This is a genomic window from Enterobacter sp. A8, assembly GCF_004296595.1.
GTDB lineage: Bacteria > Pseudomonadota > Gammaproteobacteria > Enterobacterales > Enterobacteriaceae > Enterobacter > Enterobacter cloacae.
In genome coordinates this window covers 112,827-169,548 of record NZ_SCMF01000007.1, presented here as the reverse complement: position 1 = coordinate 169,548, position 56,722 = coordinate 112,827, and the positions used below count along the sequence as shown (strand labels likewise).

59 protein-coding genes and 1 pseudogene (1 of these 60 running past the window's edge) are annotated in these 56,722 nt (G+C 54.6%); 20 read left to right on the top strand and 40 right to left on the bottom strand.

Annotation, left to right across the window (positions count from 1 at the left end):
- Positions 1–1,724 carry the 3' portion of a ferric-rhodotorulic acid/ferric-coprogen receptor FhuE gene (gene fhuE, locus EQV24_RS21755; protein ID WP_130627058.1) on the top strand. It extends 466 nt beyond the left edge of the window, so the window shows 1,724 of its 2,190 coding nt (coding positions 467–2,190); its start codon lies off the left edge, out of view; its stop codon occupies positions 1,722–1,724.
- Positions 1,725–1,808: 84 nt separating this feature from the next.
- Here the strand turns inward: fhuE and ptsG are convergent, their stop codons facing one another.
- The 14 genes from ptsG to yceD all read right to left on the bottom strand — a co-directional run bounded on the left by ptsG (position 1,809) and on the right by yceD (position 14,136).
- Complete coding sequence (ptsG, locus tag EQV24_RS21750) at positions 1,809–3,242, bottom strand: PTS glucose transporter subunit IIBC (protein ID WP_013097113.1); 1,434 nt, start codon at positions 3,240–3,242, stop codon at positions 1,809–1,811.
- A gap of 298 nt (positions 3,243–3,540) precedes the next feature.
- Entirely contained in the window at positions 3,541–4,335 is a 795-nt protein-coding gene (locus EQV24_RS21745; protein ID WP_020689599.1) for a metal-dependent hydrolase, read from the bottom strand.
- A gap of 10 nt (positions 4,336–4,345) precedes the next feature.
- A complete protein-coding gene (gene holB / locus EQV24_RS21740) occupies positions 4,346–5,350 on the bottom strand; it encodes a DNA polymerase III subunit delta' (protein WP_023621897.1) in 1,005 nt (334 codons plus the stop codon).
- Complete coding sequence (gene tmk, locus EQV24_RS21735; protein WP_013097116.1) at positions 5,347–5,988, bottom strand: dTMP kinase; 642 nt, start codon at positions 5,986–5,988, stop codon at positions 5,347–5,349. Before tmk ends, holB begins: the two co-directional genes overlap by 4 nt.
- Positions 5,978–7,000, bottom strand: a complete 1,023-nt coding sequence (gene yceG, locus EQV24_RS21730; protein ID WP_038979809.1) for a cell division protein YceG — start codon at positions 6,998–7,000, stop codon at positions 5,978–5,980. The genes tmk and yceG overlap by 11 nt, the downstream gene beginning before the upstream one ends.
- Positions 7,001–7,002: 2 nt before the next feature.
- On the bottom strand, positions 7,003–7,812 hold the full coding sequence (pabC, locus tag EQV24_RS21725; protein WP_058661084.1) for an aminodeoxychorismate lyase: 810 nt from the start codon (positions 7,810–7,812) through the stop codon (positions 7,003–7,005).
- A gap of 121 nt (positions 7,813–7,933) precedes the next feature.
- A complete protein-coding gene (gene fabF / locus EQV24_RS21720; RefSeq protein WP_028028098.1) occupies positions 7,934–9,175 on the bottom strand; it encodes a beta-ketoacyl-ACP synthase II in 1,242 nt (413 codons plus the stop codon).
- Between the two features lie 91 nt (positions 9,176–9,266).
- Complete coding sequence (gene acpP / locus EQV24_RS21715) at positions 9,267–9,503, bottom strand: acyl carrier protein (protein WP_003857954.1); 237 nt, start codon at positions 9,501–9,503, stop codon at positions 9,267–9,269.
- 154 nt (positions 9,504–9,657) lie between these two features.
- The gene (gene fabG / locus EQV24_RS21710) at positions 9,658–10,392 is read right to left on the bottom strand and encodes a 3-oxoacyl-ACP reductase FabG (protein WP_013097120.1); all 735 of its coding nucleotides are present in this window, start codon (positions 10,390–10,392) and stop codon (positions 9,658–9,660) included.
- Positions 10,393–10,404: 12 nt separating this feature from the next.
- On the bottom strand, positions 10,405–11,334 hold the full coding sequence (gene fabD, locus EQV24_RS21705) for an ACP S-malonyltransferase (protein WP_014831447.1): 930 nt from the start codon (positions 11,332–11,334) through the stop codon (positions 10,405–10,407).
- A gap of 15 nt (positions 11,335–11,349) precedes the next feature.
- Entirely contained in the window at positions 11,350–12,303 is a 954-nt protein-coding gene (locus EQV24_RS21700) for a beta-ketoacyl-ACP synthase III (protein ID WP_013097122.1), read from the bottom strand.
- Positions 12,304–12,309: 6 nt separating this feature from the next.
- Positions 12,310–13,344 carry a phosphate acyltransferase PlsX gene (gene plsX, locus EQV24_RS21695; protein WP_130627040.1) on the bottom strand — a complete coding sequence of 345 codons (1,035 nt, stop codon included), beginning with the start codon at positions 13,342–13,344 and terminating at the stop codon, positions 12,310–12,312.
- Between the two features lie 80 nt (positions 13,345–13,424).
- The gene (gene rpmF / locus EQV24_RS21690; RefSeq protein ID WP_003857964.1) at positions 13,425–13,598 is read right to left on the bottom strand and encodes a 50S ribosomal protein L32; all 174 of its coding nucleotides are present in this window, start codon (positions 13,596–13,598) and stop codon (positions 13,425–13,427) included.
- Between the two features lie 16 nt (positions 13,599–13,614).
- Positions 13,615–14,136 (bottom strand): 23S rRNA accumulation protein YceD, encoded by a 522-nt coding sequence (yceD, locus tag EQV24_RS21685; RefSeq protein ID WP_013097124.1) that lies wholly within the window; start codon positions 14,134–14,136, stop codon positions 13,615–13,617.
- 140 nt (positions 14,137–14,276) lie between these two features.
- On the opposite strand from yceD, the gene EQV24_RS21680 reads away from it, so the two are divergent.
- Positions 14,277–14,861: a nucleoside triphosphate pyrophosphatase gene (locus EQV24_RS21680; protein ID WP_028028074.1), complete on the top strand. Its 585-nt coding sequence runs from the start codon at positions 14,277–14,279 to the stop codon at positions 14,859–14,861.
- A gap of 94 nt (positions 14,862–14,955) precedes the next feature.
- On the opposite strand, the gene rluC is transcribed toward EQV24_RS21680, so the two are convergent.
- The gene (gene rluC, locus EQV24_RS21675; protein ID WP_028028073.1) at positions 14,956–15,903 is read right to left on the bottom strand and encodes a 23S rRNA pseudouridine(955/2504/2580) synthase RluC; all 948 of its coding nucleotides are present in this window, start codon (positions 15,901–15,903) and stop codon (positions 14,956–14,958) included.
- Positions 15,904–16,474: 571 nt separating this feature from the next.
- Here rluC and rne point away from each other — a divergent pair.
- On the top strand, positions 16,475–19,579 hold the full coding sequence (gene rne / locus EQV24_RS21665) for a ribonuclease E (RefSeq protein WP_130627039.1): 3,105 nt from the start codon (positions 16,475–16,477) through the stop codon (positions 19,577–19,579).
- Positions 19,580–19,619: 40 nt separating this feature from the next.
- Here the strand turns inward: rne and EQV24_RS21660 are convergent, their stop codons facing one another.
- Entirely contained in the window at positions 19,620–20,522 is a 903-nt protein-coding gene (locus tag EQV24_RS21660; RefSeq protein ID WP_023621658.1) for a LysR family transcriptional regulator, read from the bottom strand.
- A gap of 145 nt (positions 20,523–20,667) precedes the next feature.
- Here EQV24_RS21660 and EQV24_RS21655 point away from each other — a divergent pair, with 145 nt between their 5' ends.
- Positions 20,668–21,882: an MFS transporter gene (locus EQV24_RS21655; protein WP_013097130.1), complete on the top strand. Its 1,215-nt coding sequence runs from the start codon at positions 20,668–20,670 to the stop codon at positions 21,880–21,882.
- A 76-nt stretch (positions 21,883–21,958) separates the two neighbouring features.
- On the opposite strand, the gene flgL is transcribed toward EQV24_RS21655, so the two are convergent.
- From flgL to flgB, 11 genes are all read right to left on the bottom strand, one after another.
- Positions 21,959–22,912, bottom strand: a complete 954-nt coding sequence (flgL, locus tag EQV24_RS21650; protein WP_130627038.1) for a flagellar hook-associated protein FlgL — start codon at positions 22,910–22,912, stop codon at positions 21,959–21,961.
- Between the two features lie 14 nt (positions 22,913–22,926).
- Complete coding sequence (gene flgK, locus EQV24_RS21645) at positions 22,927–24,564, bottom strand: flagellar hook-associated protein FlgK (RefSeq protein WP_013097132.1); 1,638 nt, start codon at positions 24,562–24,564, stop codon at positions 22,927–22,929.
- 75 nt (positions 24,565–24,639) lie between these two features.
- Positions 24,640–25,593 carry a flagellar assembly peptidoglycan hydrolase FlgJ gene (gene flgJ, locus EQV24_RS21640; RefSeq protein ID WP_130627037.1) on the bottom strand — a complete coding sequence of 318 codons (954 nt, stop codon included), beginning with the start codon at positions 25,591–25,593 and terminating at the stop codon, positions 24,640–24,642.
- A complete protein-coding gene (locus EQV24_RS21635) occupies positions 25,593–26,690 on the bottom strand; it encodes a flagellar basal body P-ring protein FlgI (RefSeq protein WP_013097134.1) in 1,098 nt (365 codons plus the stop codon). Before EQV24_RS21635 ends, flgJ begins: the two co-directional genes overlap by 1 nt.
- A 12-nt stretch (positions 26,691–26,702) precedes the next feature.
- The gene (gene flgH / locus EQV24_RS21630; RefSeq protein ID WP_003857987.1) at positions 26,703–27,401 is read right to left on the bottom strand and encodes a flagellar basal body L-ring protein FlgH; all 699 of its coding nucleotides are present in this window, start codon (positions 27,399–27,401) and stop codon (positions 26,703–26,705) included.
- Between the two features lie 57 nt (positions 27,402–27,458).
- Positions 27,459–28,241, bottom strand: a complete 783-nt coding sequence (gene flgG / locus EQV24_RS21625) for a flagellar basal-body rod protein FlgG (protein ID WP_008500810.1) — start codon at positions 28,239–28,241, stop codon at positions 27,459–27,461.
- 11 nt (positions 28,242–28,252) lie between these two features.
- Complete coding sequence (locus EQV24_RS21620; protein WP_013097135.1) at positions 28,253–29,008, bottom strand: flagellar basal body rod protein FlgF; 756 nt, start codon at positions 29,006–29,008, stop codon at positions 28,253–28,255.
- Positions 29,009–29,028: 20 nt separating this feature from the next.
- Positions 29,029–30,237, bottom strand: a complete 1,209-nt coding sequence (gene flgE, locus EQV24_RS21615) for a flagellar hook protein FlgE (protein ID WP_058684526.1) — start codon at positions 30,235–30,237, stop codon at positions 29,029–29,031.
- A 26-nt stretch (positions 30,238–30,263) separates the two neighbouring features.
- Entirely contained in the window at positions 30,264–30,974 is a 711-nt protein-coding gene (flgD, locus tag EQV24_RS21610) for a flagellar hook assembly protein FlgD (protein ID WP_130627036.1), read from the bottom strand.
- A gap of 11 nt (positions 30,975–30,985) precedes the next feature.
- Positions 30,986–31,390, bottom strand: a complete 405-nt coding sequence (flgC, locus tag EQV24_RS21605) for a flagellar basal body rod protein FlgC (RefSeq protein ID WP_013097138.1) — start codon at positions 31,388–31,390, stop codon at positions 30,986–30,988.
- A complete protein-coding gene (gene flgB, locus EQV24_RS21600; RefSeq protein ID WP_013097139.1) occupies positions 31,391–31,810 on the bottom strand; it encodes a flagellar basal body rod protein FlgB in 420 nt (139 codons plus the stop codon). It lies immediately after the preceding gene.
- Between the two features lie 157 nt (positions 31,811–31,967).
- Here flgB and flgA point away from each other — a divergent pair, with 157 nt between their 5' ends.
- The 3 genes from flgA to flgN all read left to right on the top strand — a co-directional run bounded on the left by flgA (position 31,968) and on the right by flgN (position 33,441).
- Complete coding sequence (gene flgA, locus EQV24_RS21590; protein ID WP_013097140.1) at positions 31,968–32,624, top strand: flagellar basal body P-ring formation chaperone FlgA; 657 nt, start codon at positions 31,968–31,970, stop codon at positions 32,622–32,624.
- Positions 32,625–32,717: 93 nt separating this feature from the next.
- On the top strand, positions 32,718–33,011 hold the full coding sequence (gene flgM / locus EQV24_RS21585; RefSeq protein WP_130627035.1) for a flagellar biosynthesis anti-sigma factor FlgM: 294 nt from the start codon (positions 32,718–32,720) through the stop codon (positions 33,009–33,011).
- 4 nt (positions 33,012–33,015) lie between these two features.
- Positions 33,016–33,441 carry a flagella biosynthesis chaperone FlgN gene (gene flgN / locus EQV24_RS21580; protein WP_028027944.1) on the top strand — a complete coding sequence of 142 codons (426 nt, stop codon included), beginning with the start codon at positions 33,016–33,018 and terminating at the stop codon, positions 33,439–33,441.
- A 59-nt stretch (positions 33,442–33,500) separates the two neighbouring features.
- Here the strand turns inward: flgN and murJ are convergent, their stop codons facing one another.
- From murJ to rimJ, 4 genes are all read right to left on the bottom strand, one after another.
- A complete protein-coding gene (gene murJ / locus EQV24_RS21575) occupies positions 33,501–35,036 on the bottom strand; it encodes a murein biosynthesis integral membrane protein MurJ (protein ID WP_023620179.1) in 1,536 nt (511 codons plus the stop codon).
- 129 nt (positions 35,037–35,165) lie between these two features.
- Positions 35,166–36,089: a Gfo/Idh/MocA family oxidoreductase gene (locus EQV24_RS21570; RefSeq protein WP_130627034.1), complete on the bottom strand. Its 924-nt coding sequence runs from the start codon at positions 36,087–36,089 to the stop codon at positions 35,166–35,168.
- A gap of 2 nt (positions 36,090–36,091) precedes the next feature.
- Entirely contained in the window at positions 36,092–36,742 is a 651-nt protein-coding gene (locus EQV24_RS21565; RefSeq protein WP_013097145.1) for a YceH family protein, read from the bottom strand.
- A 9-nt stretch (positions 36,743–36,751) separates the two neighbouring features.
- Positions 36,752–37,336 (bottom strand): ribosomal protein S5-alanine N-acetyltransferase, encoded by a 585-nt coding sequence (rimJ, locus tag EQV24_RS21560; RefSeq protein ID WP_013097146.1) that lies wholly within the window; start codon positions 37,334–37,336, stop codon positions 36,752–36,754.
- 236 nt (positions 37,337–37,572) lie between these two features.
- On the opposite strand from rimJ, the gene mdtH reads away from it, so the two are divergent.
- From mdtH to EQV24_RS21515, 9 genes are all read left to right on the top strand, one after another.
- Positions 37,573–38,781, top strand: coding sequence for a multidrug efflux MFS transporter MdtH (gene mdtH, locus EQV24_RS21555; RefSeq protein WP_023620180.1), 1,209 nt, complete (start codon positions 37,573–37,575; stop codon positions 38,779–38,781).
- A gap of 121 nt (positions 38,782–38,902) precedes the next feature.
- The gene (locus tag EQV24_RS21550) at positions 38,903–39,463 is read left to right on the top strand and encodes a lipoprotein (protein ID WP_013097149.1); all 561 of its coding nucleotides are present in this window, start codon (positions 38,903–38,905) and stop codon (positions 39,461–39,463) included.
- Between the two features lie 127 nt (positions 39,464–39,590).
- Positions 39,591–40,637, top strand: coding sequence for a dihydroorotase (gene pyrC, locus EQV24_RS21545; RefSeq protein ID WP_020689622.1), 1,047 nt, complete (start codon positions 39,591–39,593; stop codon positions 40,635–40,637).
- A 74-nt stretch (positions 40,638–40,711) separates the two neighbouring features.
- On the top strand, positions 40,712–40,957 hold the full coding sequence (gene dinI / locus EQV24_RS21540) for a DNA damage-inducible protein I (RefSeq protein ID WP_013097151.1): 246 nt from the start codon (positions 40,712–40,714) through the stop codon (positions 40,955–40,957).
- A 272-nt stretch (positions 40,958–41,229) separates the two neighbouring features.
- Complete coding sequence (gene bssS / locus EQV24_RS21535) at positions 41,230–41,484, top strand: biofilm formation regulator BssS (RefSeq protein WP_008500827.1); 255 nt, start codon at positions 41,230–41,232, stop codon at positions 41,482–41,484.
- A 116-nt stretch (positions 41,485–41,600) separates the two neighbouring features.
- Positions 41,601–42,719, top strand: coding sequence for an N-methyl-L-tryptophan oxidase (gene solA / locus EQV24_RS21530; RefSeq protein WP_044158660.1), 1,119 nt, complete (start codon positions 41,601–41,603; stop codon positions 42,717–42,719).
- A 56-nt stretch (positions 42,720–42,775) separates the two neighbouring features.
- Positions 42,776–42,889: a YceO family protein gene (locus EQV24_RS21525; protein WP_020689623.1), complete on the top strand. Its 114-nt coding sequence runs from the start codon at positions 42,776–42,778 to the stop codon at positions 42,887–42,889.
- Between the two features lie 218 nt (positions 42,890–43,107).
- A complete protein-coding gene (locus tag EQV24_RS21520) occupies positions 43,108–43,674 on the top strand; it encodes a cytochrome b (RefSeq protein ID WP_028027945.1) in 567 nt (188 codons plus the stop codon).
- 1 nt (position 43,675) lies between these two features.
- Positions 43,676–44,254 (top strand): YceI family protein, encoded by a 579-nt coding sequence (locus tag EQV24_RS21515; protein ID WP_130627033.1) that lies wholly within the window; start codon positions 43,676–43,678, stop codon positions 44,252–44,254.
- A 41-nt stretch (positions 44,255–44,295) separates the two neighbouring features.
- Here the strand turns inward: EQV24_RS21515 and EQV24_RS21510 are convergent, their stop codons facing one another.
- Positions 44,296–45,345 carry a rhodanese-related sulfurtransferase gene (locus EQV24_RS21510; RefSeq protein ID WP_058661105.1) on the bottom strand — a complete coding sequence of 350 codons (1,050 nt, stop codon included), beginning with the start codon at positions 45,343–45,345 and terminating at the stop codon, positions 44,296–44,298.
- A 223-nt stretch (positions 45,346–45,568) separates the two neighbouring features.
- Here EQV24_RS21510 and EQV24_RS21505 point away from each other — a divergent pair, with 223 nt between their 5' ends.
- The 3 genes and pseudogenes from EQV24_RS21505 to EQV24_RS21495 all read left to right on the top strand — a co-directional run bounded on the left by EQV24_RS21505 (position 45,569) and on the right by EQV24_RS21495 (position 48,327).
- Positions 45,569–46,495, top strand: a complete 927-nt coding sequence (locus EQV24_RS21505) for a Kdo(2)-lipid IV(A) acyltransferase (protein WP_029881949.1) — start codon at positions 45,569–45,571, stop codon at positions 46,493–46,495.
- A gap of 142 nt (positions 46,496–46,637) precedes the next feature.
- Positions 46,638–47,855, top strand: a pseudogene (mdtG, locus tag EQV24_RS21500) (multidrug efflux MFS transporter MdtG).
- 97 nt (positions 47,856–47,952) lie between these two features.
- Positions 47,953–48,327, top strand: a complete 375-nt coding sequence (locus EQV24_RS21495; RefSeq protein WP_014831418.1) for a MysB family protein — start codon at positions 47,953–47,955, stop codon at positions 48,325–48,327.
- 6 nt (positions 48,328–48,333) lie between these two features.
- Here the strand turns inward: EQV24_RS21495 and EQV24_RS21490 are convergent, their stop codons facing one another.
- The 3 genes from EQV24_RS21490 to mdoG form a co-directional block, all read right to left on the bottom strand.
- A complete protein-coding gene (locus tag EQV24_RS21490; protein WP_013097162.1) occupies positions 48,334–48,561 on the bottom strand; it encodes a YceK/YidQ family lipoprotein in 228 nt (75 codons plus the stop codon).
- 84 nt (positions 48,562–48,645) lie between these two features.
- The gene (gene mdoH / locus EQV24_RS21485) at positions 48,646–51,174 is read right to left on the bottom strand and encodes a glucans biosynthesis glucosyltransferase MdoH (RefSeq protein ID WP_130627032.1); all 2,529 of its coding nucleotides are present in this window, start codon (positions 51,172–51,174) and stop codon (positions 48,646–48,648) included.
- Entirely contained in the window at positions 51,167–52,720 is a 1,554-nt protein-coding gene (gene mdoG / locus EQV24_RS21480) for a glucans biosynthesis protein MdoG (protein WP_020689627.1), read from the bottom strand. Before mdoG ends, mdoH begins: the two co-directional genes overlap by 8 nt.
- 255 nt (positions 52,721–52,975) lie before the next feature.
- Between mdoG and mdoC the strand changes: the two genes are divergently transcribed.
- Complete coding sequence (mdoC, locus tag EQV24_RS21470) at positions 52,976–54,115, top strand: glucans biosynthesis protein MdoC (protein ID WP_013097165.1); 1,140 nt, start codon at positions 52,976–52,978, stop codon at positions 54,113–54,115.
- Positions 54,116–54,149: 34 nt separating this feature from the next.
- On the opposite strand, the gene ymdB is transcribed toward mdoC, so the two are convergent.
- The 5 genes from ymdB to csgB all read right to left on the bottom strand — a co-directional run bounded on the left by ymdB (position 54,150) and on the right by csgB (position 56,632).
- Complete coding sequence (gene ymdB, locus EQV24_RS21465; RefSeq protein WP_045295774.1) at positions 54,150–54,692, bottom strand: O-acetyl-ADP-ribose deacetylase; 543 nt, start codon at positions 54,690–54,692, stop codon at positions 54,150–54,152.
- Between the two features lie 105 nt (positions 54,693–54,797).
- Complete coding sequence (locus EQV24_RS21460) at positions 54,798–55,118, bottom strand: type 1 fimbrial protein (protein WP_038985522.1); 321 nt, start codon at positions 55,116–55,118, stop codon at positions 54,798–54,800.
- Between the two features lie 161 nt (positions 55,119–55,279).
- Positions 55,280–55,612 (bottom strand): curli assembly chaperone CsgC, encoded by a 333-nt coding sequence (gene csgC / locus EQV24_RS21455; RefSeq protein ID WP_023620193.1) that lies wholly within the window; start codon positions 55,610–55,612, stop codon positions 55,280–55,282.
- 61 nt (positions 55,613–55,673) lie between these two features.
- Positions 55,674–56,135, bottom strand: a complete 462-nt coding sequence (gene csgA, locus EQV24_RS21450) for a curli major subunit CsgA (protein WP_023620194.1) — start codon at positions 56,133–56,135, stop codon at positions 55,674–55,676.
- A gap of 41 nt (positions 56,136–56,176) precedes the next feature.
- The gene (csgB, locus tag EQV24_RS21445) at positions 56,177–56,632 is read right to left on the bottom strand and encodes a curli minor subunit CsgB (RefSeq protein WP_013097170.1); all 456 of its coding nucleotides are present in this window, start codon (positions 56,630–56,632) and stop codon (positions 56,177–56,179) included.
- Between the last annotated feature and the right edge of the window lie 90 nt (positions 56,633–56,722).

Here is a 56,722-nt window from a genome sequence, read left to right as displayed (position 1 = left end):
CCGCCATTTACGATCGTATTGAAGTGGTACGCGGCGCAACCGGCCTGATGTCCGGCACGGGAAATCCCGCCGCCTACGTCAACATGGTACGTAAGCATGCAGACAGCAATGAATTTAAAGGCAATGTCTCCGCCAGTTACGGTAGCTGGGACAAACAACGCTACGTGCTGGATCTGCAGGCTCCGCTGGTAGCGTCGGGTAACGTGCGCGGTCGTCTTATTACGGGTTATCAGGACAACGACAGTTTTGTTGATAACTACCACTACCGCAAAAAGTTCCTCTATGGCGTGGTCGATGCGGACGTGACTGACAGCACCACCCTGTCTGTGGGCTATGAATATCAGGAAAGCGATACCGATAACCCAACCTGGGGCGGCCTGCCAACCTGGTACAGCGATGGCAGCAAAACCCATTACAACCGCAGCCAGACCGTTGCACCAGACTGGGCTTATTCAGATAAAGACAACACCCGTATTTTCGCCAACCTCACCCAACGCTTCGACAACGGCTGGGAAGCCCATATCAACAGCATGCATGCCGACACCAACTTCGACAGCAAACTGATGTATATGTCCGGCTACCCGGATAAAGAGACCGGTGCGGGTATGGTCGGATATGGCGGCTGGAACCGCGGTGAACGTAAGCAGGATGCGGTGGATGCCTTCCTGCGCGGCGGTTTCGACCTTTTCGGTCGCCAGCATGAGATGATGTTTGGCGGTAGCTTCAGCCGCCAGCGTAACCACTATGACAACACCATGCCGGACGCGCTGTACGGCATGGTTGACGTGGGTAACTTCAAAAACTGGAACGGGAATATCGCCGATCCGCAGTGGACCCCCTGGAAGCTTTACAGTCAGGATGATATCCGCCAGTCTTCGGCCTATACCTCAGCCCGCTTCTCGCTTGCCGATCCGCTATCTCTGATCCTCGGTGCGCGTTATACCCATTACAACATTCGCTATAACCCGGCGGGCTCCCCGGACACCCGCCTGGAAAGCAGTAAGGATGATGTAACGCCATATGCGGGCCTTGTTTATGATATCAATGAAGACTGGTCAACCTACGTCAGTTATACCTCCATCTTCCAGCCTCAGGACAAACGTGACGCCAGCGGCCGCTACCTGGACCCGACAACGGGGAAAAGCTATGAAGCCGGGGTGAAAGCAGACTGGTTTAGTACGCGCCTGACCACCTCGCTCGCCCTCTTCCGCATTGAGCAGGATAATGTGGCGAATAATACCTACACCTACATGCCCAGCGGCGAGTCAATTTATGAATCTCTGGATGGGGTCGTCAGTAAAGGGATCGAGTTCGAGCTAAACGGCGCCCTGACCGATAACTGGCAGCTGACCTTCGGCGCAACCCGCTACATTGCTGAAGACAAGCGCGGCAACGCGGTAAGTTCCGATCAGCCTCGTACCACAATGAAGCTCTTTACCCGTTATCAACTGCCCATGCTACCTGCACTGGCAGTGGGCGGGGGGGTGAACTGGCAGAATAAAGTCTGGAACGATGTAGATGGCGGCCCGGCAGGTCGATCACGTGCAGAACAAGGCAGCTACGCGCTGGTTAACCTGTTCAGCCGGTATCAGGTGACTAAAGATTTTGCTGTCCAGGCTAACATCAACAACCTGTTCGACAAAGAGTATTACGACTACGTCGGCTCTTATGTGGTATATGGCGCGCCGCTGAACGTCTCTGTAAGCGCGAGCTACGACTTCTGAATGTTCAGCCGCTACCCGGCATAACAAAACTGCAGGCATAAAAAAGGCAGCCATTCGGCTGCCTTAGTCTCCCCAGGTCACAGCTTAGCTGTTGCGGATGTATTCATCCATTTCGGTTTTCAGGTTATCGGATTTGGTACCGAAGATTGCCTGAACACCAGAACCTGCAACAACCACACCCGCTGCGCCCAGTTTTTTCAGACCCGGCTGGTCTACTTTCGCAACATCGGCAACGCTCACACGCAGACGAGTGATACACGCGTCCAGGTTAGTGATGTTCTCTTTACCGCCGAATGCTGCAACCAGTGCCGGAGCCATTTCGCTGGTCGCGCCTGCTTTGCTGTCTTCTGTTGCATCTTCACGACCTGGCGTTTTCAGGTCCAGTGCTTTGATCAGCACGCGGAAGATGGTGTAGTAAACAACGGCGTAGCACGCACCCACGATTGGGAACAGCCACAGTTTGCTGCTGTTACCGGACAGAACGATGAAGTCGATCAGGCCGTGTGAGAAGGACGTACCGTCACGCATACCCAGCAGGATACAGATTGGGAACGCCAGACCCGCCAGAATCGCGTGGATAACGTACAGGATCGGCGCAACGAACATGAAGGAGAACTCGATCGGCTCGGTGATACCGGTCAGGAACGAGGTCAGCGCTGCGGAGATCATGATACCGCCCACTTTTGCACGGTTCTCTGGTTTAGCAGAGTGCCAGATTGCAATTGCCGCGGCTGGCAGACCATACATTTTGAACAGGAAGCCACCAGACAGTTTACCTGCAGTTGGGTCACCCGCCATATAACGTGGGATATCACCGTGGAACACCTGACCTGCTGCGTTGGTGAATTCACCAATCTGCATCTGGAATGGAACGTTCCAGATGTGGTGCAGACCAAATGGCACCAGGCAACGCTCGATGAAGCCGTAGATACCAAACGCCACAACCGGGTTCTGATAAGCAGCCCACTGAGAGAAGGTCTGGATTGCCGTACCGATTGGTGGCCAGATGAAGGACAGGATCACACCCGTGAAAATCGCTGCCAGACCAGAGATGATCGGAACGAAACGCTTGCCCGCGAAGAAGCCCAGATACTCAGGCAGCTTGATGCGATAGAAGCGGTTAAACATATACGCTGCAATCGCACCGGAGATGATACCGCCCAGAACACCGGTATCCGCCAGGTGTTTCGCTGCGATCTCTTCAGCAGGTAAATGCAGAACCAGCGGTGCAACCACAGCCATGGTTTTCACCATGATGCCGTAGGCAACCACAGAAGCCAGCGCAGAAACGCCGTCGTTATTGGTGAAGCCCAGAGCAACACCGATAGCGAAGATCAGTGGCATGTTAGCAAAGACAGAACCGCCTGCTTCGGCCATTACGTGGGACACTACGGCTGGCAGCCAGCTGAAGTTTGCAGAACCGACACCCAGCAGGATACCTGCGATAGGCAGTACGGATACTGGCAGCATCAGCGATTTACCGACCTTTTGCAGGTTAGCAAATGCATTCTTAAACATAATTGAGAGTGCTCCTGAGTATTTGTGCTTTTTTTACGCTTTCACGCATTGGCCCGGGGGGGAGTACCGTGCCGTGGACAGGACATCTAAGCGCCCTTTATTTATTACACAGAGTAAAATAATTCCCTCTGAGTTTGTTTGACGGCTATCACGTTTCAGCTTAAGACGGTCGAAAAACTTTCAGTTATTTACAAAAAGCATTTCTGGATGTGTCTAAAAACACCATCACCGCCCCAAATGAGGCGGTGAACTTTACTCGTTTTAACTATTAATTACGAGCCTAAAAAAAACAGGTGTATCAAACAGATTGCAGGCGGGCGGGGTCAATATGGAACAGTGTAGAGAAGTTTTCCGTCGTGACGCGGGCCAGCTCTTCGATACTGACGCCCTTCAGAACGGCCATGTATTCAGCCACGTCTCTCGTCATTGCTGGCTGGTTTTCTTTACCGCGATGCGGTACCGGAGCCAGATAAGGAGAGTCTGTTTCCACCAGAATACGATCGAGCGGAACATAACGCGCAGCATCGCGAAGCTGCTCAGCGTTACGGAACGTCACGATCCCGGAAAACGAGATATAAAACCCTAAATCAAGCAGTTTTCCCGCCGTTTCTCTGTCTTCTGTGAAACAGTGTAGTACGCCACCGCAATCCGTCACGTTTTCTTCTCTGAGGATCGCCAGGGTATCGGCGCGGGCATCGCGGGTATGAACGATAACCGGTTTGTTAAGCTCACGGCCAATGCGAATGTGATGGCGGAAGGACTCCTGCTGACGCGCCATGGTCTCCGGCGTGTAGTAATAATCCAGCCCGGTTTCCCCCATCGCGACCACGCCCTCTTCGGCCGCCAGACGACGTAACTCCTCGACGTCGTATGCTTCATCCTGATTGAGCGGATGCACGCCACAGGAAAAGACCACATTAGGGCGAACGCCCACCAGCTCACGCATGGTGCGATAGCCCGGCAGCGTGGTAGCCACCGCAAGGCAAAATTTCACATCGCGGGCGGCGGCTTTAGCCAGCACGTCGTCCACGTCTTTATGCAGGGATTGATAATCCAGGCCATCGAGATGGCAGTGTGAGTCGACTAAAAACATAATGTCTCTCTCAGAGATGGGAAACAGGCGGAGTAACGCCTGGTTGCAGGTAATGTTCGATACGCAATAACTGGTCGGTCAGTACAAGCTCGCGATTAAGACCGGTTACCGTTAAAAGTTGTTCGCGGCTCTGGCAAGTATCGTGCAGAATCGCACGCAACGTGGCGCCAGGCAGACGATTCGCCAGCGTGTTTACCAGTGGCCAGACATCGGGATTGGTCAGCAGCGTGGCCCCCTGCTGGATCTTGAGGGCATCCAGAAGTAAGGCAGCTAGCCAGTGCAGACGCTCGGCAGCCTGATCGCTGTTAAGTGCAGGCAGTACGCTCAACCAGTCACCGCTCTCCAGCGCAGAGGCAACGGCGCGGCAAAGCGCTTCTCGTTGCGACCAGACGTCCGCCTGCAGCAGAGCCAGCGCCGCGGCAGGTGCGCCGCTGCTGAGGCGCAATGCGGACAACGCGCTATCCTGTGACGTTGTCACCTCACGCTCCAGCCAGCTCAGCGCCCACGATTCCTGGGGAGTCGCAAGGTGATGAAGCCGACACCGACTGCGTAACGTCGCCAGTAATCGACCCGGATCGCGGCATGACAGGAAGAACCACGTTTTTTCCGGTGGCTCCTCCAGCGTTTTAAGCAGCGCGTTTGCCGCCGCCTCGGTAAGCAACGCCGCGTCTTTCAGCCAGACGACTTTTGCGCCACCCAGTCGTGCGTGCTCGTATAATTTTTCACTGACTTCACGCACGGCATCGATACCGAGCGCACTTTTGCCCTTCTCAGGCTCCAGCGTGTAATAGTCAGGATGCGTGCCCGCCTGCATCAGCTGGCAGCCGCGGCATTTACCGCAGCTTTTGTGACCTTCTGGCTGCTGGCACATCAGAAAACGGGTGATGGCGTAGATCAATGCATCTTCACCCATGCCCGGCAATGCCTGAATCAGTAACGCATGATGCCCCCGTCCGGCCTGATAGCTGGCGATCAGCTGTTCAAAGTGCGGGCGCAACCATGGGTACCATTTCATGCCTGTTGCTCCTGTAGCCAGTGTTTGACAGTTTCCTCAATGGAACGGGTCACCTCTTCCAGGGACTGCGTCGCATCAATGGTGCGAATGGAACTGTCCTGACTGGCGAGTTCAAGATAACGCGCGCGGGTGCGATTAAAGAAGTCGAGCGACTCTTGCTCAATGCGATCCAGCTCGCCGCGCGCGCGCGCGCGCTTCAGGCCCACTTCCGGCGTTACATCCAGATACAGCGTCAGATCGGGGCGGAAATCCCCTAATACTGCATCACGCAACGTTGCCAGCATTGTCTGGTCAATTCCGCGTCCCCCGCCCTGATACGCCTGAGTCGACAGATCGTGACGGTCGCCAATGACCCACTTGCCAGCGGCCAGAGCCGGTTTGATGACCGTCTCTACCAACTGCACGCGAGCGGCATAGAACATCAGCACTTCGGCTTTGTCAGTGATAACTTCATCGCCCACGGATTTGATATCCAGCACCAGGCTGCGCAGCTTTTCAGCCAGCTGCGTACCGCCGGGTTCACGGGTAAACACCATGTCCGCAACGCCGAGCGTTTTCAGCGTTTCGATTACCACGTTGCGGGCTGTGGTTTTACCGGCTCCTTCGAGTCCCTCAATGACAATGTATTTACTGCGCATTTTTTTCCTTAAGTGCCTTCAGATAATCCTGAACGGAGCGATTATGGCTGGCAAGGTTGGTGTTAAAGGTATGCCCCCCTTTTCCATCAGCCACAAAGTAGAGATACGGTGTTTTTGCCGGATGCGCGGCCGCCTTAAGCGAGGCTTCGCTCGGCGTGGCAATCGGGCCTGGCGGCAGGCCGCTAATAACGTAGGTATTATACGCCGTCGGCGTCTCCAGATCTTTTCGTGAAATCTTGCCGCTGTAGTTCTCACCCATTCCGTAAATCACGGTAGGGTCAGTTTGCAGACGCATGCCAATGCGCAGTCGGTTGATAAAGACCGACGCCACCTGGTCGCGCTCTGAAGCCACCGCGGTCTCTTTCTCAATAATTGAGGCCATGGTGACAAACTGGTTTTGATCTTTATACGGCAGGCCATCGGCGCGCCCTTCCCACGCAGATTCCACCGCCGCGACCATTTTTTTGTGCGCACGTTTCAGGATCGCCACATCGGTTGTTCCGGCTGTATACATCCAGGTGTCAGGCCAGAACCAGCCTTCAACCCACTCGGGATGTTCAAATTCAAGTACCGCGGCAACCGTCTGGTAACTGTCATCTTTCAGCGTGTGTTTAATATACGGCGCATCACGCAGCTGTTTGAGGTAATCGCTAAGGCGCATCCCTTCAACAAACCGCAGCGGGAACTGCGCTTCTTTGCCGCTTTCCAGCAGCTGTAGCATTTCTCTGACGGTCATCCCGGGCGTGAAACGATAGGTGCCAGCTTTAAAATGAGACAGCTCAGGTTCCACACGCAATAACCACTGGAACACGCGTGGACGATTAATGATTTTATCGCCATAAAGCTGTTCACCGAGCGCCAGTCGCCCGGTTCCCGCTTTCAGGGTAAAGATCGTTTCGTCCTTAATCAGGATCTTACTGTCCGCCAGCTGGCGAACTTTCCACATTCCCGCGCCGCCAGCGATACCCAGCGCAACGATTAGAAGGAGGACAAAGCGCAACATTTTCTTCATGACTATCTGGTTTGCTCACATATCGGGGCTAAAAAAGAGAACAGCTCGCGCGATGGCAAGCAAATTTGACCATAAGCGCGGACAGGTATGACCGGCATCAGCGCGTTGCAAATAACGATTTCATCTGCTGCCTGCAACGCCTCTTCGCGTGCGTTAACTTCGACAACGTGAAAGTCAGAGCGTGCCAACTGCTGCAAACAAAACTGACGCATGATACCGTTGACTCCCGCCTGTTCCAGCGAAGGCGTGAAAACAGTGTTGCCCTGCCGCCAGAATAAATTAGCCGCACAGCATTCCGTAATGAACCCTTCGCTGTCAAGAACCAGCGCTTCATCGGCTGTCGTCTGCTCAAGATGAGTACGGATTAGCACCTGCTCAAGACGATTGAGATGTTTTATCCCGGCAAGCATGGGGTTTCTTCCCAGACGTACCGGGCTGAGGGTCAGGGTAACGCCCTCTTCACGCCAGCGCGGATACTGGGCAGGATACGCAGAAACCGACAGGATCCGGGTGGGATGTTGGCAACTGGCACCGCTATAACCCCGTCCACCGCTGCCGCGGCTGATAATGACCTTGAGTACCCCACTGGGCTTTCCGGACGCAAGCTGGCGCATTTCCTGGCGCAACGTGTCCCATTGCGTAAAGGGGATCAGTAACGTTTTGCAGGCCGTTTGCAGACGACGTATATGCGCATCCAGCAGACACACGTCGCCATCCGCAATGCGCGCCGTGGTAAAGCAGCCATCACCAAACTGAGTCGCCCTGTCGCTTGCAGGCAGAGATTCTTGCTCAAGGCCATTGATTAAAAACATGGTGGCTCCTTATGCGTGGGCGTTTAGTCTGGCAGGATGTCGTGCAGCCGACAAGAAGATTAGCCTGAATAAAAAAGGCCCGACAAGCGGACCTTTTTTCACAGCCATAGGGTATGCAGACTCAGATCTTTTTGAAGATCAGAGAACCGTTAGTACCGCCAAAGCCGAAGGAGTTACACAGGGTGTACTCCATTCCACTCACCTGGCGCGCTTCGTGAGGAACGAAGTCCAGATCGCAACCTTCATCCGGGTTATCCAGGTTGATGGTTGGCGGAACAGCCTGGTCGCGCAGCGCAAGAATAGAGTAAATAGACTCTACAGCACCCGCCGCACCCAACAGGTGACCGGTCATGGATTTTGTGGAACTGACCAGTACACGGCTGGCAGATTCACCGAAGATAGACTTAACAGCCTGAGCTTCTGCTTTATCGCCCGCAGGGGTAGAGGTACCGTGTGCGTTAACGTAGCCGATTTGCGCTGGGGTAATACCCGCATCGCGAATCGCGTTTTCCATGGCCAGCGCGGCGCCCGCACCATTTTCTGGCGGTGACGTCATGTGATAGGCATCGCTGCTCATACCAAAGCCAACGACTTCAGCATAAATTTTCGCGCCACGTTTTTTCGCATGTTCGTACTCTTCCAGAACGAGCATACCTGCACCATCGCCCAGCACGAAACCGTCACGGTCTTTGTCCCAAGGACGGCTTGCCGCCTGAGGATTATCGTTGCGGGTAGACAGCGCGCGCGCAGCACCAAAGCCACCCACGCCAAGCGGGGTACTGGCTTTTTCAGCACCGCCCGCCACCATAGCATCTGCATCGCCGTACGCAATCATACGCGCGGCCTGGCCGATGTTATGCACGCCAGAGGTACATGCGGTCGCGATAGAAATGCTTGGCCCACGCAGACCGAACATGATGGTCAGGTGACCCGCCACCATATTAACAATCGTGGACGGAACGAAGAACGGGCTGATTTTACGCGGTCCGCCATTCATGAGAGATGAATGGTTTTCCTCGATCAGACCAAGACCGCCAATCCCGGAGCCAATAGCGGCACCGATACGGGTTGCGTTCTCTTCCGTAATTTCAAGGCCAGAATCCTGCATGGCCTGAACGCCAGCGACAATTCCATATTGAATGAAGGCATCCATCTTGCGCTGTTCTTTGCGCGAGATGATCTCTTCACAGTTAAAATCCTTTACTAAGCCAGCAAATTTCGTTGCATAGGCGCTAGTATCGAAATGGTCGATTAGGCTGATGCCGCTCTGACCGGCAAGGAGAGCTTTCCAGGTGGACTCTACGGTATTGCCGACAGGAGACAACATGCCAAGTCCGGTCACAACTACACGACGCTTAGACACGTTTGTCCTCCAGGGAGGGATAAAAAAAGAGATTCGTGGGACTAAAAAAGATAAAACTCAGGCGGTCGAATGACCGCCTGGAGATGTTCACTTACGCCTGGTGGCCGTTGATGTAATCAATGGCAGCCTGAACGGTGGTGATCTTCTCAGCTTCTTCGTCCGGAATCTCAGTATCAAACTCTTCTTCCAGAGCCATTACCAGCTCAACGGTGTCAAGAGAATCTGCGCCCAGGTCTTCAACGAAGGAAGCGGAGTTCACAACTTCTTCCTGCTTAACGCCCAGCTGTTCGCCGATAATTTTCTTAACGCGTTCTTCGATAGTGCTCATACTCTTAAATTTCCTATCAAAACTCGCTTTCGCGATGGTTTTCGTAGTGTATAAAATGTTGAAAAATTTGCAACTAAATCCCGGCAGGTCTTACCACGATTTTACGTTATTTTGAGGCCAATCCCCCCAATAACGCAAATATTTTCGATCGTGATTAAACCATATACATCCCGCCGTTGACGTGGAGGGTTTCACCAGTGATGTAACCCGCTTCGTCAGAGGCTAAAAATGCAACCGCGCTGGCAATTTCTTTAGGGTCGCCTAAGCGGCCCGCAGGAACAGCTGCCAGCGTACCCGCACGCTGCTCATCAGTCAGCGCACGCGTCATGTCCGTTTCAATAAAGCCCGGAGCAACAACGTTTACAGTAATCCCGCGGGACGCGACTTCACGCGCCAGCGACTTACTGAAACCAATCAGACCTGCTTTCGCCGCAGCGTAGTTAGCCTGACCAGCATTTCCCATGGTACCAACCACAGAACCGACAGTGATAATACGACCATGACGCTTTTTCATCATAGCGCGCATTACCGCTTTTGACAGACGGAATACAGATGACAGGTTGGTTTCGATAATATCGTTCCACTCGTCGTCTTTCATTCGCATCAACAGGTTATCGCGAGTGATCCCGGCATTATTGACCAGAATATCCACTTCGCCAAACTCTGCGCGAATATTTTCCAGAACAGATTCGATAGATGCAGGTTCGGTCACATTCAGTACCAGACCTTTACCGTTCGCACCCAGATAGTCGCTGATGGCCTTCGCGCCATTCTCGCTGGTTGCTGTACCAATCACTTTCGCGCCGCGCGCGGCCAGTGTTTCAGCAATTGCACGCCCGATACCGCGGCTTGCGCCAGTGACCAGGGCAATTTTTCCTTCAAAACTCATGGTATTCCTCTTTTATTGCGAGAGTGCCGCTTCAATGGCTTCCGGCTCGTTAATCGCCGAGGCAGTCAGGGTGTCAACAATACGTTTTGTCAAACCAGTCAGGACTTTCCCTGGGCCGACTTCGTACAGGTGCTCAACGCCCTGAGAGGCCATAAACTCAACGGTTTTGGTCCACTGTACCGGGCTATAAAGCTGGCGAACCAGCGCATCACGGATAGCCTCCGGCGTGGTTTCACATTTCACATCAACGTTGTTCACAACGGAAATCGTCGGTGCGTTAAAGGTAATTTTTTCCAGTTCAACCGCCAGCTTGTCAGCAGCAGGTTTCATCAGCGCACAGTGGGACGGAACACTCACTGGCAGCGGCAGCGCACGTTTCGCGCCCGCGGCTTTACAGGCTGCACCTGCACGTTCAACCGCTTCTTTATGACCGGCGATAACCACCTGGCCTGGCGAGTTGAAGTTAACCGGTGAAACCACCTGACCTTCTGCTGATTCTTCACACGCTTTTGCGATGGAAGCATCGTCGAGACCGATAATAGCAGACATGCCGCCCGTGCCTTCTGGCACCGCTTCCTGCATGAATTTACCACGCAGTTCTACCAGACGTACCGCGTCAGCAAAGGCGATCACACCGGCACAGACCAGCGCAGAGTATTCACCCAGGCTATGGCCCGCGAGCAGGGCTGGCGCTTTACCGCCCTTCTGCTGCCAGACGCGCCACAGCGCAACGGAAGCGGTCAGCAGTGCTGGCTGAGTCTGCCAGGTTTTGTTCAGCTCTTCGGCCGGACCTTGTTGGGTCAGCGCCCATAAATCATAACCCAGCGCATCGGAAGCTTCACGGAAAGTCTCTTCGATTACCGGATAGTTTGCTGCCATTTCAGACAACATCCCAACGGTTTGAGAGCCCTGACCCGGAAACACAAAAGCAAATTGCGTCATCTTTTAATCCTTATCCTAGAAACGAACCAGCGCGGAACCCCAGGTGAACCCGCCACCGAAGGCTTCAAGCAAGACCAACTGGCCCCGTTTGATTCGTCCGTCACGTACCGCTTCATCAAAGGCGCACGGTACTGACGCCGCAGAGGTATTGCCGTGGCGATCGAGCGTCACCACAACGTTATCCATCGACATGCCCAGCTTTTTCGCGGTTGCACTGATAATACGCAGGTTCGCCTGATGCGGCACCAGCCAGTCGAGTGCGGTGCGCTCAAGGCCATTCGCCTCCAGCGTTTCATCAACAATGTGGGCCAGTTCCGTCACGGCGACCTTAAACACTTCGTTACCTGCCATGGTCAGGTAGATAGAGCTGTCCGGATTCACACGGTCGGCATTAGGCAGCGTTAACAGTTCGCCATAGCTACCGTCAGCATGCAGATGCGTGGAGATGATGCCCGGCTCTTCAGACTGACCCAGCAGTACGGCACCCGCACCATCGCCAAAAATAATGATCGTTCCGCGATCGGTTGGATCGCAGGTACGCGCCAGCACGTCAGCACCGATCACCAGCGCATACTTCACCGCGCCGGATTTTACATACTGATCGGCAACGCTCAATGCATAGGTGAAACCTGCGCAGGCTGCGGCAACGTCAAACGCCGGGCAGCCTTTAATACCGAGCATATTCTGCACCTGGCACGCTGCGCTTGGGAAAGCATGCGTGGCCGATGTTGTGGCAACCACGATCAAACCAATCTGATCTTTATCGATGCCCGCCATCTCGATAGCACGCTGTGCGGCTTCGTAACCCATGGTGGACACGGTTTCGTCTGGCGCGGCGATACGACGTTCACGGATACCTGTGCGCGTGACAATCCACTCGTCAGACGTATCTACCATTTTTTCCAGATCGGCGTTGGTTCGCACTTGTGTTGGCAGATAGCTGCCGGTACCAATAATCTTCGTATACATGTACGCTCAGTCACTTTTAGCTAATACAGATTCCAGGCGAGCGGCAATCCGCTGAGGGACTTGTCGCTGCACCGCCTGCACTGCCTGTTCAATGGCGACAGTAAATGCTCGCTGATTGGCGGCACCGTGACTCTTGATCACAATGCCGCGCAATCCTAACAGACAGGCGCCATTATACTGGTCGGGGTTGAGGTGACTGAATCGCCGCGTCAGGCTTTTTTGTAACCAACGCTTTAATAAAATCAGCCACCAGGCGCTTTTTTTACCTTCTCCCTGCGATTTGAGGAGAGAAAGGAACATTCGCACAACCCCTTCCATGGTCTTCAACGTCACGTTTCCAGTGAAGCCATCACACACCAGAACATCCGTTTTCCCCGTCAGCAACTCATTGGCTTCGAGATAACCAATATAGTTGATGGAGGGAACCTGTTTAAGCAATTCGGCAGCGTCACGAATGCTGTCCAGGCCTTTGGTCTCTTCTTCACCTATGTTCAGTAACGCAACACGGGGATTGGTGATCCCGACCACTTCTTCTGCCAGCACCGACCCCATCACGGCAAACTGAGCCAGCATTGTACTATCACAATCGACGTTAGCGCCCAGATCGAGCACCACCGTTTTGCCCTTTTGCTGATGCGGGAGTACCGTCACCAGCGCCGGACGCTCAATGCCCTCAATAGGCTTGAGCAGTAATTTCGACAGCCCCATCAGCGCGCCGGTATTTCCCGCGCTGACGCAGGCCTGCGCACGTCCTTCTTTTACCAACTCCAGCGCCATTCGCATAGAGCTGCCACGGCTATTGCGAATCGCCTGCGATGGCCGGGCATCACTGGCAATAACTGACTGCGCAGGAATAATCTGCAGACGTGAACGTTGTTCGAAGTCAGCTTTTGCAAGTAATGGCGTGATTGTGTCGGGATTGCCGACTAAAAGAAGTGTGAGTTGCGAATTAGAATTCAGTGCCTGCAATGCTGCAGGCACTGTCACGGAAGGCCCAAAATCTCCTCCCATGACATCTAACGCCAGGGTTAGACGTGTCAAGGTATCGTCGCAGCCTGGTTCGGTAAATTCCCCGTTTGCACGGGGAGTTCCTCACTAAGCCTAATCACGCAAACGCGTGATTACTTAGTGATAACCTTGCGGCCGCGGTAGAAACCGTCAGCAGTGATGTGGTGACGCAGGTGTTTCTCACCAGAAGTCTTGTCTACAGACAGGCTGGTAACTGCAGTCAGCGCGTCATGGGAACGACGCATGCCACGTTTGGAACGGGTTGGTTTATTCTGTTGTACGGCCATGGACCTTACTCCTCAATTACTTACGCTTTAAGCTGGCTAATACGGCAAATGGGTTTGGTTTTTGCGCTTCATCAGGCAGTTCCCCAAAGACCATGTCCGCCTCGGACACTTCACAGTGTTCAGAATCATGCACCGGAACCACTGGCAAGGTGAGGATGATTTCATCTTCAACCAGAGCCAGAAGATCGATTTCACCGAATTCGTTAACCTCAATCGGCTCATACGCTTCCGGGAGTGCCTCAGCCTGTTCGTCAGAACGAACCGGACTGAAACAATACGTTGTGTGAACGTGCTGTGTGAACGGTTTCCCGCAACGCTGACATTCGAGCGTTACCGTCACCTTTGCATCACCGGTTAAAACGGCAAGGCGCTGGTTATCGATAGCGAACGACATGGAGCATTCCACATCACTGTCCACACTGACTACGGATTCGGCAATACGCTCAGCCTGATCGGAAGTATAGATACCTTCGTAATCGAGGCGTTTTTGAGCCGTACGAACCGGATCAAGAGTCAGGGGTAATTTTACCTTTTGCATAGGGCGCGCATATTAACTTTGTAACGTCATATAGTCAAAGAAAAAGGCAACCAGGGCTGCCTTTTGCCAATTATTCGCACACATTGCGGCCTGTAGTTTAAAATGGCTGGCATCGATACGCTATATCTGGTGATAAAAATATGCCAAATCTCGTTCTCGCTTCCACTTCTCCCTACCGCCGAATGTTGCTGGAAAAGCTCGGGATCCCGTTTGTGTGTGCCGCGCCGGACGTTGACGAGACGCCACAACCTGGCGAGTCGCCGCGTCATTTAGTAACGCGTCTGGCGAAAGAGAAAGCACAATCGCTTGCCGCACAATACCCTTCGCATTTGATTATAGGCTCCGATCAGGTTTGCGTGCTGGATGGTGTCATCACCGGTAAGCCACACACCGAAGAGAATGCCTGTAAACAGCTTATGCAGGCGCGCGGCAATATTGTTACCTTTTATACCGGCCTCGCGCTCTACAACTCCGCCGTGGGCCACCTGCAGACCGAATGCGAACCGTTTGATGTTCACTTCCGACACCTGAGCGAGCAAGAAATCACTGATTATGTGCGTCGTGAACGGCCTCTCAACTGCGCCGGCAGTTTTAAAAGTGAAGGTCTTGGGATTGCGCTCTTCGAAAAGCTGGAGGGGCGTGATCCGAACACGCTGGTGGGCTTACCGCTGATTGCGCTGTGCCAGATGTTAAGACGCGAAGCGTGTAATCCGCTGACGGCGTGACCGTTGCGGCCTGATGCCCTCACCCCGGCCCTCTCCCACAGGGAGAGGGGGCAAACATTAAAAACGGCAATTCCGTTGCCGTTTAACTTTTACCTTAGCCGCGCAGAACTTTCAGGCAGCGTTTCAACTGCTCATCCAGCGGCGCTTCAATACGTATAGTCTCGCCGGTATTTGGATGGGTAAACTTCAGCGCTGCCGCATGCAGGAACAGACGCGACAGCCCCGTCCCCGCCAGTTGCTTATCAAATTCCCTGTCGCCATAGCGATCGTCAAACGCAATCGGATGGCCCGCAAACTGGGTATGCACGCGAATCTGATGGGTTCGGCCCGTCACCGGGCTACAGCGCACCAGGGTGGCAAACTCATAGCGCTCTTCTACTTTAAAGCGCGTCTCAGACGGTTTACCTTCCTGGCTGACGCGAACAATTCGCTCACCGCTTTGCAAAATATTTTTCAACAGCGGGGCCTGCACCACTTTCACGTGGGACTGCCACTGACCGCGCACCAGCGCCAGATAATCTTTCTGCATCCCTTTTTCGCGCAACTGCTCGTGCAACGAGCGCAGGGCTGAACGTTTTTTGGCGACCAGCAGCACGCCAGAGGTGTCACGATCGAGACGGTGAACCAGTTCGAGGAAACGGGCTTCCGGGCGCAGCGCGCGCAGCCCTTCAATCACGCCGAAGCTGAGACCGCTGCCGCCGTGTACCGCCGTACCCGACGGTTTATTCAGCACCAGGATATGATCATCTTCATACAGGATCACATCACTCAGGGCGGCCACCTTCTGCAGCTTAGGCGACACGACCTCTTCTTCACGTTCGGCAACACGCACCGGCGGGATACGCACTTCGTCACCGGCTTCGAGCTTATACTCAGGTTTCACGCGTTTTTTGTTAACCCGCACCTCGCCCTTACGCAGGATGCGGTAAATCATGCTTTTTGGTACCCCTTTCAGCTGGGTGCGCAAAAAGTTATCGATACGTTGCCCCGCTTCATCATCGGCGATAGCAACCATTTTTACGGCTGGAGTCTCTGTTTTCATGGTTGGCGATTCTAAATATCGTCAGGCATTAGCGCCACTCATTTTTCTATGCTTATATTTACTTTTATCCGGCCTGCCCCGGTTTCGCGCAATCGATTTGGTGGTTATTAAACCAATCACCATACTGAAGTGAAGAAACTGTGAGTAACCGGGTGATAATTGGTAAAAGTCATCTTGCTATAACCCGGCGAGCAGTGGAATAATGAAGCCGTTTTCCGCGTTAAATCCGGGTTTTGTAAGGATGTCGACGGAATGACCAATTTTGTCTGACCGATCATCCACGCAGCAATGGCGTAAGACGTATTGATCTTTCAGGCAGTTAGCGGGCTGCGGGTTGCAGTACTTCCCGGTATAAGGATTGTTCTCTGGAGAGTTCTACCCAGGCAATTCCCCTGATAATTGCGCTGTGTTTCCGTATGAAACACAGGCAACCGACACTCTGCGCCTCTTAAGCGAGCGACAACCGTGAGGTTGGCGACGTGAATAGACACGAGGCCATCGGTTCATACCCCGGAAAGCGTCACCTTGCCCGCAGCTTTGTCGTCAATGTAAGAATAACGAGTAAGTTACGATGAAAAGAATGTTAATCAACGCAACTCAGCAAGAAGAGTTGCGTGTCGCCCTTGTGGATGGGCAGCGCCTGTACGATCTGGATATCGAAAGTCCTGGACACGAACAGAAAAAAGCGAACATTTACAAAGGTAAAATCACCCGCATTGAACCAAGCCTTGAGGCTGCATTTGTCGATTACGGTGCTGAGCGTCATGGTTTCCTCCCTCTGAAAGAAATCGCCCGCGAATATTTCCCTGCTAACTACAACGCTCATGGCCGTCCGAATATCAAAGATGTTCTGCGTGAAGGTCAGGAAGTGATTGTTCAGATTGATAAAGAAGAGCGCGGCAACAAAGGTGCCGCACTGACAACCTTTATCAGCCTGGCAGGAAGTTATCTGGTGCTGATGCCAAACAACCCGCGTGCGGGTGGTATCTCTCGACGTATCGAAGGCGATGACCGTACCGAACTGAAAGAAGCGCTGGCCAGTCTTGAACTGCCGGATGGCATGGGTCTTATCGTGCGTACCGCCGGTGTGGGCAAATCTGCCGAAGCGCTGCAGTGGGACTTAAGCTTCCGTCTGAAGCACTGGGAAGCTATCCAGAAAGCAGCAGAAAGCCGCCCTGCTCCGTTCCTGATCCACCAGGAAAGTAACGTTATTGTACGTGCCTTCCGCGACTATCTGCGTCAGGATATCGGTGAAATTCTCATCGACAACCCGAAAGTGCTTGAGCTGGCTCGCCAGCACATCGCCGCACTGGGTCGTCCGGACTTCACCAGCAAAATCAAACTGTACACCGGCGAAATCCCGCTGTTCAGCCACTATCAGATTGAATCCCAGATTGAGTCCGCCTTCCAGCGTGAAGTGCGTCTGCCATCCGGCGGTTCTATCGTTATCGATACCACAGAAGCGCTGACCGCTATCGACATCAACTCCGCACGTGCGACGCGCGGCGGCGATATCGAAGAGACCGCCTTCAACACCAACCTTGAAGCCGCTGATGAAATCGCCCGCCAGCTCCGCCTGCGCGACCTGGGTGGTCTGATTGTTATCGACTTTATCGACATGACCCCTGTTCGTCATCAGCGTGCGGTTGAAAACCGTCTGCGCGAAGCGGTGCGCCAGGATCGTGCGCGTATCCAGATTAGCCATATTTCACGCTTCGGCCTGCTGGAGATGTCCCGTCAGCGCCTGAGCCCGTCTCTGGGCGAATCCAGCCATCACGTTTGCCCGCGCTGCTCCGGTACCGGGACCGTTCGTGATAACGAATCTCTGTCTCTCTCTATTCTGCGTCTGATTGAAGAAGAAGCGCTGAAAGAGAACACCAAAGAGGTTCACGCCATTGTTCCGGTGCCAATTGCCTCCTACCTGCTGAACGAAAAACGTGCCGCGGTGAGTGCCATTGAAGCGCGCCAGGGCGGCGTTCGCTGCATCATCGTGCCAAACGACCAGATGGAAACGCCGCACTATCACGTGCTGCGTGTCCGTAAAGGCGAAGAGACCAGCACGCTCAGCTACCTGCTGCCGAAGCTGCATGAAGAAGAGATGGCGCTGCCATCTGATGAAGAGCCAGCCGAGCGTAAACTGCCAGAGCAGCCTGCGTTAGCGACCTTCATCATGCCGGAAGCTCCGCCAGAAAGTGCCCTGGAAAAACCAGCGGCTAAACCTGCGGCACAAAAACCGGCAGTGGCGGCAAAAGCCGAGCCAGCACAACCGGGTCTGCTGAGCCGTTTCTTTGGCGCGCTGAAGAAAATGTTCGCAGGTGAAGAAGTTCAGCCAGAGCAGCCGAAAGAAGAACCTAAAGCGGCTAAACCTGAGCGTCAGCAGGACCGTCGTAAGCGTCAGAACAACCGCCGCGATCGTAATGACCGCAGCGACCGTAACGAGCGTCGTGACAACCGTTCGGACAACAATGAAGGCCGTGAGCAACGCGAAGACAACCGTCGCAACCGTCGCGAGAAACAACAGCAGAACGTTGAAGATCGTGAAATTCGCCAGCAGGCGGGCGATGAGTCCGAGAAGAGCAAACAGCGCGACGAGCAGCAGCCTCGCCGTGAGCGTAACCGTCGCCGTAACGACGAAAAACGCCAGGCGCAGCAGGACGTTAAAAACCTGAATCGCGAAGAGCCTGCTGAGCAGCAGGAGACCGAGCAGGAAGAACGTACTCAGGTTATGCCACGTCGTAAGCAGCGCCAGCTGACTCAGAAAGTGCGCGTCGGTGCTGTTCAGGCAGAAGAAACCGCAGCTGTCGCAGCCGAAGTGACAGAAACCACAACGGGCACGCAGGTTGCGAAAGTTGACCTCCCGGCCATCGTGGAAAATCAGATAGAGCAGGATGAAAACGGTGAAAACCGTGACAACGCGGGTATGCCGCGTCGCTCGCGCCGTTCTCCGCGTCATCTGCGCGTGAGCGGTCAGCGTCGTCGTCGCTACCGTGACGAGCGTTACCCAACGCAGTCCCCAATGCCAATGACCGTGGCGTGCGCGTCACCTGAAATGGCATCCGGTAAAGTCTGGATCCGCTACCCTGTTGCTCGCCCGGAACAGGCTGTTGAAGAACAGGCAGTGACCGAAGAGGTGATTGCACCAGCACCAGCAGCAGCGGCAGAAGAGGTTGTAACGGCAGCGGCAACCGTGGTTGAACCACAGGTTGTTGAAACTGAAGCACCTCACGCTGTGGACGTCGAAACCACCCATCCAGAAGTGATTGCCGCCCCGGTTGATGCCGCGCCGCAGCTTATTGCCGAAGAAGATGCCGTGGTGGCTGAAGAAGTCGCTGAAGAGGCTGAACCTGTAGCCGCAGTGGAAGAAACCGCTGAAACTATCGTTGAAACCACGACCGAAGAGGTTGTGCAGGACGTTGAGATTCAGGTTGAACCTGTTGTTGAAGAAGCGAAAGCGCCGGAAGTGAAACCCGAGCCGGTGAAGGTTGCCGTCGCGCCTGCGCACGTTGCCACAGCACCGATGACTCGCGCCCCTGCGCCTGAGTATGTGCCTGAAGCACCGCGTCACAGCGACTGGGTTCGCCCGGAGTTCAACTTCGAAGGTAAAGGTGCTGCCGGTGGTCACAGTGCTACGCACAAGGCTACTGCACCAGCAACCCGTCCGCAGTCAGTTGAATAACGCACGCTAAGTGTGAAAGCCGACCTTCGGGTCGGCTTTTTTATGGCTGCGGTAGCGGCTTTCTCATTCCAGTGACCTCCGGCATGATCTGCCGCATCAACTCCAGAAAACGCCGCAAGCGCGCCGGATAGTAGCGGGACCAGGGGTAAACCAGATGCACCGGTAACGCCGCCGGCTGCCACTCGGGCAGTAAATGCACCAGCCGCCCTTCCCGAATATCGTCCTGCACTGTCCAGCTTGATACCACCGCCACGCCAAGCCCGGTGATAGCCGTATTGCGTGCGACATACAGACTGTCGGTACTGAGGCGGGGAGTAATCGCCACGCGCGCGGTGGCTGGCGAGGCATCGTGAAAAAGCTCCACATGGCGCTGGTAGAAAGAGCTGATGGCTATCCAGGGAAGCTGCTGCAAATCTTCCGGGGTGTTAACCGCTGGAAAACGGGCCAGCAATGCCGGAGAAGCCACCACTGAGCGCGGCACCTCAGCCAGCAGCACGGACACGGTCGCCGGGTCAACCTCCATGCCCACCCGAATCGCACAGTCAAGGTTGTCGCCGAGAAAGTCAGCCGACCGGTCGTTGAGCATCCACTCAATAGAAAGCTGCGGATAACGCTGCAGAAATTCGGTTAACGGTTTCAGGAGCTGATCCTGACCAAACGCGTGCGGGGCGCGAACCCGCAGGACGCCTACCGGTTCGTCTTCCGTCTGCCCTACCTCATCTTCCAGTGCCAGCCAGCTGTCAATCACCCGACGGGCGTGCTGATAGCAGCGCTCGCCGTCATCCGTCAGACGCGTCGTGTGAGTAGTGCGCAATATCAGGCGCACACCGAGCATCGTCTCAAGCGACTGCAACCGTCGGCTCACCGTGGCCTGGGTGGTTGCCAGCTGCCGTGCCGCCGCAGAGAGGGACCCGGCCTCAACAATACGAACAAACGTGCGCATTAACTCCACCCTGTCTATACGCTCAATTCTTTTAATCATCTCTTTGCCTATACGCTAAACGTATAAGCGTTTTACCACCGGGCCCGCTACCGCTGCAAGGCATGCTGATAAAAAATAGCCACACACGATGAATGAGGAACATCTTATGAACACAACATCCGCCGCCCATGCCGTAAGCCGCTGGGTCATCTTAATGCTGGCGCTCGGTGCGGGCTTCAGTGTGGCATCCATCTATTATGCTCAGCCTCTGCTGCCGCTGATGGGCGCTGACCTGCATCTGAGTATTGAAGGAATGGGCATGGTCCCGACGCTTACCCAGGCAGGATATGCTCTGGGGATCCTGTTCCTGCTGCCGCTCGGCGACCGCCACGACCGCAGAACACTGATCCTGATAAAAAGTGCAGCCCTGGCGCTATTTCTGCTTGGCTGTAGCCTGACCGGACAGATCCACTCCCTGCTGCTGGCAAGTCTGCTTATTGGCATGGCCGCCACCATGGCGCAGGATATCGTCCCTGCCGCGGCAATCCTTGCACCGGAAGGCAAACAGGGGAAAACCGTCGGTACGGTGATGACCGGCCTGTTGCTGGGTATTCTGCTCTCCCGAACCGTCAGCGGCGTGGTGGGTGAAGCTTTTGGCTGGCGCGTCATGTACCAGCTGGCCGCCGCAAGCATTGCGTTTATCGGCGTTGTGATGTGGGCCGTACTCCCGCGGTTTGCCATCCACTCCACCCTGAGCTATCCGGCGCTGCTGCGTTCTATGGAACACCTGTGGCGTCGTTATCCGGCTCTGCGCCGCGCGGCGCTGGCTCAGGGTTTTCTGTCGATTGCCTTTAGCGCCTTCTGGTCCACGCTGGCAGTGATGCTGCTGGAACGTTATCACTTAGGAAGTGCGGTCGCGGGGGGATTTGGTATTGCGGGTGCTGCAGGTGCGTTAGCCGCCCCGCTGGCGGGAGGTCTGGCCGATAAGCTGGGCGCCGGAAAAGTCACGCAACTCGGTGCGCTTCTCGTGACCGTCTCATTTGCCCTGATGTTCCTGATGCCCGCGCTGGGCCTTCATGGACAGCTCATCCTGATTGCCCTCTCCGCCGTCGGGTTCGATCTGGGTCTGCAGTCAAGCCTGGTGGCGCATCAGAATCTGGTGTATAGCCTTGAGCCGCAGGCCCGTGGACGCCTGAACGCCCTGCTCTTTACGGTAATCTTCATCGGCATGGCACTGGGCTCTGCGCTGGGCAGTAATATCTATACGCTGGCGGGATGGACCGGGGTGGTCGCGCTTGCGACGGTATGCGGCGTCATTGCGCTGGTCATTCGCCTGATTGAGAGCGCTCGCGTCAGCGCCGTGCAGGCAGACATCGCCTAAAAAAAATGCCCAATCCAGACGGATTGGGCAGTCAAAACATGCCCAGTTTCAAGACATGTTCTAAGAGGTAAAGATGTTATTTGTTCAACTGGAACAGCGACATACCCTGCATATCGCTAAACGCTTTATAGGACGCCTGCAAGGCAGCCTGCTGCATGGTGTAAGAGGAAATCGCTTCATTCCAGTCCACATCTACAAGATCGCTCATTTGCGCGGTCTGAGATAGCGCCCGGTCATTACTTAACGTGTTCAGTTTATCCAGCTCGTTAAGCTTAGTACCCAAATCAGCCCGAACGGTTAATATATTATCAAGAGTGTTACGCAGCCCCCGGTTAGCAACATCAATGGCCGCTCTCTCCTGATCGGCTTTATCTTGATCGTCACCAACAGGTGTGTTTAGCGAGGCGATTGCTTTATCCAGGATCTTGAAGAGGTTCCTTTCCTGCGTTCCCCCACCAGGCTCCGGCGTTGCATTACTGGTAAAGGTGGCAAAAACCTCTGTGCCTGTATGGCTGATCTGCATATTTCGCGAAGAATCCACCTGCTGGTTAATTGGAGTATCACCGCCTATATAATCGCCGCTGGTTTGGTCAAAAGCGACGGACTCCGTCTTATAACCAGCGAAAATGTATCGCCCATTGCCGTCCGTGCTGTTCGCAAGGTTCATCAGCTGATCGCGAATCCCTTGCAAGTCCGTCGCTAGCGATGCCCGATCGCTATCACTTAACGTCCCGTTTCCTGCATAGACAATTTTTTCCTGAGCACTTTGAATGGCAGTTGTTACTTGGGAGAGGACGCTCTCTTCAAGTGACACTTTCTGCGTTGCAAAAGTACGAGCAAGGTCAAACTGGCTGTTTTGCGCCTGAGCCTGTGACAGCACAACCGCCTGCGACGCCGCAATAGGATCGTCCGACGGACGGTTAACACGCTTACCGGTGGACATTTGCTCACCGTAGCTCAGCCACTTGCTCTGGGAATCGGTGATTCCCCGCATGTTCTGGTCGTACATCATCTGGGTGCTAATACGCATTTTTCACCTCAGCCTTAGCGAATATTGATAATTGCATCAAAAAGCGTGCTGGCAGTTTGTAACACCTGCGCATTGGCAAGGTAATACTGCTGATAGCGCTGCAGGTTTCCATACTCTTCGTCGAGGTTTACCCCAGAGATGGACTGCTGCTGCTTAGTCAGTTGCGTCGCCACATTCGCTTTCGTTTCGCTGCTGGTTTTCAGCGCGGCGGTTGAGCTGCCGACCGTACTGACAAGGGAAGCATAGGCATCGTTGAAAGTCTTATTGCCGCCAACAACCTTACTGTTTTGCAGATCGAGCAGTTTTTGGCCATTGCGGTTGTCGCTCTCGCCGCCGTTGCTTGCGGATGCCATAGCCAGTTTGGACTCATCTTTGAACTTGAGCTCCATATTGACGATGACATCAGAAACAGGCTTGACGATGAAACTGTCTTTGGCGTTCGCACTACCGGTCACGTTGACGCTCAGGCCATCAAAGGAGAGATTGCCACTTGCGTCCGGGGCCATGGTGAAGCTGGTTTTATCCGAACGGGTGATCGTCCAGTCGGTGCCGTTAAACTGCAGCTTATAATCGGTGGCCTGCACTTTGGTGCTGTCTGCCACAGTGGCCGTCATTGCGGCCGTACCGGTATTGCGGCTGTTGGTTACCACGGCTGGCGAACCAAAGTCGAACAGCTTGCCACCGGCATCGCCATTGGCATCAAACCCGGCTTCATGCTGCTTATTCATCGCGTCCGCAAAGGCCAGTGCCAGCTGGTTGAGGTTGTTACGCGCTTTATCCAGATCTTCTGAGCGGAACGTAAACAAGCCCCCCAGCGAACCGGTGGTGACCATTTTCTCGGGAATTTCGACGTTGCCGGACACCTCATCACTGTAGGCGATAGTCGTCCGGGTCGGATCGGCGCTGGATTTCACCGCAGCTAACTGGTTTGCTTTGCTCCCCTGCACCAGGCTGTAACCGTTGCCAAAGGAGACGTTATAGGTGCCACCGTCCTGAACAGCCACTTCAACACCCACAATTTGGTTCAGCTCACTCACCAGCTGATCGCGCTGATCCAGCAGGTCATTTGGCGATGAACCTGCCCCTACGCCGGTAAGACGGGAAATCTGATCGTTCAGATTCGCAATCTGTTTTGCGTAGTTGTTGATCTGCTCAACGCTTGAAGCGATGGCGGTATTAACCTGAGAATCCTGATCGCGAAGATACTGGTCGTTCGTTTTAAACTGATTGACCAGACCATCCGCTTTTCCCAGCACCGTCTGTCTTGCGGCCGGGTCTTCCGCGTTACTCACCAGCGTTTGCAGGCTTTTGAAGAAATCCTGAAGCGTCGTCGAAAGTGAGTTGGTGGAATCAGAGAGCACATCGTCAATTTTTGACATCTGCTGATAGCGCGTCGTCAGACCGCTACTCTGCGTTTGCGCGGCGCGCAGTTGGTTGGTGATGAAAGCATCATATTCACGCTGTACACCAGACACATACACCCCGTTGCCCACCCAGCCACCGCCGGTCAGCGTGCTGTTAGACGCACCCAGCACGGTCGTCTGGCGGGTGTAACCTGCCACGTTATAGCTTGAAATGTTATTACTGACGGTATTGAGTGCCGCCTGAGCAGCACTGAGGCCACTCATGGCGCTGTTAATCAAACTGGACATGGAGGTTCCTTTTATTCGTTCAGACACGAGTCCTGATGAAAGTTATCGGCAGCCTCCACCGGGACTTGAGAAGTTTCAGAACAGATTTTCGATATCTGTGCTATAGGCTTTGCTGACTTTCTCGCCCATCGATTTAAGCTGCTGAATCATGCTGGTGAGCTTACGCGCATAGTTCGGATCGGTGGCATAGCCCGCATTTTGCAGGGCCTGCGCGCCCTGTTCAGGCGTAGCCGCCTGCGTAACGGCGGCATAACGCGGGTTGCGGCTCAACAGGCCTACATAATCGGACAACGCTTCCAGATAAGAGCTGTAAACGCGGAATTTTGCTTTGATCTTCACCGCCGCACCGTTTTCATATTCGGTGGTGGTGATCTCGGTTGTCGGCCCCTTCCAGCTGGCATTCGCCTTCACGCCAAAGATGTTGAAGCTCGGCTCGCCGTTTTCCTTACGGATCTGGCGCTGACCCCAGCCCGATTCCAGCGCGGCCTGGGCCAGAATCAGGTGATGTGGCACCCCACTCTGTTCACTGGCAAGACGGGCCGGCAGCGAAAGCTGTGCCAGGAAGTCTTTGCTGTCGCCGGAGAGCGGCTCATCGCTGCTCACCGTCGCCTTCGGTATCGCTTTACGCACCATTTGCGTCAGCGCCTGGTTCTGATAACTGGTCACCGTTTGCAGGTCGAACTTCATCGGCACCTGCTGCGGCTCATCCTTCGGCTGGATCCCCTGCGCGGCTTCGGTCTGTTTGACTATCATGTCAGCCAGACCGAGCCCTTTACCGGCGGTCATCTGCTGCGCAATCTGTTGGTCATACACGCTGGTATACAGGCGCGTTGAATCACTGCTGAACATGCCGTCTTTAGGCAGGGTTTCACGCATGCTCTTCAGCATCATCTGTACAAACATCCCCTCCACCTGGCGGGCGACCGGGCGGATATTCGCCGCCGGGTCTTTGCCTGCCTGGGTTTTCAGTTCGTTAAGCGACTGGGCATCCCAGGCCGCGCTGGTCAACAGTTTGCTATCGGTCAGCATCAGATGATTTCCAGTTTGGCGCGCAGACAGCCCGCACTTTGCATGGATTGCAGAATAGACATCAGATCCATCGGCGTTGCCCCCAGGGCATTCAGGGCACGCACCACGCTGTTGAGGTTGGCACTGGAGCGTACGCTCTGCAGCGAGCCCCCGCTCTGACGCAAATCGATCTGGGTTTGCGGCGTTACCACCGTCTGCCCACCACCAAACGGGGTATCCGGCTGGCTGACGTTGGCGGAGCGGTTGACCGTTACCGAGAGGTTACCCTGCGCCACGGCGCAACTGTCCAGCGACACTTCACGGTTCATCACCACCGAACCGGTACGGGAGTTGATGATCACTTTGGCATCCTGAACAGGGACATTCACTTCCATGTTCTGGATATCGGCCAGCATGCGCACCTGGTTGCTGCCGCCCGTTGAGGTGCGGATCTGCACGGTACGGGCGTCCAGCGCCGTCGCACTGCCATAGCCGCGGCTGCGGTTGATGGTGTCGGCGATCTGCTGCGCCATGGTGAAATCTTCGTTGTTCAGCTGCAGGTTGATGGTATTCCCCGCGCCGAACTGGGTCGGCAGTTCACGCTCAATGATTGCACCGTTAGTGATACGCCCGCCGTTCAGCTGGTTGACCTGCACGCTGCTGCCGCCTGCAGAGGCCCCCGCGCCGCCCACCAGAATGTTACCCTGCGCCAGGGCATAAACCTGGCTATCCACCCCTTTCAGCGGAGTCATCAGCAGCGTACCGCCGCGCAGGCTTTTGGCGTTACCCATGGAGGAAACCACCACATCGATGGTCTGCCCCTGACGCGCAAACGCCGGGTAGGAAGCGGTTACCATTACCGCCGCCACGTTTTTCAACTGCATGTTGGTGCCCGCCGGTACGGTGATACCGAGCTGGGACAGCATGTTGTTCAAGCTCTGGGTGGTGAATGGCGTCTGTGTGGTCTGGTCACCCGTGCCATCCAGGCCAACCACCAGACCATAGCCAATGAGGGAGTTTTCACGCACGCCCTGAACGCTGGTGAGATCGCGAATGCGGTCAGCCTGGGCAAATGTTGCCACCAGCATCAGCGCCACGGCGAAGATCGATTTAAACATGGGTCACCTCGCTTACATCGGCGATAAATTAAGGAAGAAGCGCTGCAGCCAGCCCATATTTTGCGCTTCGTTGATATAGCCGTTACCGACGTACTCAATGCGCGCATCCGCCACCTGGGTGGACGGAACGGTGTTGGTGCCGCTGATGGTGCGAGGGTTAACCACACCGGAGAAGCGAATGAATTCAGTGCCCTGGTTAATGGCGATCTGTTTTTCACCCACCACATGTAAATTGCCGTTAACCAGCACCTGGTCAACCGTTACCGTCAGCGTGCCGCTGAAGGTATTGCTGGCGTTCGCGCCACCTTTACCGTTAAAGGTATTGCCGCCAGACGCCTCAACATCCGCACGTGCATTACCGAAAAGTCCCTGCAGATAGCGCGGTACGGTATCGAAGCCAAAATTGGTTTTGCCATCGCGGCTGGCATTCGCCGACGAGCTCTTGCTCGCGCTGACGTTCTCCTGCAGCACAATGGTCAGGGTATCGCCGACGTTACGCGGGCGACGGTCTTCAAACAGCGGCTGATAACCATAGTTGATCGGCTGCGCGGTCTGGAAAATGGAGCCGTTCACCACTGGCGCAGGGCCAGGAACGGGTTGGGCGGTCGTCGCACCCTGGACCAATGGTTTAGACGGGATCCAGGCACATCCGCTAAGGGTGACGGCCAGAACAGTCAGAATCGGATAACGAAACGCCGCGTTTTTTTGCATTGCCTTCATCTTCGAAAACAGGGAGCCGGTGCGGCATTCACCGCACCGGGCTGCGCCTTAGAGTTGCGTCAGTTTCTGCAGCATCTGGTCGGTCGTCGACACTGCTTTACTGTTAATTTCATACGCGCGCTGGACCTGGATCATATTCACCAGCTCTTCCGCCACGTTCACGTTCGAGGTTTCCACATAACCCTGATACAGCAGCCCTGCCCCGTTCAGGCCCGGGGTGCTCTCATTCGGCGTACCGGAGGATTGCGTTTCGGTGTAGAGGTTCTCGCCAATGCTTTCCAGACCGGTATCGTTCATGAAGGTGGTCAGGTTGAGCTGCCCCACCTGAACAGGCGCGGCCTGTCCCTGCTGGGTGACGCTCACCACGCCGTCACGCCCGATGGTGATGCTCAGGGCATTCGCCGGGATCGTGATAGCAGGCTGAACCTGGAAACCACCGGCCGTGACCAGCTGGCCGTTCTGATCGACCTGGAACGAGCCGTCACGGGTATAGGCAGAGGTCCCGTCAGGCAACTGCACCTGGAAGAAACCCTGGCCTTTAATGGCGACGTCTTTGCTGTTGTTGGTCTGAGACAGGTTGCCCTGGCTGTGCAGACGCTCGGTGGCGACCGGACGAACACCGGTACCGATCTGCAAACCTGACGGCAGCGTGGTTTGCTCAGAGGACTGCGCACCCGGCTGACGAATGGTTTGGTAAAGCAAATCTTCGAAAACGGCACGCTGACGCTTGAAACCATTGGTGCTGACGTTTGCCAGGTTGTTGGCAATCACATCCATATTGGTTTGCTGCGCGTCCAGGCCAGTTTTCGCGATCCATAAAGAACTGATCATAGGGAGTCCTGTTAACTCATAGCCAGAAGTTGGTTAGCTTTGCCCGCGTTTTCATCAACGCTGCTGATAATCTTCATCTGCATTTCAAAACGACGGGCGCTGGCGATCATGTCGGTCATGGCTTCGACCGGCTTGACGTTGCTGCCTTCCAGAACACCGGACATCACTCGAATGGTCGGGTCGGCCTGAAGCGTGGCGCCACGGGTGGCCTGAGCCGCCTGGGTCAGACGGAACATACCGTCATCACCACGCTGCACCTCTTTGCCATCCGCTTTGACCAGCTTCAGACGCCCGACGGGCGCAACGGTATTGGCCGGGTCGCCGGGGTTCAAGGCGGAGATGGTACCGTCTGCGGCGATGGTCAGCTCTGAGCCTTCCGGCACCGTCAACGGACCCGCTTCACCCATTACCGGGTGCCCCTGAATCGTCAACTGGCCTGTGGCACTGACCTGGATATTACCGTTGCGGGTATAGCCTTCGCCGCCGTCTGCCGTTTGCACGGCCAGCCAGCCGTCCTGCTGCAGAGCAACGTCCAGCGGGCGGGCGGTGTAATCCATCTGCCCTGGCGTCATGTCTGCACCCGGCGTGGAGGCGGTCACCAGCGTACGCGTCGGCAGGGACAACCCTTCTACCGGCACCGCACGCAGCGCATTGAGCTGTGCGCGGAACCCCGGCGTAGAGGCGTTCGCCAGGTTGCTGGCGGTAACGGCCTGCTGATTGAGCGTCTGACTTGCCGCGCCCATCGCGGTATATATTGCGTGATCCATTGCGCTTTCCTGTTAGCCGCTTAACGCAGGTTAACCAGCGTGTTAAGGATCTGATCCTGGGTCTTGATGGTCTGCGCGTTCGACTGATAGTTACGTTGCGCGACAATCATGTTCACCAGCTCTTTACTCAGGTCGACGTTAGACGCTTCCAGCGCACCGTTGGTCAGCGTACCGAAGTTACCGGAACCCGCGGTACCCAGCAGCGCGACGCCGGAGGACTGCGTGGCAGACCAGACGTTATCACCTTCAGACTTCAGACCTTCGTTGTTGGCGAAGTTTGCCAGCACGATCTGGCCCAGAACCTGGGTCTGTTCGTTGGAGTAGTTACCGACCACGGTGCCGTCGTCGTTGATCTGGTAGCTCACCAGGTCGCCCGGTTTAAAACCATTCTGGCTGGTTCCAACGATGTTGTTCGCACCGGTGTTCTGCTGCATGGAGTTCGCAAAACTCATGGCGAAGGTCGCAGGCGTAGCACCAGGAATGGTCTCGGTAGTCAGGTTGATGTTGCCACCGCCGATCAGCGTACCGTTGTTGTTGAAGGTCAGCGTCGTGGCGAGAGAGGCCGTGCTGCCTGCCACGCTACCGTCCTGGGCATACACTTTCCAGGAGTTAGCCGGGGTCGCATCTTTGACGTAAAACAGGTTCATGTTGTGCGCATTACCCTGACTGTCAAAGACGGTGACCGTACCTTTTTTGTTGTAGGTATCCGGGTTGGCCGGATCAAAGGCGGTGGTCGGTGCGGTATCGGTGGAGTTGAGGTTAATCTGCTGGGAAGCCGTGGTGGTGGCCTTCGCGGCCATCAGCGTGGTCGGGATATTAATAGGCTGTGGGTTCGCACCGGTCTGAACCGTTGATGGCGTCCCGGCAACCGGATAACCGGTTAATTGCATCCCCTGCATGTTCACCAGGTTACGGTTTTCGTCCAGCTTGAACTGGCCGTTACGGCTGTAGAACACCGAGCCGTTAGCATCGACCATACGGAAGAAACCGTTCTGGCTGATGGCAACGTCCAGGCCACGACCGGTATTGGTGGTGGTGCCGTCGGTAAAGTCCTGGGTAATGCCTGCAACTTTTACGCCCAGACCCACTTTGGAACCGGCAAACATATCTGCAAATGAAGCAGAACCGGATTTAAAACCATAGGTCGCGGAGTTGGCGATGTTGTTGCCAATGACGTCCAGGTTGGTGGCCGCAGCATTCAGGCCGCTGACCGCTTGAGAAAAGGCCATGACTTACTCCTGATAAGTGTTAAGGCTTAGATAATCTGCCGAACTTCGTCGAGTGTGGTGGTACCAGAAGTACCCAAATCCAGTTTGTTGCCATCGCTACCTTTAATGACACCCTGAACCAGCGCAAACTGCAGCGGCTGAGCCACCAGCTGGGTAGAGCCATTGCTGGCACTGATTGCCACTTTGTAAGAACCGTTTGGCGCTTTGGTGCCGTCGGTCAGGCTGCCATCCCACGTAAAGGTATGAACGCCCGCCTTCAGTTCGCCGATATCAATCGTGCGAACCACGGCGCCGGTAGCGTCGGTGATCGTCGCGGTGACTTTGTCGGCCGCCTGCTGCAGCTCAACGCCAAACGGCGTGGTGGTGGTGGTCGTATTGCCTTCGGTGGTGCTGGTGCCCGCCAGGATCGTGGTGCCCGGGATCATCACCCCGTGACCAATCAGGCTCGCAGCCTGCAGGGACTGGCTGTTATCAATTTGCCCGGAAACAGAGCCGAGGGTGGTATTGAGTTTCTCAATGCCGCTGACGGTACTGATCTGCGCAAGCTGCGTGGTCAGTTCGTTGTTCTGCATGGGGTTGGTGGGATCCTGGTTCTTCAGCTGTGCCACCAGCAGCGTCAGAAAGCTGCTTTGCAGATCGGAGGCGTTACTTCCCGTCAGGGAGCTGGAACCCGTCGTACTTTTGGCGCCACTGACGCCCGAGTTCGTTGGATCATTCACATTAACGGCGATGGACATGCATGTCTCCTTTACTGGCCGAGAGTGAGGGTTTTGAGCATCATGCTCTTCACGGTATTAAGCACTTCGACGTTTGCCTGGTAGCTACGTGAGGCGGACATGGAGTTCACCATCTCCCCCACCACATCCACGTTTGGCATTTTCACGTAGCCGTTCGCATCCGCCAGCGGGTTGCCGGGCTCATACACCAGCTTGTCCGGTGCCTGGCTTTCCACCACGTCAGAGACTTTCACCCCGCCCGTCGCCGCGCCTGGTGCAGCATCCACCTGGAACACCACCTGCTTTGCACGATAAGGCTGTCCGTCAGGTCCGGTCACGCTGTCGGCGTTCGCCAGGTTACTGGCAGCCACGTTCAGGCGCTTGGACTGCGCGGTTAACGCCGAGCCGGCGATATCGAAAATATTCAGCAAGGCCATTTATCCGTTGCCCCCCTGCAGGACGTTCATCATGCCTTTGATCTGTCCGCCGAGTACGGTCAGGCCCATCTGGTATTTCAGGCTGTTATCGGCAAACTGCGTACGCTCCCGGTCCATATCCACGGTGTTACCGTCGAGTGAAGGCTGGTCGGGAATGCGATAAAGTAAATCGGTCGTGGGCGCCGTCATCGCCTGAGCAGGAATATGGCGTGAGGAGGTCAGAGCGAGCGCGACACCGCTCCCTTCTGCACGTCCACGCTCCATCACTTTTTTAAGCTCACTGGAAAAATCAATATCGCGCGCCTGATACCCTGGCGTATCGGCGTTGGCAATATTGGCGGCTAAAATCTCCTGCCGCTGGGCGCGTAAATTGAGCGCTTCCTGCTGAAAACGTAACGCGGCGTCGAGTTTATCGAGCATGTCTCCTCCGCTGATGGCAAAATTTCAGTTCACAGCTTAAATCTCACCCCGTCCCCCCTATCGACGGAATAAGCGCAAAATGCGTCGCTATTTATTCCGTTGATGCAAAACCACTGCAGGTAGAATCCTCTCAATTCGGGTAACGGTGGAATGTGCGATGCAAACGTTAAAACGCGGCCTGGTGGCTACGGCCCTGCTTTTCAGCCCCCTGGTACAGGCTGAAGTACAGGATCAACTGACGGCTTTCTTTGCTCAGCAACTGGCGGGCTTTAGCGATGAAGTCAACGTCACCGTGCGCACGCCACCTAATCTCTATCCCTCCTGTGAGCAGCCGTCGTTCAGCGTAACGGGCACCACAAAACTGTGGGGGAACGTGAACGTGCTGGCGCGCTGTCCGGGTGAAAAACGCTATTTACAGGTTGCGGTACAGGCGACGGGCAATTATGTTGTGGCCGCCGTTCCCATTGCTCGCGGCAGCATGTTGCACGCCAGCAGCGTGACTCTGAAACGCGGTCGTCTGGATCAGCTTCCGCCGCGCACCATGCTTGACATTAACCAGGCACAGGATGCCGTCAGCCTGCGTGATGTCGCGCCAGGCCAGCCGATACAGCTCTCCATGCTGCGTCAGGCATGGCGGGTTAAAGCGGGTCAGCAGGTGATGGTGGTGGCCAACGGCGATGGTTTTCAGATAAACAGTGAAGGGAAGGCATTAAACAATGCCGCGGTGGCACAAAATGCCCGCGTCAGGATGTCCTCAGGCCAGGTGGTTAGCGGAACCGTCGATTCTGATGGGAATATTCTGATTAACCTATAATCTTTTTAAAGAAATCGCTGCGACTGCCGATAAATAATCAACTAATGATGATGTCAGGCGCCAACGCCGCGAACCCTCGATGAGGACAACACTATGAGCATTGATCGTACATCAGCCCTGAAGCCGGTAAGCGCTGTACAGCCTCGCGAAACGAATGACGCCATGCCGCAGAAAACGCGTGTGGAAAAACCGTCAACGTCCAACAGCACCAGCGTCACCCTGAGCGATGCTCAGGCAAAACTGATGCAGCCAGGCAGCAGCGATATCAATATGGAACGCGTGGAAGCGCTGAAAACGGCTATTCGTAATGGTGAGCTGAAGATGGATACCAGCAAAATTGCTGACGCCCTGATTCAGGAAGCACAGAGTTTCTTACAGAGTAACTAACCGTATGAGTCGACTGTCAGAAATACTGGATCAAATGACGGTTGTCCTGAACGACCTGAAAACGGTCATGGACGCGGAGCAACAGCACCTCTCTTCCGGTCAGATCAACGGCAGCGCGTTGCAGCGTATTACGGAAGATAAAAGTTCGCTTCTGGCGACGCTGGATTATCTGGAACAACAGCGTCGCGCTGAGCAAGATCCTAAGCGCAGTGCGAATGACGATATTGTAGAACGCTGGCAGACCATTACAGAAAAAACCCAGCATCTGCGCCATCTCAATCAGCACAACGGCTGGCTGCTGGAAGGCCAGATTGAGCGTAATCAGCAAGCGCTTGAGGTGTTAAAGCCGCATAAAGAGCCCGGGCTGTACGGTGCGGATGGTCAAACATCAACGGCACGTGTCACGGGCGGGAAAAAGATTTCGATTTGAAGCCCAGGCGACAAATCAGGCAGCGGGGAGCACCCTAAGGTGAACTCCCCTTTTGGCGTTTATGCGGTACGGCGGGCAAACTCTTTCACTTTGAAGCCCAGCACCGCGAGCGTCGCAAAGTAGGCCACAACCCCAACACCCACAACGGCCATCAGCCGCATCAGACGGTAAAGCATGGTGCCCTGCGACCATTCCGGCATGACATGCAGCATGCCAAGCAACGCCGCTGCCATAACCAGCACCGCAACGATCAGACGCACAAAGAAGCTTTTCCAGCCCGGCTGCGGCGTGAAGATATCCTGCTTACGCAACTGCCAGTACAACAGCCCGGCGTTGAGACAGGCCGCAAGACCAATAGACAAGGCTAGACCGGCGTGCTTCAGCGGGCCAATAAAGGCCAGGTTCATCAGCTGAGTCATAATCAGCGTCACAATGGCAATTTTCACCGGCGTTTTGATGTCCTGGCGCGAGTAGAACCCTGGTGCCAGCACTTTAACGACGATCAGCCCCATCAGCCCCACCGAATAGGCAATCAGCGCCTGCTGCGTCATCGACGCGTCAAAAGCGGTGAATTTGCCGTACTGGAACAGGGAAACGGTCAGCGGCTGCGCGAGGATCCCCAGCGCTACCGCACTCGGCAGCGCCAGCAGGAAGCAGAGACGCAGCCCCCAGTCCATCAGACGGCAATATTCGTCATGGTTTCCGCTGGCAAAACTTTTCGACAGCGACGGCAGGAGAATAGTCCCCAGCGCCACCCCCAACACCCCGGAGGGAAACTCCATCAAACGGTCCGCGTAATACATCCACGAAACGGAACCGGATTTGAGGAAAGAGGCGAAGATAGTGTTGATGATAAGCGAGATCTGGCTAACCGAAACCCCGAGAATGGCAGGCCCCATCTGCTTAATCACGCGCATCGCACCGGCGTCACGGAAATTAATTCGCGGCAGAACCAGCATGCCGATTTTCTTCAGATGCGGCAGCTGATACGCCAGTTGCAACACGCCACCTGCCGTCACCGCCCAGGCCAGCGCCAGCACCGGCGGGTTGAAATGGGGCGCGGCGAACAGCGCAAAGCCAATCATGCTGATGTTAAGGAAGGTTGGCGCAAAGGCCGGAACGGAAAAACGGTTCCAGGTATTGAGGATTGCCCCCACCAGCGAGGCCAGGGAGATCAGCAGGATATAAGGAAAGGTAATACGCAGCAGTTGAGTGGTCAGGGCAAATTTATCTGCCGAGTCCGCAAAGCCGGGTGCCGTCACCATAATCACCCAGGGCGCAGCCAGCATCCCGAGCACCGTTACGATCGCCAGGGCCAGCGTCAGGAGGCCTGAAACGTAAGCGACAAACACGCGCGTGGCGTCTTCACCCTGCTTGCTTTTATATTCCGCCAGGATAGGAACGAATGCCTGGGAAAATGCCCCCTCGGCAAAAATGCGACGCAATAAATTCGGCAATTTGAACGCGACGAAAAAGGCGTCCGTTGCCATCCCTGCACCAAATACTCTTGCCACAATCGCATCGCGCGCAAAACCCAGCACGCGGGAAAACATGGTCATCGAGCTGACTGCCGCCAGCGATTTTAATAAGTTCATTAATGAGAATTCCCACAACCCTACGGATTTCCAGAACGGGTAAGCGAAAGCGCCACCCATTGAAACCAACAAACGGCGCTTAGTCTACCCGGATTTAAGGGAATTACTATCGGCAGATGTTACAGAGAATTATTCGCTCATGGCCTCTCGCCAGAGCCGCTCAACAATGCGTTGTGCCATGATGGCCTGCTCACCGGATGTTTCCGGAACCGTCTGATTTTGCACACAGGCGATAAAGTGGCGGGCGCATCCGTCAAAGCCGCGCTGCTCAAGGGTGCTTTGCCAGCCAGGCGCCGGTAGCGTGACCACGCCGCTGCCTTTCTCTTCGCGCCATTCGCGCATGTCGGTAATGTCATACAGGGCACCATCCGTGACCGCCTGCACAGATTCCCGGTGACTGCCGGCCCGGCGATGCATGCTGGTGGTGACCTGCAGATGCTCAAGAGCAAAATGGTGCTCAGCGTAAACCATCTGGCCCTGATCGTTGGTCAACAGGGTGCCGCTTTTAAGCTGGGCTTGCCCGTTGGTTAGCCAGAGCGCCGTATCTACTACGTGCAGGTAATCATCCAGAAGGGTAAAGCGCAGATCGTTCGGTCCAACGCTGTCGGTACGATGCTTGTCCATTCTCAGGGACGCGAGCCCACCAGACCGGGCCTTCAACTGCTGGTAAAGCGGCGCAAAACGGCGGTTGAAACCCACCATCAGCGTCAGTTTTTTGCGTGCAGCGAGTTCAATCAGCCGTTCGGCATCCTGAATGTTTTCCGCCAGGGGTTTATCCACACAAACGTGGACCCCGGCATTCAGTAATTCGCTGACCACCTGATAATGGGTGGCGGTAGAGGTGTGCACAAAGACCGCATCGCAGTCGCGCGCCAGATCCTGAAGCGATGCCGCATACGGCATGCGCCAGGTTTCGCAGATCCGCTCGGCCTTCTCGCGGGTAGGTGACCACGCCCCTTGCAGCGTCCAGTCCGTCGCGGCCCCCAGAACAGGCAGCCAGGCCTTTTGCGCAATACCGCCCAGCCCTACCACGCCAACGCGTAATTTTTTCACCGTCAGTCTCCTAAATGTGCCAGCAATGCATCCAGGCGTTGTTTCAGCCCGGCCACCTCTTCCTCCAGCGCCTCTACGCGTGCTGCGAGGCTGTCATGCGCGGCGGGGGCAGCCGAATCTGCTAACACCGTTGACGTATCAACCTCACCGCTAAACAGGTGCATATAGCGGCTTTCACGTTTCCCCGGCTCACGCGCCAGACGTACCACGTAAGGGCCATCCTCGCGGGTGGCAAGCCCGTCCAGGGTCTGCTCAACCTCCTGCATATCGGCGAACTCATGCATGCGGGAGGCCCGGGTGCGCAGTTCACCGGGCGTTTGCGCGCCGCGCAGTAACAGCGTGGTGATCACCGCCACCTCGGCGGCACTCAGCTTCAGATCGCCGAACTCAGAATTGCAAAACCGCTGCTCGTACTTGGTCACGCGGTTACCGAAACCGCTGACCGTGCGCAGGTAATGGCGTTTAACCAGTTCATCGAGAATATCCTGCACCTCATGTTCGCCGAGATTCATCACCGGCTCACGGTTGGTTTTCTGGTTACACGCCATCGTCACGGCATTGACGGAGAGCGGATACTGTTCCGGCGTGGTGACCTGTTTTTCCAGCAGGCAGCCAATCACACGCGCTTCTGTTGCGCTTAACTGATATTTCATCTCTTCTCCTTAGCGGCCTGCCGTCCAGTCCCGGGTGGTTAATGCTGTCAGTACGTGGTCGCGCCACTCTCCGTCTATCAGCAGATAATCTTTGGCGTACCCCTCTTTCTCAAACCCCAACCGCGCGAGCAAATTACCGCTGCGCTGATTGTGTGGCATGTAGTTCGCCATAATGCGATGGATATGTTGCGTGCGCTGCATATAACGGATCGCCACCGTTAGCGCCTCATACATCAGCCCCTGCCCTTGCCATTTCTGGCCGATGGAGTAGCCGAGGTAGCAGGCGTGAAACGATCCGCGCACCACGTTGGAAAAGTTGGCAATACCGATGATCTCTTTTTCCTCCGGATCCAGCAGCGCGAAATAGAACGCGCTTCCCTGCTTGTGGAATTCTGCAATCATGCTGAGGCGCGCCTGCCAGCCGGAAGGGTAGCAGTGGCTCTCATCCCGAACGGGTTCCCAGGGTTTTAAAAACTGGCGATTCTCGGCGTAATAATCCGCCAGACGCCAGGCATCACGCTCGTGCACCAGACGAACAACCAGCCTGTCCGTTGTCAGACGCACTTTTGGCACATTACTGCGATAGCCAAACATCGATACCACTCCTTCCCGTCACTTCTGCTTACCCATTAGCTTTACTATACCTGCGCCTGTGCCGTCTGTGAAAACAGTGACATACCATTTTGACCTCTTTTCACATTTTTCGATGAGAACTCTCTATCAAAGCGCTCTTTTGATAAAAAAATATTGTCACGCGCGGGGGTGGGAAAAAACGTGGCGACACCGCAGAATGTTAGCGTGCTCACCATCCTGTTTTCCCTGGAGGGAAAATGTCCCGCGTATCACAGGCCAGGAGCCTGGGTAAATATTTCCTGCTAGTCGATAACATGCTGGTCGTGCTCGGCTTTTTTGTTGTGTTTCCCCTCATCTCGATCCGCTTTGTCGATCAAATGGGCTGGGCGGCACTGATGGTCGGTATCGCGCTCGGGTTACGCCAGTTTGTCCAGCAGGGTCTGGGCGTGTTTGGTGGTGCCATCGCCGACCGCTTTGGTGCCAAACCGATGATCGTGACGGGCATGCTGCTACGCGCGGCAGGCTTCGCCACCATGGCAATTGCCCAGGAGCCGTGGCTGCTGTGGTTTTCCTGCTTCCTCTCCGGTATCGGTGGCACCCTGTTTGACCCGCCGCGCACCGCGCTGGTGGTTAAACTCATTCGTCCGCAGCACCGGGGACGCTTCTTCTCAATTTTGATGATGCAGGACAGCGCCGGGGCGGTGATTGGCGCCCTGCTGGGAAGCTGGCTGTTGCAGTACGACTTTCGTCTGGTCTGCGCGGCGGGTGCGCTGCTCTTTATTCTGTGTGCGCTCTTTAATGCCCTGTTTCTGCCGGCATGGAAACTGTCGACGGTCAAAGCCCCGGTACGCGAAGGTCTTGGCCGCGTGCTGCGAGACAAACGCTTTGTTACGTACGTGCTGACCCTTACGGGGTATTACATGCTGGCCGTTCAGGTCATGCTAATGCTGCCGATCATGGTAAACGACATTGCGGGCACCCCGGCCGCCGTAAAATGGATGTACGCCATAGAAGCCTGCCTCTCTCTGACCCTGCTCTACCCGATCGCCCGCTGGAGCGAACGGCGTTTTCGCCTGGAGCATCGCCTGATGGCAGGGCTGTTATTGATGACGCTCAGCATGATGCCCATCGGGCTGGTGAACTCGCTCCAGCAACTGTTTACGCTGATTTGCACCTTCTATATCGGCTCCATTATTGCCGAACCGGCTCGTGAAACGCTGAGCGCCTCGCTTGCCGACGCGCGCGCTCGCGGCAGCTATATGGGGTTCAGCCGCCTGGGGCTGGCCTTTGGCGGTGCATTGGGTTACGCCGGCGGCGGCTGGCTGTTCGATGCCGGAAAAGCCCTAAGCCAGCCGGAACTGCCCTGGGTCATGCTCGGCGTGGTCGGCTTTATGACGCTCCTTGCACTGTGGTGGCAATTCAGCCAGAAGCGCAGCGCGAGCGGCATGCTCGAACCTGGGGCATAATATTCCCTGCGGCGGGGCCTCTCCCGCCGCCATTATCAGTTTTTTCTGCTGGTTTCCGCTATTTCACCCTGACATACTGGCGTAACAGGACAGTAGCGCCGATTTTTCGTTGAGGAACACTATGAAAAAAATTGTCATTGCCGCCGCATTCATTGTCAGCGGCCTGCTGGTAGGTTGTAACCAGCTTACGCAATACACCGTCAGTGAGCAGGAAATTAATCAGGCGCTGGAAAAACATAATAACTTTTCAAAAGACATTGGTGTGCCGGGGCTTGCCGATGCGCATATCGTCCTCAGCAATCTCACCAGCCAGATTGGGCGCGAAGAGCCGAATAAAGTCACTCTCGCCGGGGATGCCAATCTCGATATGACCTCTCTCTTCGGTAACCAGAAAGCCAACATTAAGCTGAAGCTCAAGGCGCTGCCGGTCTTTAACAAAGAGAAAGGGGCCATCTTCCTGCAGGAGATGGAAGTGGTAGACGCGGACGTCACGCCGGACAAGATGAAACCGGTGATGCAGACCCTGATGCCCTACCTGAACCAGTCCCTGCGCAACTACTTTAACCAGCAGCCGGCCTATGTCTTAAGTGAAGACAAGAGCAAGGGTGAGGCGCTGGCGAAAAAATATGCCAAAGGCATCGAGGTGAAACCGGGAGAGATCGTTATTCCATTCACCGATTAACCTGAAGGGGCGCAAAAGCGCCCTTTTTTTTACGGAAAAGTGTGCAAACGAAAACGTTTCCGCTTATGATTTGTGTCCGGCAAAAACAGCCATCCTAATGACTGATTCCTGACAAGCCGGAGCTTCCATGACTGCACAACCCCAGGTTCTTAAAATCCGCCGCCCTGACGACTGGCATATCCATCTGCGTGATGGCGATATGCTGAAAACGGTCGTGCCGTATACCAGCGAAATTTATGGCCGCGCGATTGTCATGCCTAACCTGGTTCCACCAGTCACCACCGTTGATGCCGCTATGGCTTATCGCCAGCGAATTCTTGATGCCGTGCCGGCAGGACATGATTTCACTCCGCTGATGACCTGCTATCTGACCGACACCCTCGATCCGAATGAAGTGGAACGCGGCTTTAACGAAGGCGTGTTCACCGCGGCGAAACTCTACCCGGCTAACGCTACCACCAACTCCAGCCACGGTGTCACCAGTATTGACGCCATCATGCCGGTTCTGGAGCGCATGCAAAAACTGGGCATGCCGCTGCTGGTACATGGTGAAGTGACCCACGCCGACATTGATATCTTCGACCGTGAAGCCCGCTTTATCGAAACCGTAATGGAGCCGCTGCGCCAGCGTCTTCCTGCGCTTAAAGTGGTGTTTGAACACATCACCACCAAAGATGCCGCAGAGTATGTCCGCGATGGCAATGAACTGATTGCCGCCACCATTACGCCGCAGCATCTGATGTTTAACCGCAACCACATGCTGGTTGGCGGCGTTCGTCCGCATCTCTATTGCCTGCCCATTCTGAAGCGTAACGTTCATCAGCAGGCGCTGCGTGAACTCGTTGCCAGCGGTTTCTCCCGCGCCTTCCTCGGCACGGACTCCGCGCCTCATGCACGCCACCGCAAAGAGGCCAGCTGCGGTTGCGCAGGCTGCTTTAATGCCCCTACCGCACTCGCCAGCTACGCCACCGTGTTTGAAGAGATGAATGCCCTGCAACATTTCGAAGCGTTCTGCTCGCTCAATGGACCACGCTTCTACGGGCTGCCGGTCAACGAAACGTTCATTGAACTGGAGCGTAAAGAGAGCCGCGTGGACGAGGCCATTCCGCTGACGGATGACACGCTCATCCCATTCCTTGCCGGTGAAACCGTCAACTGGACGGTAAAACGCTAAAAAAACAGTGCCCCTTGTTGTCAAACCCATAATATACCTGTATAAATAAACAGTATATTACACAGGGGGCATTTATGCGTATTGAAGTCACCATAGCCAAAACAACCGTTCTGCCTGCTGGCGCGCTTGATGCGCTGGCCGGTGAATTATCCCGCCGTATTAACAGTACTTTCCCTGACAACGCTGGTGCCGTAACGGTTCGTTATGCGGCGGCAAACAACCTCTCCGTCATTGGCGGCGCGAAAGAAGATAAAGACCGTATCAGCGAAATCCTGCAGGAAACCTGGGAAAGCGCCGACGACTGGTTCATCACAGATTAATCTTGCTCCCTCATTGTTCTTTTTTGCCGGGTCGCCCCGGCTTTTTTTCGTCTGAAATCCGGTTCGTTCAAATTAATTCGGCAACAAATTTAAAAATCGTGAACAAGGTGGTGTTTTATTGTTCGAACAATCCTAAAAAGCTGAAAAATGTGTTGCCAACTGTTTATTTTTCCCTTGCGAACCCTTATTACTTGTATACTGAAGATGCTTTCAGAAAAACATGCATTGAACCTCGGAGCCGTTGTCTTCTAACACGCATTAAGGGGGTTATAATGGAAAAGAATAGCGAAGTCATCCAGACCCATCCGCTTGTTGGCTGGGATATCAGTACCGTAGATAGCTACGATGCGCTGATGCTGCGTTTGCACTACCAGACCCCGAATCAACTCAACCGTGAAGAAGCGGAAGTTGGACAGACGCTGTGGCTTACAACAGACGTCGCCCGTCAGTTTATTTCTATTTTAGAGGCAGGTATTGCCAAAATAGAATCTGGCGACTATCAGGAAAATGAGTATAAACGGCACTAGGTTTATACCTATTCTTCGCTCAACAGGCACCCTCCGGGTGCCTTATTTATTTCTCCCTTGTGTCAGCCCGCATAGTTAATTACTCTGCTAACAAAGCGTGAGTTCGAGAGATGGATATGAGATACGACTTAATCATTATTGGTAGCGGATCCGTGGGGTCTGCCGCCGGTTATTACGCAACGCAAGCGGGTCTGAAGGTCCTGATGATCGATGCCCACCGTCCTCCCCATGCAGAGGGCAGCCATCATGGCGACACCCGGCTTATTCGCCACGCCTATGGTGAAGGCGAGCGCTATGTTCCGCTGGTGCTTCGCGCCCAGACGCTATGGGATGAACTGGCGAAGCTGACGGAAGAACGCATTTTCGAACGCACGGGCATCATCAACCTGGGCCCTGCCCGCTCTGATTTTCTGGCCAACGTTGAACAGAGTGCGAAAGCGTTTAATCTTGATGTGGAGAAGCTGGACGCGGCAGGCATCATGGCCCGTTGGCCAGAGATTGCCGTCCCGGACGATTATATCGGCCTGTTTGAAGCCAACTCCGGGGTCTTACACAGTGAAACGGCCATCAAAACCTGGATCGATCTTGCGGAAAAAGCGGGCTGCGCTCAGCTCTTTAACTGCCCGGTGGAATCCCTCACTCATCACGCTGACGGCGTTACGGTCACCACTGCGGACGGAGAATATTCAGCGTCCCGTCTGCTGATTAGCGCAGGTACCTGGGTCACCCGTCTGCTGCCCGATCTGCCTGTTCAGCCGGTGCGCAAGGTCTTCTCCTGGTTCCAGTCGGATGGCCGTTACAGTGCACAGAATAAATTCCCGGCATTTACCGGGGAGTTACCGAACGGCGATCAGTTTTACGGCTTCCCGTCTGAGAAAGACGCGCTCAAAATCGGAAAACACAATGGCGGGCAGGCGATCTCCTCCCCTGAAGAGCGTAAACCGTTCGGTGCATACCCACAGGATGGCTCCGAAGCCTTTACCTTCCTGCGCAATATCCTGCCGGGCGTAGGCGGTTTACTGTATGGTGCTGCCTGCACCTACGACAACACGCCGGACGAAGACTTCATCATTGACACCCTGCCGGGGCATGACAACACGCTGCTTATCACTGGCCTCAGTGGTCATGGCTTCAAGTTCGCCTCCGTGCTGGGCGAAATCGCTGCGCAGTTTGCCCAGGGGATCGCACCGCAGTTTGATCTCACCCCCTTCTCACTTTCGCGTTTTAGCAGATAATCCGCCGCGGGTTTCGGACGTCCGGAACCCGTTTTCCAGACTGAAAACGGGACATTATGCGCAGGATCGTTGGCTTTCTTATCAATAACATTCGTGAGCATTTTATGCTCTATATTTTATTATGGGTGCTGCTGGCACTCATTGATATTATTTACATTGTATTTTACTGAAAAGTGAAGCTGACAATTACTGACATTACTTTAGGTTAGCTTAATCTTTTGCTTGCTGCTTATTCCGCCTTGGACGAAGCGATTGAATTACATTTGCGGATCATTTTCAAAACCGCTGAAATAAATAAAATAAAAATCTATATTCAATTATTTCAGTTGCAATATCATTTATTCCCGTTCATTTTTACTATTCTGTTTTTCTTCGAATGGTCATTCTGATGCAATTGCGTAACTCCTCTCAGCGCTACGGAATAATATCCATGTGTTTACACTGGATAGTTGCTCTTACCGTTTATGCAATGTTCGGACTGGGTCTGTGGATGGTGACGCTCAGTTATTACGACGGCTGGTATCACCAGGCACCAGAACTGCATAAAAGCATCGGCATCCTGCTGATGATGACGTTGGTTATTCGCGTGATCTGGCGTCACATTTCCCCGCCGCCCGCCGCGCCCAAAACCCACAGTAAATTAACGCGTGTCAGCGCGGTTGCCGCGCACGTTACGCTCTATATCCTGCTGTTCGCCATTCTGATTAGCGGGTATCTCATTTCCACTGCAGACGGCAAGCCGATTAACGTCTTTGGCCTGTTTGAGGTTCCGGCCACGCTCTCTGACGCAGGGGTTCAGGCCGACACCGCAGGCGTGGTGCATCTCTGGCTCGCGTGGAGCGTGGTGATCCTGTCTGTCCTGCACGGGCTTGCCGCCCTTAAACACCATTTCATCGATAAAGACGATACGTTAAAGCGCATGCTTGGCCGTTCGTCAGTTGACTCTGGAGCATAAAATGAAAAAACACCTGCTGGGTATCGCATTAGGTTCTCTGCTATTCACCACCGGTTCTGCCGTGGCGGCTGATTATAAAATTGATAAAGAAGGCCAGCATGCTTTCGTCAATTTCCGTATTCAGCACCTCGGTTATAGCTGGCTGTACGGTACCTTTAAAGATTTTGACGGCACATTCACCTTTGACGATAAAAATCCTGCCGCCGATAAGGTCAATGTGACCATTAATACGAATAGCATCGACACCAACCATGCAGAGCGCGATAAACATTTGCGTAGTGCGGAATTCCTGAATGTATCAAAATTCCCACAGGCGACCTTTACGTCGACCGAGGTGAAGAAAGAAGGTGATAAGCTGAATATTATCGGTAATCTGACGCTCAATGGCGTCACGAAACCGGTGACCCTGGAAGCCAAATTACTCGGCCAGGGTGACGATCCGTGGGGTGGCAAACGCGCAGGTTTTGAAGCCGCAGGGAAAATTCATCTGAAAGATTTTAATATCACCACGGATTTAGGTCCGGCATCTCAGGACGTAGAACTGATTATTTCCGTTGAAGGTGTTCAGCAGAAGGCATAATAAACACGCCCGGCAGGGTTTGACGTTGCCGGGCGTCATTATCATTCCGGGTCAGGAATACCCAGTTTGGTATTCAGGCGGCCTCGGGATTTATTAAAAATCTTATTGCCGTTTTCACGTCCCGCACGACGGCGGCGCTGCTCCTCTTCCGGCAGCATGCTCTCTTCACTGCAAAGTTCGCTACAGCAGCCGTTAAATTTCTCTGCGCACGCCGGGCACTGAATAAACAGCAGATGACAACCGTCATTTTTGCAGTTGGTGTGGGTATCGCACGGTGCGCCGCACTGGTGGCAATGGGCAATCACGTCTTCTGAAATACGCTCACCCATTCGCTCGTCAAAGACAAAGTTTTTACCGATAAAACGCACCGGTAACCCCTGCTCACGGGCACGGCGGGCATACTCGATGATACCGCCTTCGATATGCCAGACCTTATTAAATCCGTTATGTTTCATCCACGCGCTGGCTTTTTCGCAGCGAATACCGCCGGTGCAGTACATAACGATTTTCTTATCTTTATGTTCCTGCATCATCTCAACCGCTTTCGGCAGTTGCTCGCGGAAGGTGTCGGCCGGGATTTCCATTGCGTTCTCGAAATGGCCCACTTCATATTCGTAGTGGTTACGCATATCGATGAATACCGCGTCAGGGTCATCAAGCATCGTATTGACTTCCGCCGCCTTCAGGTATTCCCCCACGTCGGCCGGGTTGAAGGCCGGGTCGTCAATGCCGTCTGCCACGATACGCTCACGCACTTTCATACGCAGCACCCAGAATGATTTACCGTCATCGTCCAGGGCGATGTTCAGGCGTAAGCCGTTCAGCGCCGGATCGAAGCCGTAAAGAAAATCGCGGAAGGCGCTTACGTTGCTTTCCGGGATGCTGATCTGGGCGTTGATACCTTCACGCGCCAGATAGACGCGCCCAAAGACGTTCAGCGCGGTGAAGGCTTTATAGAGCTCATCGCGGGTCGCTTGCGGATCGTTGATCGTGAAGTATTTATAGAATGAGATGGTCGTGCGCGGTTCGGTTTCAGCCAACATACGCGCTTTCAACATCTCATTCGATACGCGGTTGTGTAACACTGGCATGGTGTACAAGTCCTGCAATCGTTATTGAGAAAGGAAAATCGGTCGGCATCATATAGCAAACAATAACAATTTACATCCACACAATTTACGCTACATTTCTGTCAGCCTGAACTATGCGTCATAACATTTGCTGCATTAGCGCGCGTTTCGACATCAGACATTTTGGCTATGTAGTAAAAAATGAGACACTAAGACCTTCAGGACGTTAGAAAACAGGACCGACATGACCCAATTACCGAAATTTACCGTCACCCTTTTGCATCCTCGCTATTGGTTGACCTGGCTTGGCATTGGCTTTTTATGGCTTCTGGTCCAACTCCCCTACCCGGTTATTTTCCGTCTGGGAAAAAACCTGGGTCGTCTTGCGCAAATGTTTATGAAGCGTCGCGCCAGAATCGCCTACCGCAACCTTGAACTGTGCTTCCCGGACATGAGCGAGGCTGAACGTCATGACATGGTGACCAGGAATTTCGAGTCTGTCGGCATGGGGCTGATGGAAACAGGAATGGCGTGGTTCTGGCCGGACAAACGCATGGCACGCTGGAGCGTCGTTGCCGGTACGGGGATGGAGCCGGTACATTCGCTGCAGGCGAATCAGACGGGCGTGCTGCTGATTGGCGTACACTTTCTGACCCTGGAAATCGGCGCCCGTATGTTCGGTATGCAGGCGCCCGGCATTGGGGTTTATCGTCCAAACGACAACCCGGTTATTGATCTGATCCAGACCAATGGCCGTATGCGGTCCAACAAAAGCATGATCGACCGTAAGGATCTGAAGGGTATGATCCGCGCCCTCAAATCAGGTGAAGTAGTCTGGTATGCCCCCGATCACGACTACGGCCCGCAATCAAGCGTATTTGTTCCGTTCTTTGCCGTTGAAGAGGCGGCCACCACCACGGGCACCTGGATGCTGGCACGCATGTCCAAAGCCGCCATCGTCCCTTTTGTTCCGCGCCGCAAACCGGATGGTTCGGGTTACGAATTGATTATGCTGGAGCCCGAACTGGCGCCTCCACTGGATGATGCTGAAACCACCGCACGCTGGATGAACGGCATTGTCGAGAAATGCATTATGCTCGCACCGGAGCAGTACATGTGGCTGCACCGCCGCTTTAAAACGCGGCCAGAAGGTACGCCGTCCCGCTATTAATTCCCCCTGCGGCCCTTTGGGCCGCTCCCTGTTTTAGCTTTAAAAGCTCTCCCTCATTGCGGCAATCATAACCCAGGCGCATAATTAGCAGGCTTATTACTTCATGCCTTACGGTGCGCTGCACCTCATTATGCGGATTGTTATGTCACCCTCAGATGCCCCCATAAACTGGAAACGTAACCTTACGGTTGCCTGGCTTGGCTGTTTTCTTACCGGCGCGGCGTTTAGCCTCGTGATGCCCTTTCTGCCCCTGTACGTTGAACAACTGGGCGTGACGGGCCACAGTGCGCTCAATATGTGGTCTGGTCTGGTGTTCAGCATCACTTTCCTCTTCTCCGCCATTGCTTCGCCGTTCTGGGGCGGCCTTGCCGACCGTAAAGGGCGTAAAATCATGCTGCTGCGCTCGGCGCTGGGAATGGCCATCATCATGGCGTTAATGGGTGTGGCGCAGAACGTCTGGTAGTTTCTGATTTTGCGCGCGCTACTTGGCCTGCTGGGAGGATTTATTCCCAACGCGAATGCGCTGATCGCCACCCAGATCCCGCGTCATAAAAGCGGCTGGGCGCTCGGGACGCTCTCAACCGGAGGCGTCAGCGGCGCCTTGCTGGGACCTCTGGCGGGCGGCTTGCTGGCGGACAGCTATGGCCTACGCCCGGTATTTTTCATTACTGCCAGCGTGTTGTTCCTCTGCTTTATCGTTACGCTGATCTGCATTCGTGAAAACTTCACCCCCGTCGCCAAAAAAGAGATGCTCCACGCGCGGGATGTGCTGGCTTCACTCAAAAACCCCAGACTGGTACTGAGCCTGTTCGTGACGACCCTGATTATTCAGGTCGCGACCGGTTCGATTGCCCCTATTCTGACGCTGTACGTTCGCGATCTGGCAGGTAACGTGAGCAACATTGCGTTTATCAGCGGGCTGATTGCCTCCGTACCCGGCGTGGCGGCGCTGCTTAGCGCCCCGAGGTTAGGGAAACTGGGAGACCGCGTCGGCCCGGAAAAGATCCTGATTTGTGCGCTGGTGATCTCCGTGCTGCTGCTCATTCCCATGTCGATGGTGCAATCACCCTGGCAGCTGGGCGTTCTGCGCTTTTTGCTGGGTGCCGCCGACGGGGCGTTACTGCCCGCCGTTCAGACCCTGCTGGTTTACAACTCTACGAACCAGATCGCCGGGCGTATCTTCAGCTACAACCAGTCATTTCGCGACATCGGCAACGTTACCGGCCCGCTGGTGGGGGCCGGGATCTCCGCCAGCTTCGGTTTTCGCGCCGTGTTTATCGTCACGGCGGGCGTAGTACTGTTTAATGCGGTTTACTCGTGGTTCAGTTTATCCCGGACATTACGGCCGGTGGCGGAATAAGACAAATACGTGACGGCTTATTTTCGCATTCATACTTGCAGAATCAGATATTCAGCTATTCTTTCCCTGAAACCTTCTGGAAAACAGGGAGACACCAATGACCATGTACGCCACGCTGGAAGAAGCTATTGATGCCGCTCGTGAAGAGTTCCTCGCCGATAACCCCGGCGTTGATGAAGAAGATGCGGACGTGCAACAACTCAACATCCAAAAGTATGTCCTTCAGGACGGAGATATTATGTGGCAGGCCGAATTCTTTGCTGACGAAGGTGAAGAAGGCGAATGTTTGCCGATCCTGAGCGGTGAAGGAGCTCAGGCCGTCTTTGATGGTGACTATGACGAAATTGAGTTGCGTCAGGAGTGGCTGGAAGAGAACACCCTGCACGAGTGGGATGAGGGTGAATTTCAGCTCGAGCCACCGCTGGATACGGAAGAAGGTCAAACCGCAGCTGACGAATGGGACGAGCGTTAATTCCCGCTACTCATAGGGGCCGTGGCTGGCATCGATGGGCAACAACAGCGTATCGAAAATCAGCGAGAACGGCAGATCGAGTACCGTCAGGTAGCGCCATGCGGAATCCCGGACATCCCATTTCACGCCCGGATAGTACTGATTCCCGTGGCCCTGCCCCGGAATGGTGCGACTGATGATGCTGCCGCAGCCGCTCAGCAGACATGCCATCATGACGACGATGATTATTTTCATCCGTTACCTCTAAAAAAATACCGGCGTTTAAGCCGGTATTTTATCTGGCGGGTGGCACATTGCTTACCCGCCCTACGTTGCCACTTACTTCGCCTTCAGCGCCAGCGGGTTAAGCTTCAGATCGTTGTAGTAGTTCACCCACGAGGAGTAGCGCTCCGGGGAAGACCACACACGGTAGTGCAGACGCGACATAGTCACCGGATCGCTTAACAGCACCAGACGGCGGTCGCGGTTAAGTTTCTCTGGCGTCTCGTTCAGCGCCTGTTCAACGTGACGATCGCGGGCAATCTCCAGCACCTTACTGGCACGGTGACGCGCGGTAGCCATTGCCGTTGCCAGGGCGTTAAACGACGGGTTGAACACCGCGTGCATAAAGCCATCATCCAGCGTACGACGGCGGTTCTGCTCCAGATAGGTGTCAGTATCCACCAGCACCTGCGGCGGCGAATACTCTTCCGGGATCAGGAACAGCTTCCAGCGTTTGGTACGCAGGCCAACCGTTGAGCGGCTTGAAATGACCGACACAAACGGCGACAGGATCAGCGAGAAGACAATCGGCGCCAGCCAGAACAGGAAGCGCAGATCCAGCCATGCCATCCCAGCAGCCCACACCAGCCCCAGCAGCAGCTGCGAGCCGTGACGCATAAAGGCTTCACCCCACGGCGTGGAGTCATCATCACGCTGCGGTGAGTTCCAGACCACTTCCCAGCCCAGGAACGCGCTGACCACAAACACGGTATGGAACAGCATACGAACCGGTGCCAGCAGCACGGAGAACAGCACTTCCAGCAGCAGTGAAACCGTTACCCGCCAGAAACCGCCATACTCCTTCGAGCCTTTGCACCAGATCAAAATGATACTGAGCAGCTTCGGCAGGAACAGCAGCACCATGGTGGAGGCAAACAGCGCTATCGCCAGCTCCGGACGCCACTGTGGCCACACCGGGAACAGCTGACGCGGTTGCAGGAAGTACTGCGGCTCCGTCAGCGCATGCACCACCTGCAGAGCCGTGGACAGCGCCAGGAACATAAACCACAGCGGCGCGGAGAGATAAGACATCACGCCGGTCAGGAACACCGCACGGTGAACCGGGTGCATCCCTTTCACGAGGAACAGACGGAAGTTCATCAGGTTCCCGTGACACCAGCGGCGGTCACGCTTAAGTTCATCCAGCAGGTTCGGCGGCAGTTCTTCATAGGATCCAGGCAGATCGTAGGCAATCCAGACGCCCCACCCTGCACGACGCATCAGCGCCGCTTCGACGAAGTCGTGCGACAGAATCGAGCCGGCAAACGAACCTTCGCCCGGCAGCGGTGCCAGCGCACAGTGCTCAATAAACGGCTTCACGCGGATAATGGCGTTGTGACCCCAGTAGTGGGACTCACCCAACTGCCAGAAGTGCAGACCGGCAGTAAACAGCGGCCCGTAAACACGGGTGGCAAACTGCTGGCAACGCGCGTAAAGCGTGTCCATGCCGGACGCTTTTGGCGAAGACTGGATGATACCCGCGTTCGGGTTAGCTTCCATCAGACGCACCAGACCGCTCAGACAATCACCGCTCATCACCGAGTCGGCGTCCAGCACCACCATGTAGCTGTACTGGTTACCCCAGCGACGGCAGAAGTCATCGATGTTACCGCTTTTACGCTTCACACGACGGCGGCGGCGACGGTAGAAGATCTGACCTTCGCCCTGTACTTCTGCAATCAGCTCCATCCAGGCTTTTTGCTCGGCAACGCAGATGTCCGGATTGTAGCTGTCGCTCAGGATATAGACGTCGAAATGGGCGGCGTTACCGGTCGCCTTAACGGACTCCCAGGTTGCGCGCAGCCCCGCGAATACGCGATCAACGTCTTCGTTACAGATAGGCATAATCAGCGCCGTACGGTGCTCAGGATTCAGGGGTTCATCCCCGACCGTAGACGCCGAAATGCTGTATTTGTCTCGTCCCATCAGCAGCTGCAGGAAGCCCATCAGCGCGGTCCAGAAACCGGCCGAAACCCAGCAGAAGAGAACGGCGAACAGCAGAAGAATGCCACTTTGCAGGATATACGGCAGCAGTTGCATGAAGGAGATCCAGATATCCTGGCCCATCATGTCTGCCGGGTTGATCAGCGCCCAGCCCTGGTAAGGCAGAATCGTCTTCATGTACCAGGTTGCGACAACCGTCTGCGCCAGCGTCAGCAGCAGAAGAATGTAGCGACGGATCGTCCCCACGGTACGCCATTTCTGTTCGGAGGCCTGCTCTTCTTTTGTCAGACGCGACAGATAGCGCGGCGTCACGTCACGCCCGCGCAGGCGATCCCAAAAGCGGCCAACCGGGTTGGTACGCCAGGGGTCGGGGAACATGGAAGAACGCGTTGCTTTCGGCATCGCCTGAAGCTGATCGCGTCCTTCGTCGTCTTTAATCAACTGCCCTTCTGCCAGCGAGTCCGGCCATGCCTGCTCCAGACGTGCCTTCACTGACCCCAGCGGAGAATCGTCATCACGTGAAAACTGACGATGTTCCCCATCCAGCGCGGCATGTACCGCGCGGATGTCGCTCTCAGGCAGTGCCGCTTTTTCGATATCCGTCAGCGGCATGGCATCAATATATTCAGATGTATTATTCATTGGCAGGTAGCTGATAGCTCCAGGTTTCACTCAGCGGCTGATCGTTACTGACCAGCGCAGCGCGCATTTCAGTGGTCTGTTTCGGATCTTTCACTTTCACGCGCAGGGTCAGACGCCACCCTTTCGTTACCGGGTTGTAACGTACGGTGTTCTCAACGATCTCACCGTTATCACCGATGCTGGCCTGGGCGGTCACGGCAGTATCTGGCGCCAGTTTCTTCATGTCCTGGCCGGTGAAGTCCACCACGAAAGCGACGGTACCGTCAGGCTGACGGATAAGATTAGACTGTTTCACGTCACCCGTTGAACGGCGAGTCTGCATGACATACGCGTTATCCGGCGCATGCAGTTTGTCTTCGTCGCGGCTAAAGGTGATCGTGTATTTGAAGTTCATCTCTTTCCCGGCTTCCGGCAGCTGATCCGGCGTCCAGTAAGCGACGATGTTATCGTTGGTTTCATCATTGGTTGGGATTTCAACCAGTTCAACCTTCCCTTTGCCCCAGTCACCTTTCGGGGTCACCCACGCGCTTGGACGCAGGTCGTAGCGGTCATCCAGATCTTCAAAGCGAGAGAACTGACGGCCACGCTGCAGAAGGCCGAAACCTTGCGGGTTTTCCATCGCAAAGCTGCTGACAGCCAGATGTTTCGGGTTGTTCAGCGGACGCCAGATCCACTCACCGTTACCGGCATGAATAGACAGGCCGTTGGAATCGTGCAGTTCAGGACGGAAGTTGGTCGCCGGTGACGGCTGGTTCGGCCCAAACAGGAACATACTGGTCAGCGGCGCAACGCCCAGTTTACCCACTTTGTCGCGCAGGTAGACTTTAGACTGCACGTCAACCACCGTGTCACGCCCTGGCATGATCACAAAGCGGTACGCGCCCGTTGCACGCGGGGAATCCAGCAGTGCGTAGATAGTCAGACGTTTATCCGTTGGTTTTGGACGTTCGATCCAGAACTCGCGGAAACGTGGGAATTCTTCACCTGATGGCAGCGCGGTATCAATAGCCAGGCCGCGCGCAGAAAGCCCGTACACCTGTCCCGCGCCAATAACGCGGAAGTAGCTGGCGCCGAGCATGCTGACGATTTCGTCGTTTTTATCTTTGCTGTTGATCGGGTAAAGCACCTTGAAGCCTGCAAAGCCCAGATCTTTAACCGTATCTTTGTCGTGCTGCACATCGCCAAAATTGAAGTAATCCGGGCTGTATTTGATTTTACGTACCGCCGTTGCCGTCACTTCATTGATGGCAACAGGGGTATCGAAGTACATACCCTGATGATAAAACTCAAGCTTGAACGGGGTCTTAATATTGTTCCAGTACGCTTTATCGTGATTGAACTGGATCTGCTGATAGTCCGCATATTTCATGTCGCGGAAAACGGAGGGCAAGTTACTTTTCGGCGCTTCGTAGCTCTTGCCTGCCATCGATTTTGCCTGTTTTGCGACATCGTCGATGTTAAAGGCCAGTGCCGATGAGGTATACAGGGATAACACCACTGCAGCACCCAACCAACGCATTTTCATCATCTGTGGTTTATGTTTCATAATAAGTAAGCACTTCCCCCTTTGTGTGCTTATATCGATCCGATCCATTTTAATGGAAACTCAGGCAATCCGACAACATTATCACCGCTTTGTTCAGCTCGCTGGCTCAGGGATTAAGCAAATGAAAGAACCCGCTTTTCACTTTGCGTGCTTATCCTGGAGACAGGGTGTCGGTCTTGGTGTAGGGTTGGCTTCGAATGTAACCATTATGAGTCTTAGGGATAAGGCGAAAAGTCTGAGAATGCACAAAGTTATATGAGCACAACACCTGTAGAACGTGAATACTTCCTCGACTCGATCCGGGCATGGCTGATGCTATTGGGGATCCCCTTCCACATTTCACTGATTTACTCCAGCCACACCTGGCATGTTAATAGTCAAATGCCCTCCTGGTGGCTGACGCTGTTTAATGACTTTATTCACGCCTTCCGCATGCAGGTGTTTTTTGTCATTTCAGGTTATTTCTCTTATATGCTGTTTCTGCGCTACCCCATCAAGCGCTGGTGGAAAGTGCGCGTGGAGCGCGTCGGCATTCCGATGCTCACCGCCATTCCTCTGCTGACGCTGCCGCAGTTCATCATGTTGCAGTACGTAAAGGGTAAGGCGGAGAACTGGCCTAATCTGTCGCTATACGAAAAATACAACACCCTGGTTTGGGAGCTGGTGTCCCACCTCTGGTTCCTGCTGGTACTGGTGGTCCTTACCACGGTCAGCGTGTTGATTTTTAGCCGCTTTCGCCGCCATTTAAGCGACAAAGCTAACGCCTTTTTCGCCAGTATCACCCTGGGAAAACTGTCGCTGCTCTTTTTGCTGCTGGGCATCGCCTATGCGGCAGTGCGACGGACGCTGTTTATTGTCTATCCGCCGATTCTGAGCGACGGATTATTCAATTTTGTGGTGATGCAGTCGCTGTTCTACATCCCCTTCTTTTTAATCGGGGCGCTGGCCTTTATTTATCCGAAGCTTAAGTCGCTGTTTACGACGCCCTCACCGTGGTGTGCTTTTGGTGCCGCCATCGCGTTTGCGGCCTATCTGTTAAATCAGCGCTACGGCAGCGGCGATGCGTGGATGTATGAAACCGAGAGCGTCATTACCATGCTGCTGGGCCTGTGGATGGTGAATGTGGTCTTTGCGCTGGGCCACCGGCTGCTTAATTTTAAGTCCAGCCGCGTCACCTATTTCGTCAATGCTTCGCTGTTTATCTATCTGGTGCACCATCCCCTGACGTTGTTCTTCGGGGCCTATATCACACCGCATATCGCCTCCAACACGCTGGGCTTCTTTACCGGGCTGGTCTTTGTGATTGGAATCGCCATCGTGCTTTACGAAATCCACCTGCGGATACCGCTTCTGCGTTTCCTTTTCTCCGGGAAACCGCAGGTAAGAGCATCATAAAAAAACGCGGCGCACTCAGTGCGCCGCGTGTGTTTCAGGTCTCTAATTCCTGTCCGCGCTGGGTCAACAGCCGCTGATAAAGATGCAGTGTCTCCTCATCGAAACAGACAAATGTCACTTTTTCGGGCATCGGTTTAAGCGACAGGTAACGATACACGGTGTCTACCGCAATCGTCGCTGCGGCAGCTTTCGGATAGCCATAGACTCCGGTGCTGATGGCCGGAAACGCCATGGTTTTATAGCCATTATCAGCGGCCAGACGCAGGCAGTTTCGGTAGGCCTCTTCGAGGATACTCGCCTCATGCCGATCGCCGCCATGCCATATTGGCCCCACGGCATGAATCACCGCTTTCGCGGGAAGATCGCCCGCAAGCGTAATAACGGCATGACCCGGTGGGCACTCCCCCTGTTGCTGACGCACAGTCTTGCAGGCTTCCAGCAGTTGCGGTCCGGCAGCCCGGTGGATAGCGCCATCCACGCCACCGCCGCCCATCAGTGACGGATTGGCTGCATTGACGATCACATCAACGTGCATCGTCGTGATATCGCCATGAATAACGTCAATTTGCGGTTTCATAAATACCCTCTGCTTCCCGCCATTTTCTTAAGTGTATCGCAGAGGTACCCGAGAGAAAAAACTATCGGGAAAAACCTCTTCCGCCGTAAAGCGGAAGAGCACACATCAGCGGTACTGAATTTGTACCACCGCGAGCGTTTTTTCAGGATTGAGGTACTTCATGCTGAGGGTGGCGAGGCTGGTATCGGTCACATGGCCATTAAGTGCATCTTCATAACTGACCATGCGCGTATGAATCCGGTTATTTTCCGGGCATGACAACGCAAACTGCCGAGTTTGTGCAGTCACTTCACAGGGGTCGGCGACAATCGCGCCGCGAAAATGAATAACCCCACCCTCAACAACCGTCGCCGCAAAAACCGGGGTTACAAAAAGAGAAACGAGCAGACTAAAACCAGAAGCGAGTTGAGCGATATATTTGGTCACGTGTATGTACTCCTCAATGAAAATCGTCCTTGAGGGGTAAAAGCGCTCCATTAAAGCAAACGTAGTTTCACGTTCCGGAACTTAGTTGCTCAGTTCCTGATATCAGCATAGCTCAACGGTGAAGGCCTGCCACATTGGCAAATCATTGATTTTATGAATGATTAAAGCCTCTTCTCCGGCGGTGACCACTGCTGTGATAAATGAAGCGATTTACCATCAGAGACGGTGACAATAATGTTCACCGTATCCCCCGTACCAATATTTAAACTCAGCCGCATTAAATCGATCGTCTGATTAGCGGGGATAAAAAGCCTGTTTTGCTGGCGTGATGTACTTTGACCACTCTGCCCTTCCCGTTCAGCCACGATTTGTACCAGACAATCACACGGCGTTGTCAGCGTAACCTGGGGAATAATGGTGGTCATATCGCCCTGCTGCGATGTGTTAAACGTTATTTGACTGGAAAGCGCGGCAAGGAGAATTAAGGTATTCATGATGCACTCCCGAAAAAAAACAGGGCTGAGGCCCTGTTTTTTTGTAGCACAGATTTCAGTATTAATACTGATAAGCTGCAGCGTGGTTACCAAAACCAATCTGGGTAACATTGACCGTAGAATTAGACGCAGTCTGATCAACCATTGCGCCGTTAAATCCACCGTACTGGCTCACATTCATTGTGGAGTCGTGACTGTTCCATTGATCAAGCGTTGCGCTGTTGGCAAAACCATTCTGAGTCAGAGAGATGGTGCTGTCGTCAGAACCTTGTCCAACATCTGCGCCATTACCGCCACCGCTCTGGCTAATAGACAGCGTTGAATCTCTGGCATTGGTCTGCAAGGCGACAGCTGAGTTACCGCCACCGTTCTGGTAAATATTCAGGGTTGAATTTGGGCCATTACCGCCTTGACCATGGCCATGACCGTGTCCATGGCCCCAGCCACCTTGATCAATGAGACCGGCCATAGCACTACCAGAAACGACGATTGCTGCAAGAGCTGCCACTTTGATAAATTTCATGGTAAAACCCCCATCGGATTGATTAAAGTCGCCGCGAATAACTAACGTTGAATAACGCGAATTGCCATTTGCGACTGTTTTTGCACTACAACTGCGTTTTTCTGTGTACCGTACTGCGTGATGCTTGCCCTATTACCCGACCCTTTCTGGATAATTTTCGCACTATTACCAAATCCGTCCTGCGTAATATCTGCATCATTCGCAAAGCCGCTCTGAGCAATATACGCAATATTATAAGTCCCTGATTGATCAACCCGCGCCCTGTTACCTGACCCATCCTGGGAAACGATGGACAATAATTTTGAACCGTCCTGGCGCACCTGAGCGTCATTAAGTACACCCTGTTGACCAATAATGGCTGCCTGATTTAATGATGTACGGCTTAATTCATTTACCGCAAAGTTATATTCAGAGGTAGCCAAATCTGAATTCGCCGCGGTGACAACCCCAGGCGCTCCCAGTAATGTAAACATCATAAATAACGATGTGTTTTTCATGTTGCCACCCTGGACCTGGCTGTTTTAAAAGACTTCAGGTTAGAACAACGCATATTTTGTTAACGCGTCGTTACGGTAAAGAGTATGTCT

Coding starts and splice junctions, on each gene's coding strand:
- EQV24_RS21635 (WP_013097134.1), bottom strand. CDS start 26,690: ATGTTTAAATCGATCTTCGCCGTGGCGCTGATGCTGGTGGCAACATTT.
- mdoC (WP_013097165.1), top strand. CDS start 52,976: ATGAGCACAACACCTGTAGAACGTGAATACTTCCTCGACTCGATCCGG.
- holB (WP_023621897.1), bottom strand. CDS start 5,350: ATGAAATGGTACCCATGGTTGCGCCCGCACTTTGAACAGCTGATCGCC.
- flgN (WP_028027944.1), top strand. CDS start 33,016: ATGAGTCGACTGTCAGAAATACTGGATCAAATGACGGTTGTCCTGAAC.
- EQV24_RS21745 (WP_020689599.1), bottom strand. CDS start 4,335: ATGTTTTTAGTCGACTCACACTGCCATCTCGATGGCCTGGATTATCAA.
- EQV24_RS21565 (WP_013097145.1), bottom strand. CDS start 36,742: ATGAAATATCAGTTAAGCGCAACAGAAGCGCGTGTGATTGGCTGCCTG.
- fabD (WP_014831447.1), bottom strand. CDS start 11,334: ATGACGCAATTTGCTTTTGTGTTTCCGGGTCAGGGCTCTCAAACCGTT.
- EQV24_RS21515 (WP_130627033.1), top strand. CDS start 43,676: ATGAAAAAACACCTGCTGGGTATCGCATTAGGTTCTCTGCTATTCACC.
- flgB (WP_013097139.1), bottom strand. CDS start 31,810: ATGCTCGATAAACTCGACGCCGCGTTACGTTTTCAGCAGGAAGCGCTC.
- flgD (WP_130627036.1), bottom strand. CDS start 30,974: ATGTCCATCGCCGTTAATGTGAATGATCCAACGAACTCGGGCGTCAGT.
- EQV24_RS21620 (WP_013097135.1), bottom strand. CDS start 29,008: ATGGATCACGCAATATATACCGCGATGGGCGCGGCAAGTCAGACGCTC.
- rimJ (WP_013097146.1), bottom strand. CDS start 37,336: ATGTTTGGCTATCGCAGTAATGTGCCAAAAGTGCGTCTGACAACGGAC.
- bssS (WP_008500827.1), top strand. CDS start 41,230: ATGGAAAAGAATAGCGAAGTCATCCAGACCCATCCGCTTGTTGGCTGG.
- ymdB (WP_045295774.1), bottom strand. CDS start 54,692: ATGAAACCGCAAATTGACGTTATTCATGGCGATATCACGACGATGCAC.
- flgL (WP_130627038.1), bottom strand. CDS start 22,912: ATGCGTATTAGCACCCAGATGATGTACGACCAGAACATGCGGGGAATC.
- rpmF (WP_003857964.1), bottom strand. CDS start 13,598: ATGGCCGTACAACAGAATAAACCAACCCGTTCCAAACGTGGCATGCGT.
- EQV24_RS21490 (WP_013097162.1), bottom strand. CDS start 48,561: ATGAAAATAATCATCGTCGTCATGATGGCATGTCTGCTGAGCGGCTGC.
- csgB (WP_013097170.1), bottom strand. CDS start 56,632: ATGAAAAACACATCGTTATTTATGATGTTTACATTACTGGGAGCGCCT.
- fabG (WP_013097120.1), bottom strand. CDS start 10,392: ATGAGTTTTGAAGGAAAAATTGCCCTGGTCACTGGCGCAAGCCGCGGT.
- rluC (WP_028028073.1), bottom strand. CDS start 15,903: ATGAAAACAGAGACTCCAGCCGTAAAAATGGTTGCTATCGCCGATGAT.
- flgJ (WP_130627037.1), bottom strand. CDS start 25,593: ATGCTGACCGATAGCAAACTGTTGACCAGCGCGGCCTGGGATGCCCAG.
- murJ (WP_023620179.1), bottom strand. CDS start 35,036: ATGAACTTATTAAAATCGCTGGCGGCAGTCAGCTCGATGACCATGTTT.
- EQV24_RS21550 (WP_013097149.1), top strand. CDS start 38,903: ATGAAAAAAATTGTCATTGCCGCCGCATTCATTGTCAGCGGCCTGCTG.
- dinI (WP_013097151.1), top strand. CDS start 40,712: ATGCGTATTGAAGTCACCATAGCCAAAACAACCGTTCTGCCTGCTGGC.
- EQV24_RS21655 (WP_013097130.1), top strand. CDS start 20,668: ATGAACACAACATCCGCCGCCCATGCCGTAAGCCGCTGGGTCATCTTA.
- csgA (WP_023620194.1), bottom strand. CDS start 56,135: ATGAAATTTATCAAAGTGGCAGCTCTTGCAGCAATCGTCGTTTCTGGT.
- acpP (WP_003857954.1), bottom strand. CDS start 9,503: ATGAGCACTATCGAAGAACGCGTTAAGAAAATTATCGGCGAACAGCTG.
- solA (WP_044158660.1), top strand. CDS start 41,601: ATGAGATACGACTTAATCATTATTGGTAGCGGATCCGTGGGGTCTGCC.
- mdoH (WP_130627032.1), bottom strand. CDS start 51,174: ATGAATAATACATCTGAATATATTGATGCCATGCCGCTGACGGATATC.
- EQV24_RS21525 (WP_020689623.1), top strand. CDS start 42,776: ATGCGCAGGATCGTTGGCTTTCTTATCAATAACATTCGTGAGCATTTT.
- yceG (WP_038979809.1), bottom strand. CDS start 7,000: ATGAAGAAAATGTTGCGCTTTGTCCTCCTTCTAATCGTTGCGCTGGGT.
- flgH (WP_003857987.1), bottom strand. CDS start 27,401: ATGCAAAAAAACGCGGCGTTTCGTTATCCGATTCTGACTGTTCTGGCC.
- EQV24_RS21520 (WP_028027945.1), top strand. CDS start 43,108: ATGCAATTGCGTAACTCCTCTCAGCGCTACGGAATAATATCCATGTGT.
- tmk (WP_013097116.1), bottom strand. CDS start 5,988: ATGCGCAGTAAATACATTGTCATTGAGGGACTCGAAGGAGCCGGTAAA.
- mdtH (WP_023620180.1), top strand. CDS start 37,573: ATGTCCCGCGTATCACAGGCCAGGAGCCTGGGTAAATATTTCCTGCTA.
- rne (WP_130627039.1), top strand. CDS start 16,475: ATGAAAAGAATGTTAATCAACGCAACTCAGCAAGAAGAGTTGCGTGTC.
- EQV24_RS21510 (WP_058661105.1), bottom strand. CDS start 45,345: ATGCCAGTGTTACACAACCGCGTATCGAATGAGATGTTGAAAGCGCGT.
- flgG (WP_008500810.1), bottom strand. CDS start 28,241: ATGATCAGTTCTTTATGGATCGCGAAAACTGGCCTGGACGCGCAGCAA.
- flgC (WP_013097138.1), bottom strand. CDS start 31,390: ATGGCCTTGCTGAATATTTTCGATATCGCCGGCTCGGCGTTAACCGCG.
- flgK (WP_013097132.1), bottom strand. CDS start 24,564: ATGTCCAGTTTGATTAACAGCGCCATGAGTGGCCTCAGTGCTGCTCAG.
- EQV24_RS21495 (WP_014831418.1), top strand. CDS start 47,953: ATGACCATGTACGCCACGCTGGAAGAAGCTATTGATGCCGCTCGTGAA.
- flgA (WP_013097140.1), top strand. CDS start 31,968: ATGCAAACGTTAAAACGCGGCCTGGTGGCTACGGCCCTGCTTTTCAGC.
- pabC (WP_058661084.1), bottom strand. CDS start 7,812: ATGTTTTTAATCAATGGCCTTGAGCAAGAATCTCTGCCTGCAAGCGAC.
- ptsG (WP_013097113.1), bottom strand. CDS start 3,242: ATGTTTAAGAATGCATTTGCTAACCTGCAAAAGGTCGGTAAATCGCTG.
- pyrC (WP_020689622.1), top strand. CDS start 39,591: ATGACTGCACAACCCCAGGTTCTTAAAATCCGCCGCCCTGACGACTGG.
- EQV24_RS21660 (WP_023621658.1), bottom strand. CDS start 20,522: ATGCGCACGTTTGTTCGTATTGTTGAGGCCGGGTCCCTCTCTGCGGCG.
- mdoG (WP_020689627.1), bottom strand. CDS start 52,720: ATGAAACATAAACCACAGATGATGAAAATGCGTTGGTTGGGTGCTGCA.
- csgC (WP_023620193.1), bottom strand. CDS start 55,612: ATGAATACCTTAATTCTCCTTGCCGCGCTTTCCAGTCAAATAACGTTT.
- EQV24_RS21680 (WP_028028074.1), top strand. CDS start 14,277: ATGCCAAATCTCGTTCTCGCTTCCACTTCTCCCTACCGCCGAATGTTG.
- yceD (WP_013097124.1), bottom strand. CDS start 14,136: ATGCAAAAGGTAAAATTACCCCTGACTCTTGATCCGGTTCGTACGGCT.
- EQV24_RS21505 (WP_029881949.1), top strand. CDS start 45,569: ATGACCCAATTACCGAAATTTACCGTCACCCTTTTGCATCCTCGCTAT.
- EQV24_RS21700 (WP_013097122.1), bottom strand. CDS start 12,303: ATGTATACGAAGATTATTGGTACCGGCAGCTATCTGCCAACACAAGTG.
- flgE (WP_058684526.1), bottom strand. CDS start 30,237: ATGGCCTTTTCTCAAGCGGTCAGCGGCCTGAATGCTGCGGCCACCAAC.
- flgM (WP_130627035.1), top strand. CDS start 32,718: ATGAGCATTGATCGTACATCAGCCCTGAAGCCGGTAAGCGCTGTACAG.